A 56,609-nucleotide genomic window follows, 5' to 3' on the forward strand; every position below is an offset into this window, starting at 1 on the left:
CTAGGAGGACACAGCTACGTCGAGCTGCATGGCGACTTCAGCCAGGCCCAGATCGTGGCCACACTGGGTGAACAGCAACTCGAGAGCCTCGCCCTGAGAAACAACTCCCTAGTCACAGACCTGTTTTTCTTGAGGGGATATCAGCGCCTTCGCATCCTTTACCTAACAGATTGCCCGGGAATCTCGTCTCTCGCTCCGCTGACGCGCCTACCTCTGGAGAGGCTGCATATGGCCAATCTCCCTGAAATCGGCGACTTGAGCCCACTGCGCGAACTCACCCGGCTCACCATGCTCGGCCTGCGTACGGAATCCGAGTGGCAGGGGCTCGACGTCGTGCCACGTGAGGCTCCACTCGATTGCCTCTTTTTGCCGCGCAACGCCCGCGACCTCAGCGCGCTGACTGATTTTCCCCTGCTGGTTCAGCTCGGACTTGACGTGGACACCCCGCTCACCCAGGAGGACTTGGCAGGCGGTAGCGCGCCTGGAAAACCTGACGATCCTGAGTCTGAACCCCGCCGAACTCACCAACAGTGCGTCCACCGGTGTCTGCTTAGACCAGGTGAAGACCGTCTTTGTGATGGCCGGACAGGCGGCACTGGATCCGAGGGCGGCCGCCACCGTCTTCCCCGCGATGACCTCCCTCCACATCTACGGGGTCGACGCGATCGACGTGAACCCCCTCGCCACCCATCCCACCCTCATCCGCATAACCACCCCACCCACCTGCCGCCTCCTCAACGCCGACAAACTCCCCGCCACCATCAAGCTCAACTGACGCAAGCCTCTATACACCTACCCTCCAGTAACCTTACGGTTCCCCTCACGCCACCCTCGCCCGCGACCATGCCATCTGCACCAACCGGCAGCGCACAGACGTGAGAGGAACCCCCACCCCCATGACGAGACGACGCCCCTGGGCCCGCCGTACCGCCACCGTCGCCGTGACCGCGACCGCCCTCGCGACGCTGACCGTCCCCGCAGAAGCCGCGACAACGGCAAGCACCACCGCCGCGACCGCCACCGTCGACTACGGCACCTGGCAGGCGGACTGCCGGACGGTGATGAACCAGGCCCTGCCCTACCTGAAGCAGCGCATCGCGGCCACCAGGCCCGGCGAGAAGCAGGCGATCGTCTTCGACATCGACAACACCACCCTGGAGACGGACTTCGGCTTCAGCTGGCCGCAGCCGGCCAACAAGCCGGTCCTCGCGGTCGCCAAGTACGCCCAGGAACACGGGGTTTCGCTGTTCTTCGTCACGGCCCGCCCCGGCATCATCTACCTGCCGACCGAGTACAACCTCGAACACGACGGCTACGACGTCGACGGCCTCTACGTGCGCGGCCTCCTGGACCTCTTCAAGGACGTCGCCGACTACAAGACGGCCCAGCGCACCGCGATCGAGAACAAGGGCTACACGATCATCGCGAACATCGGCAACAGCGCCACCGACCTGTCGGGCGGCCACGCCGAGAAGACCTTCAAACTGCCGGACTACGACGGCCAGTTGTCGTGACCCGTTAGGCTCCGTCCGTTCGCTCGACGACGGGGGTGAGGCGGCGGATGGAGCCCGCGGTACTCGGTGGCAAGTTGGCGTCAAGCCTGATCACACCGCTGCTGAAGAAGCTGTTCGTGCCCGACGCCCCCGGCGCGGGCCTGGTCGACAAACCGGTCCGCCTTTCCTCCCTCGTCTCCTTCAAGGGCGAGAAACGCACCCTGACGGAGAAGGACGTCCACAAGCTCGCCGACCACCTGGTCGCGCGGGCGGTGGACTCCCCCGGCGAGGCCCCCTTCCCACCCGACGAACAGACCGCCGTGGCCGACGCGTTGGCCCGCCGCCTGCTCGCCCTGGGCAGCCTGGACATGGACGACGTCCAGGCCGTACGCCTCGGACACCGGGAACTGGCAAGGCAGTTGGAGTACGGCGCCCCGGCCCCCGACGGACTCTCCACCGACGCCCGCTACTTCCTCGGAAACGCCACCGAGTGGGCCTGCCTCCAGATCCTGGAGTTCTTCACCCGCCGCTCCACGTTCGTGGCCCGCACCCTCGTCGAACAGACCCGCACCCAGGCCGAACTGATCGCCCGCATCGACGAGTTGATCGCCCGCAGCCCCCGCCCCGGTTCCCAGGACCGCGCCTTCGAACGGCGCTACCTCCCGTACGTCGCCGAGCGCCACAACCACATCACCATCTACGGCATCGACCTCCGCGACTCTCCGGACCGCTGGCCCTTGGAGGTGGCGTACCTCAGCCTGGAAGCAGCGGAGACGGAGGAACGGCAGCTCCCCGACGAACACCCGGGTGCCGCCTTCACCGTCCAACTCCCGGCCGAGGACGCCCTGTCGACCCACGACCGCGTACTGCTGCGCGGCGACGCGGGTTCCGGCAAGACGACGCTGGTGCAGTGGCTCGCGGTGACGGCGGCGAGGGACGGCGACCGCATCCCGTACGTCCTCCCGTTGCGCACCCTCATCCGAGCCGGCCAACTCCCCTCCCCCGAAGCCTTCCTGTCCTCCACCGGTTGCCCCCACACCCCACCCGAGGGCTGGACGGAACGCGTCCTGACCGCCGGCCGCGCCCTGATCCTCGTCGACGGCCTGGACGAAATCCCCTCGGCCGACCGCCACCGCACCCGCGACTGGCTCCAGTCCCTGATCCGCGCCTTCCCGGGCAACCGCTGGCTCCTGACCTCCCGCCCCAGCGCGGTCCGCCCCGACTGGCTGTCCTCCGAGGCCTTCCGCGAACTAACCCTGACCCCGATGCGCCGCTCCGAGGTGAAGACCTTCGTCGAGCGCTGGCACACGGCGGCAGAGGCTCCGGAGTACGAGGCCCCTCTCCTGGACTCCCTGCGCACGAAACGGGACTTGGCGCGGCTCGCCACGAACCCCCTGATGTGCGGCCTGATTTGCGCCCTGCATCGCGAACGCCGGGGCTATCTCCCCACAGGCCGCAAGGAGTTGTACGACGCGGCCCTGACGATGCTGCTGGCTCGGCGGGACCGCGAGCGAGGCATGGGCGCGCTGGAGGGAGCGGAACTGGGCGAGGAGGCTCAGCTGGAGATCCTCCAACGGCTCGCGTACGCCCTGGTGTTGAGCGGCCGCACGGAGATGGACCAGGAGACAGCGGAGGGAATCGTCGAACGGTGCCTGCCCACGGTCGCCGGGCAGGGCGACGCCAGGACGGTACTACGGGACCTTCTGCTGAGAAGCGGCCTGCTCCGCCAACCCGCCGACGGTGTCGTCGACTTCGTCCACCGCACCTTCCAGGACTACCTCGGCGCGCGCTACGCCGTGGAGGAGGGCCACCTCGACGTCCTCACCAGCCGCGCGGACGACACCCAGTGGGAGGACGTCATCCGCATGGCGGTGGCCCACGCCCGGCCGCGCGAACGGGTCGTGGTGCTACGGCAGTTGCTGGCCCGGGAGGACCCTCGGCTGACGCTGCTGGCACTGGTCTGCCTGGAGCATGCGACAGCACTGGATCCAGCGGTACGAGCCGAGGTCGAGAGCCGTTCGGCCGCGCTGATCCCACCGCGCACCACGGCGGACGCGCACACACTGGCGGATGCCGGGCCGCTGGTTCTGGAGTTGCTGCCAGGACCCGAGGGGCTGACGAACGACGAGGCCCGATGCGTCACGGTCACCGCCTCGATCCTGGGCGGGCAGGAACCCGAGGGCGCGATGGCGGTACTGCGGCGCTTCCGCGACCATCCTTCCTTCGACGTACGGCGTCAACTCGCGGGCACCTGGGACCGGTTCGACACCCGGGAGTACGCGGTCGAGGTACTCGACCATCTGGTCCGGGACGATCTCTTCGTACGTTGCTCATCGCCCGAACAACTGGCGGCACTGCGGCTGATGCGCCCTTGGCGCAGGCTGACGATCAACGGATCACACGACATCGGCGAGGTCATCGATGCCGTCCCTGATCTGGACGTGGTCGACCTCCTGAGCCTTGAGCACCACACCACCATGTCCACCCTGGACGCGGTGCCTGCCTTCCGGTCGCTGAGCGCATTGTGGCTGCAGGACTGTTTCGGTGTCCGGGATCTCGGCTGCTTGTCCGAACTGCCTCTCACTGATCTGGCGTTCAACCGCATCGCCGATCCGTCGGGCCTGCCGACTCTGGGCGGGCTCACCCGGCTCTCCCTGGACCAGCCGTTCGAGGGCGATCGCCTTTCCGACCATCTGCCCTTGGACGCACCCCTGGAGTACCTGTTCCTGGGCCAGGAAACACTGGCCACGACCGGTTTGCGCGATCTGGAAGGCTGGCCGACACTCACCTCGCTCAGCCTCGGCAGGCCGCCCGCCGTCATGGGCGCCGTGGACTGGGGGCAAGTGGAACGCCTGCCCGTCCTGCGGAACCTCGTCCTGAACACGTCCCTCAACCGCTACGCCCTGGAGTTCATGCCGGAACTTCCCTCCGTCGAGTCCCTCTCCGTTCCCTCCCAGCGCACGGGCGACAAGTACTTCCGCATCCTCGCCTCCCGCCTCCCGGGCCTGCGGACGATCACCCTCAAGGCGTCAGGCAGAAGGGGCGTCCCCCTCGACTCCTACGCCGAATTCTTCCCCAACGCCCAAGTAACCGACGACCGCCTCTAACCGCACCCGGACAAGCAAAAGGGGCCGGTGCCAAAAGCACCGACCCCTTCCCAGCCGTAAAACCCAACCCGCTGAGCCTTACGCCTCCTTGCTCAAATTCGGACCCGCGCCACCAGCAGCGGCATCCTCGATCGGCGGAACATCCGGCAGCGCCGACTTCTCCTCACCCCGGAAGGTGAAGGTCTTCGCGTCGCCCTCGCCCTCGACGTCCACGACCACGATGTGACCGGGACGCAGTTCGCCGAAGAGGATCTTCTCCGAGAGCGTGTCCTCGATCTCGCGCTGGATCGTGCGCCGCAGCGGACGCGCGCCCAGCACCGGGTCGTAACCCTTCTTGGAGAGGAGTTCCTTCGCGGCCGAGGAGAGCTCGATGCCCATGTCCCGGTCCTTGAGGCGCTCGTCCACCTTGCCGACCATGAGGTCGACGATCTTGAGGATGTCCTCCTGGGTGAGCTGCGGGAAGACGACGACGTCGTCGACACGGTTGAGGAACTCGGGGCGGAAGTGCTGCTTGAGCTCGTCCGAGACCTTGTTCTTCATGCGCTCGTAGTTGGACTTCGTGTCACCCGTGGCAGCGAAGCCCAGGTTGAAGCCCTTCGAGATGTCACGGGTTCCAAGGTTGGTCGTCATGATGATGACCGTGTTCTTGAAGTCCACGACCCGGCCCTGGGAGTCGGTCAGGCGACCGTCCTCCAGGATCTGGAGAAGGCTGTTGAAGATGTCCGGGTGGGCCTTCTCGACCTCGTCGAAGAGGACGACCGAGAACGGCTTGCGACGGACCTTCTCCGTGAGCTGGCCGCCCTCTTCGTAGCCCACGTATCCGGGGGGCGAACCGAAGAGCCGCGACACCGTGTGCTTCTCGCTGAACTCCGACATGTCGAGGGAGATCAGCGCGTCCTCGTCACCGAAGAGGAACTCGGCGAGGGCCTTGGAGAGTTCGGTCTTACCGACACCGGACGGGCCGGCGAAGATGAACGAACCACCGGGACGCTTCGGGTCCTTGAGGCCCGCACGCGTACGACGGATCGCCTTCGAGAGCGCCTTGACGGCGTCCTTCTGGCCGATGACCCGCTTGTGGAGCTCGTCCTCCATGCGGAGGAGCCGGGAGGACTCCTCTTCGGTGAGCTTGAAGACCGGGATGCCGGTGGCGGTCGCGAGGACCTCGGCGATCAGCTCGCCGTCGACCTCGGCGACGACGTCCATGTCGCCGGCCTTCCACTCCTTCTCCCGCTTGGCCTTGGCGGCCAGGAGCTGCTTCTCCTTGTCGCGCAGCGAGGCGGCCTTCTCGAAGTCCTGCGAGTCGATCGCGGACTCCTTGTCGCGGCGGACGCCGGCGATCTTCTCGTCGAACTCGCGCAGGTCCGGCGGCGCGGTCATCCGGCGGATGCGCATCCGGGAGCCGGCCTCGTCGATCAGGTCGATCGCCTTGTCCGGGAGGAAGCGGTCCGAGATGTACCGGTCGGCCAGCGTGGCGGCCTGCACGAGCGCCTCGTCCGTGATGGAGACACGGTGGTGCGCCTCGTAGCGGTCGCGCAGACCCTTGAGGATCTCGATGGTGTGCGGCAGGGACGGCTCCGCGACCTGGATGGGCTGGAAGCGGCGCTCGAGGGCCGCGTCCTTCTCCAGGTGCTTGCGGTACTCGTCCAGCGTCGTCGCACCGATGGTCTGCAGCTCACCGCGGGCCAGCATCGGCTTCAGGATCGAAGCGGCGTCGATGGCGCCCTCGGCGGCACCCGCACCGACCAGCGTGTGCAGCTCGTCGATGAACAGGATGATGTCGCCGCGGGTGCGGATCTCCTTGAGGACCTTCTTCAGGCGCTCCTCGAAGTCACCGCGGTAGCGGGAGCCGGCGACCAGCGCGCCGAGGTCCAGGGTGTAGAGGTGCTTGTCCTTGAGGGTCTCGGGCACCTCGCCCTTGACGATGGCCTGGGCGAGGCCCTCGACGACGGCGGTCTTACCGACGCCGGGCTCACCGATCAGGACCGGGTTGTTCTTGGTGCGGCGGGACAGCACCTGCATGACCCGCTCGATCTCCTTCTCGCGCCCGATGACCGGGTCGAGCTTGGACTCACGAGCGGCCTGGGTGAGGTTCCGGCCGAACTGGTCGAGGACCAGGGACGTCGAGGGGGTGCCCTCCGCAGGGCCGCCGGCGGTGGCGGTCTCCTTGCCCTGGTAACCGGAGAGCAGCTGGATCACCTGCTGCCGCACACGGTTGAGATCAGCGCCCAGCTTGACCAGGACCTGGGCGGCGACGCCCTCGCCCTCACGGATCAGGCCGAGCAGGATGTGCTCCGTGCCGATGTAGTTGTGGCCCAGCTGAAGGGCCTCGCGGAGCGACAGCTCCAGGACCTTCTTGGCTCGGGGAGTGAAGGGGATGTGGCCGGACGGAGCCTGCTGGCCCTGTCCGATGATCTCCTCAACCTGCTGGCGGACCGCCTCAAGCGAAATGCCGAGGCTCTCCAGGGCCTTTGCGGCGACACCCTCACCCTCGTGGATCAGGCCCAGGAGGATGTGCTCGGTGCCGATGTAGTTGTGGTTGAGCATCCGGGCTTCTTCCTGAGCCAGGACGACAACCCGCCGCGCGCGGTCGGTGAACCTCTCGAACATCGTTAATCGCTCCTCAGAGCGGTCAGGCAGTAAGGGGACGCTCCCCTCCCTGTCCTTCCGCAGCTTAGTCCCGCAAGCGGGGACCGCTCATTCCAACTGCCGACACCGGACCGAGAACCAACACTGCCTCCTGAACCGTAACGCCGACATCTGCTCCAACCTGATGGTGCGAGACGATGTTCCCGCAGGCCAGGCAGTTACCCTCACCATGAGTACGCCGATGGCGAACGTGAGACGCCCTTTTCTGCGTGTCGCCCCCTCCCACTAGGGATTGTCTTACCCGTACGGACTGACACTCCATGCCGTTCGCACTGGTTCCCTCCGCTACGGGCGAACAACGTTGCGCCGCGCCGCACCTCCGAAGGCCCCTTTTTCCGGCACCCAGCGCATTGACCGGACCACCCAGCGTAACTCCCGGCCCGCTTCGGCGGTTGCTCTTGGCATGGTTCGCACAGTCCCCCCTCTCCACACGGTCCCGCTCCCCCGACGCCCACTCGATCCGGACGACCGACAGCGGGACTGGTACGAGAACGAACTGGGGTGGCGCACGGTGCCCGGAGAGCCGCTACGGCTCGTCACGGGCCTGCGTTTCGACGTCCTGGACGTGCCGGTCGAGGCCGGAATCGCGGTGCTGTGGCGGCTGGGGCCCAGCTCTCCGGTGGCCGTACAGGGTGACCGGATGCGGCTGCTGGTGGCCGCGGGCAGCGCGGACGAACTCCCGGGGCTGCTGGACTGGCTGGAGTGGGGCGCGCTGGCGCCGACGCTGGATCTGGTCGCGCTCGGCGCGGACGGGCACATGGAGGCACCGCCGATCCCCGGGGCGAGGCCCGCAGGGACACCACTGCCGGGCGCGGGACCGATGAAGGGGCAACCGCTCCCCGCGGGCCGCTCTCGTCCCTTGCAGGGGGCCGCCGTATGGCTGCGACCCCCCGAGCCGGGGTGCGAGGTCGAGGCCTCGCTGCCGACAATGCCGGCCGTGGGGGGCGTGGGGGACGCCCCTGATCTCGTACGACTTGTGGACACGGTGGCCACACAGTGCCACCGGGTACGGCTGCGGCGCTCGTGCGCTCAGCCGTTGGCCTTCTCGTAGGCCTCGCGAATGGCCGCGGGAACACGACCGCGGTCGTTCACGTCGTGACCGTTCTCCTTGGCCCACGCGCGGATCTGCGCGGTGTCCTGGCTGCCACCGGAAGCGACGCGCGCCTTTCCGCGACCACCCGAAGCGCGGCCACCGGTACGGCGCCCACCCTTCACGTAAGCCTCGAGAAGTCCACGGAGCTTGTCCGCATTCGCGGTGGTGAGATCGATCTCGTACGTCTTGCCGTCCAACGCGAACGTCACCGTCTCGTCCGCCTCGCCACCGTCGAGGTCATCGACAAGAAGGACCTGAACCTTCTGTGCCACCGGATTTCCTTTCATCGATTACTTGCGGGTCTGGGGTCTGCGGCGTCCGCCGTTTCGCCGTCCCCTGTTATATGCAGTACTGCACTACGTCGGAAAGCAAACCGCTTTTGCTGGAAAAACACAAACCCCTGGGAGAGACGGAGTGACCTCACCCGTCCAGAAAGATGCGCGTTTCGGACATAGGGAACCTGGGCAGGGCGACCCGACCGAATTGAGGGTCGCGATCACAGATGCAGAAGCATCCGACTGTTGCCCAAGGTGTTCGGTTTCACTCGTTCGAGCCCGAGGAACTCCGCCACACCCTCGTCATAGGAACGCAACAGCTCCGCGTAGACATCGGTGTCGACGGGTGTCTCACCGATCTCCACGAAGCCGTGCTTCGAGAAGAAGTCGACTTCGAAGGTGAGACAGAAAACGCGACGAACGCCTAGCCAGCGAGCCGTGTGCAGCAACTTCTCCAGCAACTGATGACCTACACCGGCACCCTTCAAGCCCGGCTTCACCGCGAGAGTGCGGACTTCCGCGAGGTCTTCCCACATGACATGCAGTGCCCCACAGCCGACGACCTCGGCGTTGTCGTCCCGTTCGGCGACCCAGAACTCCTGGATGTCCTCGTAAAGAGTCACCGTCGCTTTGTCGAGCAGGATGCGACCGCGGACGTAGGCGTCAAGGAGTCGGCGCACCGCCTCGACATCGCCGGTCCTGGCCCGCCGGACGGTGATGGCTTTCGCGGTGACTTCGGGGTGCTCTGCTGACATGAGCGGACGCTATCGCCCGCCACCGGAGGGCGCGGAGCCGGGGTTCTGGACGCCATCCGCGGGTTCGGGTGTTTCCGGTCCCTGGACGATGCGTACGGCACTGCGCAGGGCCTCACGCTGTTCGTCGCTCATCATCCCGAAGAAGGCGACGAGAGCGGCGGCGGGGTTGTCGCTCTGCGACCAGGCGTCGTTCATCAGTGCCGCTGAGTAGGCGGCTCGTGTGGAGACCGCCTCATATCGATACGCCCGGCCTTCCGCCTCACGACGCACCCAGCCCTTCTGATGGAGATTGTCCAAAACGGTCATCACCGTGGTGTACGCGATCGACCGTTCCTGCTGAAGGTCTTCCAGCACTTCTCGAACGGTCACCGGGCGGTTCCACTTCCACACCCGCGTCATGACCGAGTCTTCGAGTTCTCCCAATGGGCGAGGCACAGCTCAGAACCATAGTGGAAAAGGCACAAAAAGGGCGTACGACTCGGAAAGCACGCGCACGCGTGCGGGAGTCGTACGCCCTTGAAGACGCTGTCCGAAGACGCCACCTGAAGACGCCGTCGAAAGGGGAAGGTTCAGGCGTCGGTGGTCGACGTGGCCTGGCGGGCGCTCTCCGCGCGCGCGATGGCGGCGTCGACGGCCGCGTCCTCCTTGGCCTTCATGGCCCCGCCCTGGGTCTTCACGATGACCCGGATCAGTCCGATGAAGAACACGGCCATGACGACCGGGGGCACGAGCGCGGAGACATAGTCCATGCCGTCCAGAGTAGCCACGGGCCCGAAGGAGGACGGGGCGGGGTCGGTTCAGCCGGCGGCGAGTTGCTGCGGCGGGTTCGCGGGAGGTGATGCCGGTTTGCGCCGGGGGAAGACCTCGCCCGGGGTGGGGACGGGCCGGGACGGCTTCGGAGCCGCGGGCGCGGGCGTGGGCGCCGGCCGCTCCACGGGCTTGCGTACGGGCTCCTTGGCGTCCTCACCGACCGGTTCGCCATCGACTGCGCGAAAGCCGCCGGAGAGGCCTCCAGGGAGCGCCAGCAGGCGGGTGCGCGAGGCGGGGACGGTCGGGGCGGGCAGGGCGGTCGTCCGGCGGGCCAGGCGCGCGCGTACGTCCTGTTCGGCGAGGGCGAGGCAGCGGTCCAGGAGGACGGCCGCCACCGGGTTCCCGCGCAGCGCCCGCAGCGCGGAGAGATCGTCGACGTCCGGGCGGTACCCGGCGCCGAGCGCCTCCTCCAGGAGCGTGAGGTAACCGGCGGTGGTGCCGGGCAGAGCGGCGCGGTACCGAGCAAGGTCGGCGACCAGGAAGGCACGCAGCCGAACCCCCTCCCTCACCGCTTCGTCGAGCGATTCGGCGAGCCGAAGACAGTCCTTGACGTCCTCGGCCGAGGCGGTTTGGGGCTGGAGGGCGAGGGCGAGAGCGCGACGGAGCACACGCAGCTCCTCCGCACCGAACGCCATGCCGCCGCGGGATCCGTATGGCGTGGGCATGCGGCGACGATACGCGCTAATCAGACAAATTCGACATAGGGGGTGGGTGTGGCGCGGGCTTTTCGCCCGGCGGACGGGCGGCCGTGTGTCTCTGGCCGCGCGCGGGGCGGGCGCACTGCGGCCCGGTACTACGGCTCCGTCGAGCGCGACGGCGCCCTCATGTGGGCGGAAGCAGCTGGGGCTCCTCCTTGGCGCGTACCTGAGCAACGCCTGCAGGGCGGGGTGCCGCCCCGGCAGTACCACGGCCCTCATAAGCGCGCCGGCGCCGTCACACGCGGCGACACTCTGTGCGGGCGAAAGCGGTGGCGACACCCGCGCGGGCGGGGCGCCGCCAGGCAGCCTCATCCCGCACCCCGGCGCCACCTCACATCCGCGACATGTTCCGCTCGTACACCAGCCGCAGGCCGATCAACGTCAGCCAGGGCTCGTGCTCGTCGATGACCGAGGCCTCGCCCAGGACCATCGGGGCCAGGCCGCCGGTCGCGATCACCGTCACGTCCTCCGGGTCGTCCGCCAGCTCCTTGGCCATGCGGGTGACGACGCCGTCGACCTGGCCGGCGAACCCGTAGACGATGCCCGACTGCATCGCCTCTACGGTGTTCTTGCCGATCACGCTCCGCGGCCGGGCCACCTCGATCTTGCGCAGCTGGGCGCCCTTGACGCCGAGAGCCTCGACCGAGATCTCGATGCCGGGGGCGATGACTCCGCCGATGTACTCCCCGCGCGCGGAGACCGCGTCGAACGTGGTCGCCGTACCGAAGTCGACGACGATCGCGGGGCCGCCGTAGAGCTCGACCGCGGCGACCGCGTTTATGATGCGGTCCGCGCCGACCTCCTTGGGGTTGTCGGTGAGGATCGGGACGCCCGTCTTGACGCCGGGTTCGACGAGGACGGCGGGCACGTCGCCGTAGTAGCGGCGGGTGACCTCGCGGAGCTCGTGCAGGACGGACGGGACGGTGGCGCAGATCGCGATGCCGTCGATGCCGTCGCCCAGCTCCTCTCCGAGGAGTGGGTGCATGCCCATGAGGCCCTGGAGGAGTACGGCGAGTTCGTCGGCGGTGCGGCGCGCGTCCGTGGAGATGCGCCAGTGCTCGATGATCTCCTCGCCGTCGAACAGGCCGAGGACGGTGTGCGTGTTGCCCACGTCGATCGTGAGGAGCATGACTACTGCGCCTCACGGAGGTCGAGGCCGATGTCCAGGATCGGCGCGGAGTGGGTCAGGGCTCCTACGGCGAGGTAGTCCACCCCGGTGTCGGCGTAGGCCTTGGCGTTGTCCAGGGTGAGCCGGCCCGAGGCCTCCAGGGCGGCGCGGCCGTCCACGATGCCGACGGCCTCCGCGCACTCGTCGGGCGTGAAGTTGTCCAGCAGGATCAGGTCGGCGCCGGCGTCCAGGACCTCGCGGAGCTGGTGCAGCGTGTCGACCTCGACCTCGATCGCCACGTCCGGGAAGGCCTCCCGTACGGCCTTGAAGGCCTGCGCGACGCCACCCGCGGCGACCACGTGGTTGTCCTTGACGAGGGCCGCGTCCGAGAGCGACATGCGGTGGTTGACGCCGCCGCCGCAACGGACCGCGTACTTCTCCAGGGAGCGCAGCCCGGGCGTCGTCTTGCGGGTGTCGCGGACCTTCGCCTTCGTGCCCTCCAGCGCGTCGGCCCACGCGCGCGTGGCGGTCGCGATACCGGAGAGGCGGCACAGGATGTTGAGCGCGCTGCGCTCGGCGGTCAGCAGGTCACGCGTGCGCGTGGTGACCGACAGGAGCTTCTGTCCGGCCTCCACGCGGTCGCCGTCCTCGACGTGCCGCTCGACCTCCAACTCGTCGGTGCAGACCACGGAGACCACCGCTTCGGCGACCCGCAGGCCCGCCACGACACCGGCCTCGCGCGCGGTGAAGTCGGCGGTGGCGACGGCCTCTTCGGGGATAGTCGCCACGGTCGTCACGTCGACGCCGCCGGCCAGGTCCTCCTGGAGGGCGACATTGGCGATGTCCTCGACCTCCAGGGGGTCGAGTCCGGCGTCGGCCAGCAGCTCGGCGAGCGCGGGGTCGAGGCCGCACTCCATGTACTCCGCGTCGGCGCCCGCGCCACAGGCACAGCCGTCGCCGCAGCCACCGCTGTCGGCGAGGGGAAGGTCGTGGGTGCTCACTTCTGTCACTGCTCCTGGGGACGGTGCTGCCGGGTCGGGGGGAAGTCTGCGGTGTCCGTGGTGTGTACGGCCAGCGTGCGGTCCGGATTCAGCCGTACGACGATGTGGCGGCGCCAGGCGCTGTCGTCGCGCTCGGCGTGGTCCTCGCGCCAGTGGCAGCCGCGGGTCTCCTCGCGCCGGGCGGCGGCGGTGACCAGGACGCGGGCCACGCACAGGAGGTTGGTGGCCTCCCAGGTGTCGACGCCGGGCTCGGCGGTCTTGCCGTTCTCGTCGAGGGCGTCGCGGGCGTCGGTGTGCAGCCGCTGGAGCTGCTCGGCGGCCCGGGCGAGGGAGTCGGCGGAGCGCAGGACGCCCGCGCCCTCGGTCATGATCCGCTGGATCGCGAAGCGGGCCTCGGGGGCGAGCAGCGGGTGCGCGGGCTTCTGGGGGTGCGGGACCGGCTCGGGCACGCGCGCGTGGAGGGCGTTCTCGGCCTGGTTGCCAGTGATGTCGGCGACGATGCGCTCGGCGTAGACGAGGCCTTCGAGAAGGGAGTTGGAGGCGAGCCGGTTCGCGCCGTGCACGCCGGTGCAGGCGACCTCACCGCACGCGTACAGCCCCGGGACGGTCGTACGGCCCCGTGAGTCGGTGCGGACGCCCCCGGAGGCGTAGTGGGCGGCCGGAGCGACCGGGACGGGCTCGGTGACCGGGTCGATGCCGTGGCTGCGGCAGGCGGCGAGGATCGTCGGGAAGCGGTGCTCCCACATGTCGGCGCCGAAGTGCCGGGCGTCCAGGAACATGTGCTCGGCGTCCTGCTCCTGCATGCGCCGCATGATGCCCTTGGCGACGATGTCCCGGGGCGCCAGCTCCGCGAGTTCGTGCTGGCCCACCATGAAGCGCACGCCGTCGGCGTCGACCAGGTGGGCGCCCTCGCCGCGCACCGCCTCGGAGACGAGGGGCTGCTGGCCCTCCGCGTCGGTGCCGAGGAACAGCACGGTCGGGTGGAACTGCACGAACTCCAGGTCGGAGACCTCGGCACCCGCGCGGAGGGCGAGTGCGACCCCGTCACCCGTCGACACGGACGGGTTGGTGGTCGCCGAGAAGACCTGCCCCATGCCGCCGGTCGCGAGGACCACTGCGGGCGCGTGCACGGCGCCCACACCGTCGTGCTGGCCCTCGCCCATGACGTGCAGGCTCACGCCCGCCGTCCGGCCCTCCGCGTCCGTCAGGAGGTCCAACACCAGCGCGTTCTCGATCGTCCGCAGCCCACGCGCGTGCACGGCCTCGACGAGCGCCCGGGAGACCTCCGCGCCGGTCGCGTCGCCGCCCGCGTGCGCGATGCGGCGCCGGTGGTGGCCACCCTCACGGGCCAGCTCCAGTCCTCCTTCGGAGGACTCGTCGAAGTGGGCACCGGTCTCGATGAGCCGCCGTACGGCGTCGGGGCCCTCGGTGACGAGGATCCGTACGGCCTCCTCGTCGCACAGCCCCACGCCGGCCACCAGGGTGTCGTCCAGGTGCTGTTCGGGGGTGTCGCCCTCCCCCAGGGCCGCGGCGATACCGCCCTGGGCCCAGCGGGTGGAGCCGTCGTCGAGGCGGGCCTTGGTGACGACCACCGTCCGCAGCCCGGCCGCCTCGCAGCGCAGGGCTGCGGTCAGCCCGGCCACTCCGGAGCCGACGACCACGACGTCCGCGGCGATGGACCACCCGGGGGCGGGGGCGTGCAGTCGTATGCCTGTGCTGGTCACGAGGCGGCTCCGAGGGTTCCGAAAGTGAGTGGGATGTTGTCGATCAGCCGGGTCGTCCCGATCCGGGCGGCGACGGCGAGGACGGCCTCCCCGGTGAAGTCCTCGTCGACGTCCGTGAAGTCGGACGGGTCGACGAGGGCGAGGTAGTCCAGGGCGAGCGGCGGGTCCAGGCGGGCGGCGTCGTCGAGGACCAGGCGGGCGGCCGTGCGGACGGACGCCGGGTTGCCGGGGCCGGGGGCGGCCTTGGCGACGGCGTGTGCGTCGGCCGCCGCGCGGGACTCCCCTATGGCGCTGAGCGCCTCGGCACGCGCGTGCGTGGCGGGCACCTCGCGGGCCCGCGCGCGGAGCGCCTCCTGGGCGGCGTGCCGGTCGCGGCCCGCGAACAGGGCCTGGGAGAGGGCGAGCGCGGTACGCCGCTCCCGGGCGGACAGATAGCGGTTGCGGCTGGACAGGGCCAGGCCGTCGGCCTCGCGGACGGTGGGCACGCCGACGATCTCCATGCCGAAGTTCAGGTCGCGCACCATGCGGCGGATCAGGGCGAGCTGCTGGGCGTCCTTCTGGCCGAACAGGGCGGCGTCGGGGCGGGTGAGGTGCAGCAACTTGGCGACGACGGTGAGCATGCCGTCGAAGTGGCCGGGGCGGACCGCGCCCTCCAGGCGTTCGCCCATGGGGCCCGCCGAGATGCGCACCTGGGGTTCGCCACCGGGGTAGACCTCGTCCACGGAGGGGGCGAACACGACGTCCGCGCCCGCCTGTTCGGCGATCTTGAGGTCGGCGTCCAGGGTGCGCGGATAGCGGTCGAGGTCCTCGCCCTTGCCGAATTGCAGCGGGTTCACGAAGACGGTGACCACGACCTCGCCGTCCGGTCCGGCGATCTCACGGGCCGTGCGGACCAGCGTGGCGTGGCCCTCGTGCAGGGCGCCCATCGTCATCACGACGACTCGGCGGCCCGTACGCGTGCGTGCGTGCAGCTCGTCGGCGGTGCGCAGCAGGGTGGTGGTCATCCGGCATCTCCCTCGGCGCCGTTGGCGAGCACTCCGAGGAGGTCCTCGGCGAGTTCCGGCTTCAGCAGCCCGTGGGCCAGGGCCCGGTCGGCGGTCGCGCGGGCCATCGCCAGATAGCCGGCGACGGTCTGCGGGGCGTGCTTGCGCAGCTCGGTGACATGCGCGGCGACGGTGCCCGCGTCCCCGCGCGCGACGGGGCCGGTGAGTGCCGCGTCGCCGGAGCGCAGGGCGTTGTCCAGGGCAGCGCCCAGCAGCGGGCCGAGCATCCGGTCGGGGGCCTCGACGCCGGCCGTGCGCAGCAGCTCCATGGACTCGGCGACCAGGGTCACCAGGTGGTTGGCGCCCAGCGCGAGGGCCGCGTGGTACAGCGGGCGGCTCTCCTCGGCGATCCACTCCGGCTCGCCGCCCATCTCGATCACCAGGGCCTCGGCGGCCAGTCGCAGTTCCTCGGGCGCGGTGACCCCGAAGGAGCACCCGGCGAGCCGCTGGACGTCCACAGGAGTGCCCGTGAACGTCATCGCGGGGTGCAGGGCCAGCGGCAGCGCGCCGACCCGCAGAGCGGGGTCCAGGACCTTCGCGCCGTACCGCCCGGAGGTATGCACGAGCAGCTGCCCGGGGCGTACGGCCCCGGTGTCGGCGAGGCCCTCCACGAGGCCGGGCAGGGCGTCGTCCGGGACGGTCAGCAGCACCAGGTCGGAGCGCTCCAGGACCTGCGCGGGCGTGACGACCGGCACGTCCGGGAGCAGCAGCGCGGCCCGTCGCCTGGACGCGTCGGACACTCCGGAGACGGCCACCGGGCGGTGCCCGGCCAGTTGGAGCGAGGCGGCCAGCGCGGGGCCCACCCGGCCGGCGCCGACGACACCGACGGCGAGCCGCGCGGGGCGGTCCTTGGGCTCTGGCTGTTGGAATGTACTCACGCGACGGCGGCCTTCCCGTTCCAGTCCGCTCCGGGTACCGGACGATTTCTCGTCATGTTAACGCGATCGGTTCGAGGGGCGTCCGGTTGTCCACAGGCTGTGGGTTGTCGCACACCCGTGCCGCACGGGAAAGCCTGGGGAAATCCGGGTGCTCCTACGGACCCGCGCCAGGCATCATCCGGGGCATGAGCGATACGGCGGACCAGGACGTGGATCAGGCGGAGCAGGGCGAGCAGGGAGCGGAGCCGACAACCGAAGAGGAACGCCTCCTGGCGCGCCGCAAACGGCGCCTCGGCGCGAACCGGAACGCGGAGCGCACCCTCGCCCACCTCGGCTTCCTGGGCACGCTCCGAGAACGGCTCGCCTTCCTACAGGAGGCCGCCGAGCTGTACGACCTGGACGAGACGTCCGACATGTACGGCGGCGGCATAGTGGAGACCCTGGAGAAGCGGGTCGCCGAACTGCTCGGCAAAGAGGCCGCGGCCTTCTTCCCCACGGGCACGATGGCCCAGCAGGTGGCCCTGCGCTGCTGGGCGGGCCGTACCGGCAACCCGACCGTCGCCCTGCATCCGCTCGCCCACCCCGAAGTGCACGAAGGGGACGCGTTCAGCCAGGTCAGCGGATTGCGCCCGGTCCACGTGACGAGCGAACCCCGGCAACCGACCGCCGCCGAAGTCCGTGACTTCCCGGAGCCCTTCGGGACGCTGATGCTCGAACTGCCCCTCCGGGACGCCGGTTTCCTGCTGCCCTCCTGGGAGGAACTCTCCGCCGTCGTCGAGGCCGCACGCGAACGCGACGCGGTGGTCCACTTCGACGGCGCCCGCCTGTGGGAGTCCGCCTCCCACTTCGGCCGCCCGCTCGACGAGATCGCCGACCTCGCCGACAGCGTCTACGTGTCGTTCTACAAGTCCCTCGAAGGCCTCGGCGGCGCCGCGCTCGTCGGTCCGAAAAGCCTCATCGACGAGGCGAAGACCTGGCGGCACCGCTACGGGGGCATGGTCTTCCAGCAGTTCCCCACCGTGCTGACGGCCCTCGCGGGCCTGGATCGGGAACTGCCCCGACTGCCCGAGTACGTGGCCCACGCGCGCGTGGTCGCCGCGGCACTGCGCGAGGGGTTCGCGGCGGCCGGGGTGCCCTGGATGCGCGTCCACCCCGAGCAGCCGCACACGAACGAGCTCCAGGTCTGGCTGCCGTACGACCCCGACGCCGTCGCGGAGGCCGCGATCCGGCAGGCCGAGGAGACGAAGACCGCCCTCTTCTCCAACCCCTGGGACGCGAAGGGCCCGGGCCTGGCGTTCACCGAGGTCTACGTACGGGCCGCCGCCCTCGAGTGGACGGCCGAGGACGTGAAGACGGCGGTCGCGGACTTCGTGGTCCTGCTCAAGGAGGAGGCGGGCCGCTAGGAGGCAGCGGAGCCGGGTCGGCAGCGGAACACGGGAGCCGCCGGCCATGAGGGCGCGCATGGCGGTCGCGGGCTGTCAGCCGGTGGAACGCGAGCACGGGCGGATCGTCCGCAGGCGGCACGCGCGCGTTGTCATCCACCGGCGCGCAGGGGCCGACGGCCATGAAGGCGTGCGGAGCACGAGAAAGCTGCCGACGGGCGGAACGCGGAACCGGCCGTCAGCGGGGCTGCACACAAGCTGCGGTACGAGTCGCCGATACGCGCGCAGGCCGACGGCGGCCGGAACGGCGACGCTGATGTCAGCCGGCCGGAACGCAAGCACGGGTGCCCGTGGCCAGCACGCGCGCGCGGGCCGTCAGCAAGCAGAACGCGCCCGCGGGTGCAGCCACCGTCCCAGAGCCCGCCGTAGCCGACCACGAGCCGGGCGTTCCGCGACGACCGCGCGGAACTGCCAGTAGCCGCTCAGCTCGCGGGCGGTCTGCCAGTCGTGGGTGCCGGGCGGGGGCGGCGGGGCCTCGCCGAGCCGCTGGGCACGGTAGGTGTCCAGGAGGTACTGCTGGGTGACGCTCATGGCTCCAGGCTGCGCCGCTCCCCCGTGGCTGTCGCGTCGATTGACGGGGGCCGTCAAACGAGGGGGGGCGTTGTCAGTGGCGGGGTGCACGATTGGGGACATGAGCGTGCACATCGACATCACCGGGCTGCGGCAGGAGCGGATCACCTTCGCGCCCTCACCCCTGGGCGAGCTGTGCATGGCCCTGCACGCCATGTCCGAGCCGGGGCACCACCCCGGCCTCCAGGGCTGGGTGACCGGCGTCACCGCCCGGCTCGATCCGCATCTGGCCGACCGGATGTGCGAGGCGGACTTCCTGTGGCGGTCGACGTTCTCCGACCTGTTCGTGCCGTACGCGGGCATCCCGGGCCGCAGTACGCTCCCCGGGGACACGCTCGCCGAGGAGCTGGACCTGCTGGACAAGCTGACGGACGAGCAGTTCGTGGACGCGGCCATGGAGTTCACCACCTGCGCGACCTCCTACAGCACGGGCGGACCAGGCCCGCTCACCGACGCCGGGATCCGGCAGCGCGCCCTGGAGCAGGCAGCCGCGCGCGGTCCACGTCAACTGGCTTTCACCGAGCGGCTGTTGGCCGACCCGCCGCGGACCAGGGCCTGGCTGCGGCAGTTCCTGGAGGACTGCGACGAGGCGTTCTTCGCGGAGACCTGGTCCCGGATGCACCACCAACTCGCCACCGACGCCCGCCACAAGACGGATCTCCTGCACCGCAAGGGCCTGGCGGAGGCGCTGACGTCGATATCCAGCGCGGTGACCCTCGACGAGAGCGCCACCCGCATCACGGTCGACAAGCTCGGCACCGGCCGTACGGCGACCCAGGACGGCGGCCTCCTCCTGGTGCCCACGACCCTGGGCTGGCCGCATCTGACGGTCCTCTACCGGTACGGCTGGCAGCCCGTCGTGCACTACCCCGTGCACAACACCCCGAAGCTCGCCGCGCCGACCTCCCTGGAGCAGCTGACCCTGCGGATGACCGCCCTGTCCCACCCGGTCCGCATGCGCCTGTGCCGCAGCCTGGCCCGCAGCGCGTTCACCACGAGCGAGCTGACCCAGGTGCACGGCATGACCGCCCCCGAGATATCCCGCCACCTCGGCGTCCTGAAGAAGGCCGGCCTGATCACCACCCGCCGCCGCGGCCGCTACGTCCTGCACCAGCTGGACGTCACGATGGTGGCCCGCCTGGGCAGCGACTTCCTGGAGGGCATCCTCAGGTAACCGACCAACCGAGCAGCTAACCGACCTACCGACCAGCTAACCCCGGGCAGCCGGCCCTCAGCCGTGCCCGCCGGCCCGCACCAGCCCCGTCTCGTACGCCAGGACGACGACCTGCACCCGGTCCCGCAGGCCGAGCTTGGTCAGGATGCGGCCGACATGGGTCTTCACGGTCGCCTCGGACAGCACCAGGCGGGCCGCGATCTCGCCGTTGGACAGACCCTGGGCGACGAGGATCATGACCTCGCGCTCGCGCTCGGTGAGCCGCTCCAGCTCCTTGTGCTGGGGCTCCTTCCCGGTGGCGGGCAGCATCGGGGCGAAGCGATCCAGGAGGCGGCGGGTCGTCGAGGGCGCCACCACGGCGTCGCCGCTGTGCACGGAGCGGATCGCGGTGAGCAGCTCGCCCGGCGGCACGTCCTTGAGCATGAAGCCGGAGGCACCGGCCTTCAGCCCGGAGAAGGCGTACTCGTCGAGGTCGAAGGTGGTCAGGATCAGCACCTTCGGCGGGTTCTCGCCCTGGCAGATGCGGCGGGTGGTCTCCACGCCGTCCAGCTTCGGCATACGGACGTCCATCAGCACCACGTCGACCGCGGTCGCCGCCAGCACCTGAAGGGCCTCGACGCCGTCGCCCGCCTCCGCGACGACCTCCATGTCCGGCTGGGCGGCGAGCACCATCCGGAACCCGGTGCGCAGCAGCACCTGGTCGTCGACGAGCATCACGCGGATCGCCATCGGGTCCTCTTCCGTTCCGTCAACAGGATCGTTCAACAATTGGCTCAACAAGTCGTTCGACGACCGGTCGTTCAACAGGTCGTTCAACAATTCCTTACAGGTGTCACTGCCCGGCGTACGAAAGATCAGTGCGCGGGTTTCAGTGGCAGCAGCGCACTGATACGGAAGCCGCCACCGGGCCGCGGTCCCGCGTCCAGCGTTCCCCCGACCATGCCCACCCGCTCACGCATACCGATCAGACCATGCCCCTGGCCGTCGGCGCCGCCCTCCTCGTACAGCTCGTGCGGGGCTCCCTTGCCGTCGTCCTCGACGAGCAACCCGAGGCCGTCGTCGAAGTAGACCAGCCGCACACTGGCGCCCGTGTTCGGGCCGCCGTGCTTGCGGGTGTTGGTGAGCGCCTCCTGGACGATCCGGTACGCCGTCAGCTCGACGCCGCTGGGCAGCGGGCGCGGGGTGCCCTCGACCTTGAAGTCGACGGGCAGTCCGGACGTACGGCACTGCTCGACCAGGTCGTCGATCTGCTCGACGTCCGGCTGCGGCACGTACTCGCCGGCCTCCTTGTGCTCGCCGGTGCGCAGCACGCCCAGCAGACGGCGCATCTCCGCGAGGGCCTGGCGGCCGGTGGAGGAGATCGTCTCCAGGGCCTTCTTCGCCTGGTCCGGCGCCGAGTCGAGGACATAGGCGGCGCCGTCGGCCTGGACCACCATCACCGACACGTTGTGCGCGACCACGTCGTGCAGCTCGCGGGCGATCCGGGCACGCTCGGCGGCGACCGCGACCTTCGCCTGCGCCTCGCGCTCCTTCTCCAGCCGGGCGGCGCGCTCCTCCAGCTGCGCGAAGTACGCGCGCCGGGTGCGCATCGAGTCGCCGAGCACCCAGGCCAGTGCGAACGGCACCGTCTGGAAGATCGCCAGCGCGACCAGCCCGGCGGAACTGGTGTGCTCCTGGGGCCAGCGGATCTGCGCGAGGGTCGCCGCGGACAGACCGGAGGCCAGGGCGAAGCGGGAGGCCCAGCGGGCGCCGACCGCGGCGACCGTGTAGACGATCACCAGCATGGCGAAGTCGGCCACCACGGGCTCGATGTCGAGGACCAGTTGCGCGAGGCCCGTCGCCCCGGCCAGGACGAGCATCTTCTCCGGCCAGCGGCGGCGCAGCGCGATCGCCACACACATGACGGCGGAAGCCGCGATCGCCCCGGCGGCCGTCCCGTGCCGGCCCGACGCATAGCTGGTACTCGCGATGCTCACGCCGCTCAGCCCCAGCAGGAAGACAGCCCAGAAGGTGTCGACCCATGTCGGGTGTCTGCGGAGGAAGTCGTAGAGGCGCTGCACGTAACCCAGCGTAGGGATGCGTGCGGTGTGCCGGGGTCAACCGGAGGATCGATCCGTATACGCCCCGCGTACTCCCCAAGGTGGAGGCCCCGTTGTCCTCTGCACTTAGTCTGACCACGTGACGGAAGACACCACGGGCCGGTGGCGCGGCTGGCGGACGGCGGCCGAGGAGGCCCTGTACGGGCCCGAGGGCTTCTACCGCAGACCCGAGGGACCCGCCGGACACTTCCGTACGTCGGTGCACGCGTCGACGCTCTTCGCGGGCGCCGTGGCGCGGCTGCTGTGCCGGGTGGACGAGGCGCTGGACCGACCACCCGAACTCGGCTTCGTGGACCTGGCCGCCGGCCGCGGTGAACTGGTGACCGGCGTGCTCGCCGCGCTGCCCGCCGAAGTGACCGCACGCGTGCGTGCGTACGCCGTCGAGATCGCCGACCGCCCCGTAGGACTCGATCCCCGTGTCGAGTGGCTGACCGAGCCCCCGAAGGGGATCACCGGGCTGCTGTTCGCGAACGAGTGGCTGGACAACGTGCCCGTGGAGGTCGCCGAGGTGGACTCCACCGGCGTACCGCGACTCGTGCTCGTACGGCAGGACGGGACCGAGCGGCTCGGGGAGCCGGTGGCCGGTACGGATGCCGAGTGGCTCGCGCGGTGGTGGCCGCTGGCGCCGGAGGAGGGGCTGCGTGCCGAGATCGGCCTCCCCAGGGACACGGCCTGGGCCTCCGCCGTCGCCTGCGTCGACCGGGGACTCGCGATCGCCGTCGACTACACGCACACCAGGGACACCCGCCCCCCGTTCGGCACGCTCACGGGTTTCCGCGAGGGCCGCGAGACGGCACCCGTACCGGACGGCTCCTGCGACGTCACGGCACACGTGGCACTGGACGCCTGCGCGCAAGCGGGCGCTACGGCGACCACGCCGGCGGGCGCGCTCCCCAGGGCACGCCTGCTCACGCAACGCGCCGCCCTGCGCGCCCTCGGCATCACAGGCGCGCGCCCCCCGCTCACGCTGGCCTCCACCGACCCGACGGCGTACGTCCGCGCCCTCGCGGGCGCCGGCGAGGCGGCCGAACTCACCGCGACCGGCGGACTCGGCGACTTCGGCTGGCTCGTGCGGTCGGTTGGAATTCCGGACCCGCTCGACGAGCCGTGACTCGCCAAAACAGTGAACAGCCCCTACTGGGCCCCTACTTGTCGATGTCCCCGACTACTTGTCGATGTCCCCGACCACGAAGAACAACGACCCCAGGATCGCCACCATGTCCGCCACCAGCGTCCCCGGCAGCAGCACCGCGAGCGCCTGGATGTTGTTGTAGGACGCCGAGCGCAGCTTCAGCCGGTACGGGGTCTTCTCGCCCTTGCTGACGAGGTAGTAGCCGTTGATGCCGAGCGGGTTCTCGGTCCATGCGTACGTGTGCCCCTCGGGCGCCTTCAGGACCTTCGGGAGCCGCTGGTTGATCGGCCCGGGCTCCAGTCCGGCGAGCCGGTCGAGGCAGGCGTCCGCGAGGTCGAGCGCGTTGTGGGTCTGCTCCAGGAGCACCTCGAAGCGGGCGAGGCAGTCTCCCTCCTGGCGTGTGACGACCTTCAGGGTGTCCTGGAGTTCGCCGTACGCGAGGTACGGCTCGTCGCGCCGCAGGTCGAAGTCGACGCCCGAGGCGCGCGCGATGGGCCCGCTCACTCCGTAGGCGTGCACGGCCTCCGCCGACAGCTCGCCCACCCCACGCGTGCGGCCCCGGAAGATCTCGTTGCCGAGCACCAGGTCGTCGAAGCGGTCCATCCGGGAGCGCACCGCGGCGACGGCCTCACGCGCGCGTGCCGTCCAGCCCAACGGGACGTCCTCCTTGAGGCCGCCCACGCGGTTGAACATGTAGTGCATGCGCCCGCCGGAAACCTCCTCCATGACGTTCTGGAGGACCTCGCGCTCCCGGAACGCGTAGAACACCGGGGTGATGCCGCCGAGTTCGAGGGGGTACGACCCCAGGAACATCAGGTGGTTGAGCACCCGGTTCAGCTCGGCGAGCAGCGTGCGCGTCCACACCGCGCGCGGGGGCACCTCCATGCCGAGCATGCGCTCCACCGCGAGGACGACGCCCAGCTCGTTCGAGAAGGCCGACAGCCAGTCGTGGCGGTTGGCGAGCATGATGATCTGGCGGTAGTCGCGCGCCTCGAAGAGCTTCTCGGCGCCGCGGTGCATATAGCCGATCACCGGCTCCGCGTGCTGGATGCGCTCGCCGTCCAGGACGAGCCGCAGCCGCAGCACACCGTGCGTGGAGGGGTGCTGGGGGCCGATGTTGAGCACCATGTCGGTGCTCTCCGCGGCGCCGCCGATCCCGACCATGGTCTCCGTCGTGGGAGTCATGGACACAGTCTCTCGTACGTACGCTTGCGGCATGGAAACGGGGACTGCCACGCAGGACGACGCGGCGCGCGAGCCGGTGTGGACCGGGCTGCCGCCGGGGCTGCTGAAGATGCGACGGCTGTTGCTGGTGGTGTGGCTGGGGCTGCTGACCGTGGTCCTGGGCGTGCTCCTGAACCTGTTCGCGGGGCCCGCCTGGGCGGCGTTCGCGCTGCTGCCGCTCGCCCTCATCGCGTGGGGCTGGGTGCTGCTGGGCCGCAACTGGCGCTCCTGGAGGTACGCCGAGCGCGCCGACGACCTGCTGATCAGCAGGGGTGTGCTGTGGCACCACGAGACGATCGTGCCGTACGGGCGGATGCAGCTCGTGGAGGTGACCTCGGGGCCCGTGGAGCGGCACTTCGGGCTGGCCAGCGTGCAGTTGCACACGGCGGCCGCGGCGACCGACGCGACCATCCCGGGGCTCGTCCCGGCCGAGGCCGAACGGCTGCGCGACCGGCTCACCGAGCTGGGCGAGGCCCGATCGGCGGGGCTGTGACGACGCCGGGCGCCGACAAGGACGTACCCGAGGCGATCGAGGGCATCGAGGCCACCGAGGTCGTACGGATGCAAGTGCCGCTCGTGGAGCGGCGGTTGCATCCGGTGACGCCGTTGCGGCGGGCGTGGGCGCCGGTCGCCGTCATCATCGGGTGGGCGGTGCACGACCCCAACCAGGCGCAGGAGCAGCTGACCCGGCTGACCACGGTCACGCTGCTCATCGGGCTCGCCGTGTTCGTCCCGGCCGCCGCTCTGTACGGCTTTCTCACCTGGTGGTTCACGCACTTCGCGGTGACCGACACCGAACTGCGCATCCGTACCGGGCTGTTGTTCCGGCGCACCGCGCACATCCGGCTGGAGCGCATCCAGGCCGTCGACGTGACACAGCCCCTCCTCGCGCGCGTGGCGGGCGTCGCCAAGCTGAAGCTGGACGTCGTAGGGACCGACAAGAAGGACGAACTCGCCTTCCTGGGAGAGGGCGAGGCGCGGGCGCTGCGGGCCGAACTCCTCGCGCGGGCGGCCGGGTTCGCGCCCGAGACCGCGCACGAGGTCGGCGAGGCGCCCTCAAGGCAGCTGCTGCACGTGCCGGCCGGTGTCCTCGCGGTGTCCCTGGTCCTGACCGCCGCCACCTGGGTGTCGCTGGCCGCCGCACTCGTCGTACCGCCACTCCTGTGGTTCGCCACCCACAGCGTGTGGACGGTCCTCGCGACCGCGCTGCCGCTGCTGGGCGCGGCGGGCGCGAGCAGCGTGGGGCGGTTCGTCGGGGAGTACGACTGGACGGTGGGCGAGTCCCCGGACGGGCTGCGCATCGACCACGGGCTGCTGGACCGCACGCACGAGACGGTGCCCCCGGGACGGGTGCAGACCGTGCGGATCGTGGAACCGCTGCTGTGGCGGCGGCGCGGCTGGGTGCGGGTGGAGCTGGACGTGGCCGGGTCGTCCAACTCCGTTCTGGTGCCGGTCGCCCCGCGCGAGATCGCCGAGTCGGTCGTCGCGCGCGTGCTTCCCGGCGTGACCGTGCCGCCACGCGAGGCGCTGTCCCGCCCGCCGCGACGGGCCGGCCGCTGCGTGCCGCTGTGGTGGCGCGGCTACGGCCTCGCGGTCACCGACACGGTGTTCGCGGCCCGGCACGGACTGCTCCGCCGCAGCCTGGCGCTGGTGCCGCACGCGAAGGTGCAGAGCGTACGGCTCACGCAAGGGCCCTGGGAGCGCTTCTGGCGGCTTGCCGAGGTCCATGTGGACACCGGGGCGAACAAGACCGTCACAGCGCGTCTGCGGGACGCGGAGGAGGCCGCGGAGCTGCTCAGGGGGCAGGCCGAGCGGTCACGGACGGGCCGCCGGGACGCCCGCCCGGACCGCTGGATGGCCTGACGTCACGTCAGGACCCGTTCAGGAAGCGGCGCTGCGCAGGCCGTGGAGGTTGATCTGCTCGGTCTCGTCGTGTGCCGTCAGGTCGATGATCTGGCCGACACCGACATCGCGCGACCGCTCGTCGGCGGGCTTGAACTGCCCCTCCGCCTCCGCCTTGTGCACGGCGAGGGCCTCCTGGCCCACGACGTCGGCGAGATCCTCGTTCTGTACGGCGTCCATCGCGGCGGTCGTCGCCCCCTTCTGCATACCGAAGAAGTCGAACCCGCCCTCGATCATCGGCCGCCGTACGGGAGACGCCGGTACGACGGCCACTGCGGTCGGCACGGTGAAGTGCCCCGACGGGTGCGCGGACTGGGGCAGTTGGGCGGACTGCGCGGCCGGGGGAACGGCGGCCGCGTGCTCATGCCCGTCGACCGCCTCGGGCTTCCCCTCCGCCTCGTCCTCCTGCGCGGCCTCCGAGTCGGCACCGCCGCTGTCGGCCGGCACCGGGGCGGGCCGGGCCCGCCCGGTGTCCTTCGACGCGAGGTTCTTGGGCGCAAGGTTCTTGGGCGCAAGGTTCTTCGGCGCGGGGACGTTCGGCTCGGGGTCCTGGGGCTCCGTGTCCTTCGGCGCGGAATCCTGAGGCTCGGGCGCCGGGGTCTCACCGTCGTCGTCGAGCCGGACCAGCGCGGCCTTGGCCCGCAGGAACAGCTTGGACCCCTCCGGGGAGAACACCGTGGACTCCGCGGGCTTCTCCGCGACGGGCTCCTTGACGGCCTCGACCGCCTCGGACTCCTCGTCCTCGGTCTCACCCTCGGCGTCCGTCTCGTCCGCGGAGTCGACCGAAGCAGCCACAGCCTCGGTGTCGTCCGTCGCGACCTCGTCGTCCTGGAGCTCCAGGTCCGCGTGGGCGTCCACGTCCGCCGAGGCGTCGCCGTCGCCGTCCACCGCGACCGGTGGCAACGCGCGCGTGGGTTCCGCGGCCTCTATCTCCAGCAGGCGGCGGCCCTCCAGGGCGCTCGCGCGCTCGGTCTCCGCCGTGGCGTACCGGCGCAGCAGGGCCGCGTGTTCGTTGCGCAGGCCCGCCAGCTCCGTGCGCTTGGCGCGCAGCTTGTGCTCCAGCTTGACGCGGAGTTCGCGCGACTCGTCGAGGTCGGACTCGAGTTCGGCGAGCCGCTCCTCGTAGCGCCATTCGTCGCTCGTACGCGCGCGTATCAGGTCGGCGACCTGCTTGCCCGCCTGTGTGTCCCAGCGGCGCATGAACGCCGCGCCGACGAGCGCGGTCGCGGCGGCGATGGCCGCGACTATGCGCAGCGCGGCCGGTTGCGAGAAGACCCAGGGCCCGAAGGCGCAGACGAGCGACACGCCTGCGATCGCCGAGGGGGGCAACAACCGGTGCAACGGCGGGGAATGGCGGTGACGTCCACGTGGCATGGCCAGAAACTTACCGCGCGTAGGCGAATGATGGTGCCCCGCGCGGTAAAAACACAGTGACCCCTATTCCCTCACACGGGTTCGGCGGTCACTTTCACCCGTCGGAGAGCCGCCCGCCGATCCACTGGAGAGCCGCCGGGATCTCCCGTCGCCAGGTGTTGAAGTTGTGCCCGCCGCTGTCCAGGATGATCGACGCGATACGGGTGGAGTTGTTGGCCCGCACCCGGTCGATGAATTTCAGGGTGTCTTTGTAGTTGTGTTCCCCGATCTTGCTGCTCGTGACGAGCAGTGAGGTGTCGGGCGCGGGCCGGTGCTTGAGGTACCACCACAGGTCCGCCTCGTTGCGCAGCGTCCCGTTCCCCTGGAAGAGGTCGCCCGTGGTGGGGTCGCTCGGCGCCTTGTAGTAGGGCGAGAGGCCCGCGCCCGCCGCGTACACCCCGGGGTGGTGCATCGCGAGTTTCAGGGCGCAGTAACCGCCCGTGGAATCGCCGATGATTCCCCAGCTCCCGGGCTTTTTGCCCACCCTGTAGTGGGCCAGTACGGCATCGGGCAGGTCCTTGGCGAAGAACGACTCGGTCTGCGGCCCGCCGGGGACGTCGACGCACTCCGTGTCGCGCGGCGGCGCCACCGTGGGCCGCATCATCACCAGGATCATCGGCCGCATTCGCCCCTTCTTGGTCAACTCCAGGGCCGTACGCGGGTAGTTCAATTTGTCGACGAGTGCCTTGGCAGTGCCCGGGTACCCCGTGAGGACGACCGTGGCGGGGAATGTGCGCGTGCGGTACCGCGGCTGGAAGTACTCCGGCGGCAGGTAGACGTAGGCGGGGGTGGCGATATGCGTCGTACGGCCCACTATCTCGACCCGCTGCACCTGGCCCACGCTCTGCGGCAGAGAAGCGCCGCCCGGTGCGTCCACCCGCCGGGTCTCGACCACATGGAGCGGTCCGCCGGCGCCCTGGAGCGCCGTGTGGTCGACGACGACGCCCTGGTCGGTCTCCTTGCCGAACAGGTCGGCCCAGCTGGCGTAGAACCCGAAGGCCTGGTTGGCTCCGAGGCCGACCGAGACGAAGAGCGCCAACTGCGTTGCCAGCAGCAGGCCCACGCGTCCGCTGACGGCCCGCCAGTTGCGTCTGGCCAGGCGCGGCCACAGCCATACTGTGCCGATGAACAGCAGCACGGCGCACACGACCGCCAGTACCAGCACTTTCCTGCTCGTGAGTCCCATCAGCTGTCCCCGCCTGCGCTTCCCGCCCATGGCGCACGCAAGTTTCGCGCACGCTTGCCCCGGGCTTTCCTCTGCCTTTGAACCGGCTTTTCGGTAAGGAAGGAACCTCCTTCCTCTAGACACCGTCCTAGAGGGCGCAATGTCGCCGGATGCCCGAATCGGGCCCGGATCCAAGGTCTCTCGCAGAACTACGGGATGCGATGTCTGTCAGGATAGATGGGGAAATGTCGGGTGGGGTTCCGAGCCGTTCAGGCCGAGTCCGGCGCATAGTCCGAGGTCCGCGCCCCGAGGTCGTTCCCACGCTCGTCGCCAGGGCCTGCGCCCTGGTCGGCCTGCTGGACATCGCCGCGGGGGTGTTCCCGCGCTTCCGGCACAGCCGTATGCACACCATGGCGGAGGTGCTGCCGGGCGCGCTCGGCCCCTTCGCCGCGGCGCTCTCGCTCAGCGCCGGCGTGCTGTTGCTGCTCCTGGCGCACGGGCTCAGGCGCCGCAAGCGCCGGGCCTGGCGGGCCGCGGTCGCGCTGCTGCCGGCGGGCGCGGTGGCGCAGTTCGCGTACCGGCACTCGCTCATAGGAGTGGTCATCTCGGCCGCGCTGCTCGCGCCGCTGCTGATGCACCGGGACGAGTTCCGGGCGCTGCCCGACCCGCGCAGCAGGTGGCGCGCGCTCGCCAACTTCGTGCTCATGGGCGCCGGTTCCCTCGTCCTCGGACTGGTCATCGTCAGCGTCCACTCCAAGCGCATGGTCGGCGACCCGAGCCTGGCCGATCGGATTACGCACGTCCTGTACGGCCTGATCGGCTTCGAGGGCCCGGTCGACTACGAGGGCAGCACCTCCTGGACGGTCGCCTTCTCGCTCGGCGCCCTGGGGCTGCTCACCGCCGTGACGACGATCTACCTCGCGTTCCGGCCCGAACACCCGGCCGCGCGCCTCACCCCGGAGGACGAGACGCAGTTGCGTGCCCTCCTGGAGAAGCACGGCCGACGCGACTCGCTCGGTCACTTCGCGCTGCGCCGCGACAAGGCCGTCGTCTTCTCGCCCAGCGGCAAGGCGGCGGTGACGTACCGCGTCGTCTCCGGGGTGATGCTCGCCAGTGGTGACCCGATCGGTGACGTGGAGGCCTGGCCGGGCGCCATCGAGCGGTTCATGGACGAGGCGAAGGCCCACTCCTGGACGCCCGCGGTCATGGGCTGCTCCGAGACGGGTGGCGAGGTGTGGACCCGCGAGACCGGCCTCGACGCCCTCGAACTCGGCGACGAGGCGGTGGTCGACGCGGCGGATTTCTCACTCGCCGGGCGCGCGATGCGCAACGTACGCCAAATGGTGAAGCGCATCGAGCGGGCCGGCTACGAAACCCGGGTACGGCGTGTACGTGACCTCGGCGAGGGCGAGTTGGAGCGGATCCGGCTCGCCGCGGAGGCCTGGCGGGGCACCGACACCGAGCGCGGCTTCTCCATGGCGCTCGGCCGTATCGGCGACCCGGAGGACGGCGACTGCTTCATCGCCACCGCCCACAAGGCGGACGAACAGCCGGGCGAGTACGGCGACTTGAAGGCGATCCTGCACTTCGTGCCCTGGGGCACGGACGGCATGTCCCTGGACCTGATGCGCCGCGACCGCGCGGCGGACCCGGGAATGAACGAGCTACTGATCGTGGCCTCCCTCCAGGCGGCACCGAAGCTCGGCATCACGCGCGTGTCGCTCAACTTCGCCATGTTCCGCGCGGCACTCGCGCGGGGCGAGAAGATCGGCGCGGGCCCGGTACTGCGCGCCTGGCGCGGACTGCTGGTCTTCCTGTCCCGCTGGTTCCAGATCGAGTCCCTGTACAAGTTCAACGCGAAGTTCCAGCCCCGCTGGGAACCCCGCTTCGTCGTCTACCGCGCCTCGGGCGACCTCCCCCGCATCGGCTTCGCCGCGATGCAGGCAGAGGGCTTCGTCAACCTCGCCCTCCCCCTGCCCCGCTTCCTCCGCCGCCGCACGGCCACGGCCCCGGCCTGCACCCACGGCCTGGCAGAACGGGACGCACGCGCGGCCTGACCAACGGCCCCGTTCCGGGCGGAAACCTCAGCTCCGGCTGGGGGTACCGCCCGGGCCGGGCCGGGCCGGAGGTCCCCACCCGCCCGACCCGGAGGCCTTCACCCGGACCACGGGGCGCTACGGCGACGGACACGCTCCGGTCCGCCAAAGGTCGCGCCGGACGACCACGGCAAAGGCCGACGCCCGCCGACAGGCGCTCCAAGGTCGCAAGCACGTACGGCACAGCCGAGCACCACCACCGCCAAGACGGGCCGCCACCGAACGGTCCACGGCCGAGCGCCCACTCACCGGCTCCCGCACCCCTCCCCCTGCCGACCAGCCCCCTTCCACCCGGCCCGCAGGGCCATACCCCCTCGCTCTGGGCCTAGGCTGAACGTATGAGCAAGCAGAGCGGACGCGCGCGCGTCACGGGTCTTCCGGAGTGGGACCGGTGCGCGGTCATGGGAGTCGTGAACGTCACCCCCGACTCCTTCTCCGACGGCGGCCGCTTCTTCGACACCACGGCCGCCGTCAAGCGCGGCCTGGACCTGGTCACCGAGGGCGCCGACCTGGTGGACGTCGGCGGTGAGTCCACCCGCCCCGGCGCCTCCCGCGTCGACGAGGCCGAGGAACTCAAGCGCGTCATCCCCGTAGTGCGCGGCCTCGCCTCCGAGGGCGTCACCGTCTCCGTCGACACCATGCGCGCCTCCGTCGCCGAGCGGGCCCTCGCCGCCGGCGCCGCCCTCGTCAACGACGTCAGCGGCGGCCTCGCCGACCCCGCGATGATCCCGGTCGTCGCCGCCTCGGACGCCCCCTTCGTGGTCATGCACTGGCGCGGCTTCCTGGAGGGCGGCAACGTCAAGGGCGTCTACGACGACGTCGTCACCGAGGTCGTCGACGAACTGCACGCACGCGTGGAGGCCGTTCTGGCCGGCGGTGTCGCCCCCGACCGCGTCGTCGTCGACCCGGGCCTCGGCTTCTCCAAGGACGCCGAGCACGACCTCGTCCTCCTGGCCCACCTCGACCGCCTGCTCGCCCTCGGCCACCCCCTCCTGGTCGCCGCCTCCCGCAAACGGTTCCTCGGCCGCGTCCTCGCGGGCCCCGAGGGAGCGCCCCCGCCCGCGCGCGAGCGCGACGCCGCCACGGCCGCCGTCTCCGCGCTCGCCGCGCACGCCGGCGCGTGGGCGGTGCGCGTCCACGAGGTCCGCGCCACCGCCGACGCCGTACGCGTCGCCCGCGCCGTCGAGGGAGCGCGCGCCCCCGGCGCCCGACCTGCCGCGCACACCAACTCCGAGGCCGCCCTGTGACCGCCCCGCACACCGACGTCGAGCAGGTGGAACTCGCCAACACCGCGTTCTACGAGACCCTGGAGCGCGGCGACTTCGACGAACTGTCCGCGCTCTGGCTGACCCCAGCCGACCTCGGCGTCGACGAGGAGTACCACGACCCGGCGGACAGCGGCGTGATCTCCTGCGTGCACCCGGGCTGGCCGGTGCTGACCGGCCGCGGCGAGGTTCTCAGGTCGTACGCGCTGATCATGGCGAACACCGAGTACATCCAGTTCTTCCTCACCGACGTGCACGTCTCGGTGACCGGCGACACCGCGCTGGTCACCTGCACGGAGAACATCCTCAGCGGCGGCCCCTCCCCCGACGACAGCGACGAACTGGGCCCACTGGTCGGCCAGCTCGTGGTCGCCACGAACGTGTTCCGGCGCACCCCCGAGGGCTGGAAGCTCTGGTCGCACCACGCGTCCCCCGTTCTGGCCGAAAACGACGAGGACGAGGGCGAGGACACCCCCACCTGAGTGGGTAGGCGCCCCCCGAGGAGAACCCGCCCGACACCCTTCGGCCGCCCTTCCGCCCCCGTTCGGGTCCCGTCGCAACCCGTCGGGACCAAGAAGTGGTTGGAATCACGAACCCCGGGGTAGGGGCGGCTACCGACCCATGAGCCACCGGGTTCCCCAGAGGAAACGCACGATGAATCCTCCGGCCCCGGACAGTGCCCGCGTCCTCGTGGCCCGGCATTGTCAGTGCCCGCAGGTAGATTCGTTCGAGGCCGGGGTACCGCCCGCACACGGTACGAACCAGCCACCACCGACGATTGCAGGAGTGATTCGCGTGGATCGTGTCGCGCTGAGCGGCCTGAAGGCCCGCGGGCACCACGGCGTGTTCCCCAAGGAGCGCGAAGAGGGCCAGACCTTCATCGTGGACCTCGTCCTGGGCCTGGACACCCGGCCGGCCGCCGCCGACGACGACCTGACGAAGACCGTGCACTACGGCATCGTGGCCGAAGAGGTCGTGGCCGTCGTCCAGGGCGAGCCCGTCAACCTCATCGAGACCCTCGCCGAGCGCATCGCGCAGACCTGCCTGAAGCACGAAGGGGTCGAGGAGGTCGAGGTCCGCGTCCACAAGCCGGACGCCCCGATCACCGTCCCCTTCGACGACGTGACCGTCACCATCACCCGGAGCCGAGTATGACCTTCTCGTTCACCGAGGGTCACAGCGACCCGACCGTCCAGCCGGTGCCCGCCTCCGTGGTGCAGCAGGTGGACGCCGCCGACACCACGCTCAGCAACCCGAGGCGCGCCGTGATCTCCATCGGCGCGAACCTGGGCAACCGCCTGGAGACCCTCCAGGGAGCCATCGACGCCCTGGAGGACACCCCCGGGGTCCGCATCAAGGCCGTATCGCCGGTCTACGAGACGGAGCCGTGGGGCGTCGACCCCGGCAGCCAGCCCTCGTACTTCAACGCGGTCGTCGTCCTCAAGACCACCCTGCCCCCGTCCTCCCTGCTGGAGCGGGCACACGCGGTCGAGGAGGCCTTCCACCGGGTCCGCGAGGAGCGCTGGGGAGCGCGCACGATCGACGTCGACATCGTCGCGTACGCCGACGTCGTCTCGGACGACCCGGTCCTGACGCTCCCCCACCCGCGCGCCCACGAGCGGGCCTTCGTGCTCGCCCCATGGCACGACGTGGAACCCGAGGCGCAGTTGCCCGGCCGCGGCCCGGTGGCCACTCTCCTCGACACCGTCACACGTGACGGCGTAGCGCCCCGCAAGGATCTGGAACTCCGGCTGCCCGAGTAGTCGTTAAGGTCGAGACGACCACTACGCCCGGACTGGGCACGGGGAGCTGAAGGAACACCGTGAGAGAGCTGCGGATCAGGGTGCTGGCCGGCGTGTTCGTGATCGCCGGAGTGCTGTCCTGGGCGGGGGCCCGGCTGTGGAGCGCGGTGGGGACCCTGCCGAGCGTCCCGCTGGCCGCGCCCATCGTCCTCGCCGTGATCGCCGTGGTCCTGCTGGCCACGGCGCTCTCCCTGCGCGCCCGCCTCAAGGCCCAGCGCGAGCGCCGCCCCGGCGCCAAGGGCGTCGACCCCCTGATGGCCGCCCGCGCGGTCGTCTTCGGCCAGTCCAGCGCCCTGGTGGCCGCCCTCGTCGCCGGCATGTACGGCGGCACGGGCGCCTACCTCCTGGAGTCCCTGGACATCCCCGCCCGCCGCGACCAGGCCATCTACGCCGGCTTCTCGGTCCTGGCAGGCATCGCGGTAATAGCGGCCGCGATCTTCTTGGAGCGCGTCTGCAAGCTCCCGGAGGACGACGACAACAATGCGGCAGGGGCAACCCCGGTCACCTGAGAGTGCCCTCAAGCGAGGGCGCCCCAAAGGGGCGCGGGGCAGTGTCGATTTGCGGCTGCGCCGCGTGGGCGCGACCAGCCACGGTGCCGGAGCGACCCCGGTCACCTGAGCGCCCTGAAGGGGCGCGGGGAACTGCGCGCCCAGCCACAACGGACCCGCACCCGACAGACGACCCGCCCGGTCCTTCCAGCGAAGCGAACCGTCAGCGAGCCATGATCAGACTCATCGCCTCGTTACGAGTAGCCGGATCCCGCAACTGCCCCCGCACCGCAGACGTGATGGTCTTGGCGCCAGGCTTCCGCACCCCCCGCATCGACATGCACATGTGCTCGCACTCAACAACGACGATGACACCGCGCGGCTCCAGAATCTCCATCAGGGAGTCCGCGACCTGCGTGGTCAGCCGTTCCTGCACCTGCGGCCGCCGCGCATAGACATCCACCAACCGAGCCAGCTTCGACAACCCGGTGATCTTCCCGTCGGCGGACGGGATGTACCCGACATGGGCGACACCCACGAACGGCACCAGATGGTGCTCACAGTTGCTGAGCACCTCGATGTCCTTCACCAGGACCATCTCGTCGTGCCCCAGATCGAACGTCGTCGTCAGCACATCCTCGGGCTTCTGCCACAACCCCGCGAATATCTCCTTGTACGCCCGCGCCACCCGCGCCGGCGTCTCCCTGAGCCCCTCCCGGTCCGGGTCCTCCCCGACCGCGATCAGCAGTTCGCGTACGGCGTTCTCGGCGCGCTTCTCGTCGAAGACGCCGATCTCTCCCTCGCCGTCCAGCGTCACGGGGTCGGTCATGTCGGTGCCTCGTTCCTGTGCGGGTCGCGCGTGTGCGGACACACGCCTCAGTTGCGGGCATATGGAAAAGCCGCGCCCCCCAGGCTAAATCCAGGGGGGCGCGGCTTCCATTTCGAGCCGTGTGAGACGCGCGTCAGTTCTCGGGGCGCTCCTCCGGGGCCTTCTCCAGCGTGGGAGAGGACTCGGCGGTCGCACCGGCGGTGATCGCGGGACCCGCGCCGTTCGAACCGTTCGTCAGTGAGAGCTCCTTGGGGGAGAGCACCGGCGGGCGGGTGGACGGCGTACGGCGGGAGGAGCCGGTCCAGGAGGGACGGGCCGGACGCCGGATGATCGGAGTGAAGACCTCGGCGATCTGCTCCTTGTTCAGCGTTTCCTTCTCCAGCAGCTGGAGCACGAGCGCGTCGAGCACGTCACGGTTCTCGACCAGGATCTCCCAGGCCTCGTTGTGCGCGTTCTCGATGAGCTTCTTGACCTCTTCGTCGACGAGCGCGGCGACCTCTTCCGAGTAGTCACGCGGGTGCGACATCTCCCGGCCCAGGAAGGGCTCGGTGTTGTCGCCGCCGAACTTGATCGCGCCGAGGCGCTCGGTCATGCCGTACTGCGTGACCATCGCGCGGGCCGTCGCGGTGGCCTTCTCGATGTCGTTCGCGGCGCCCGTGGTCGGGTCGTGGAAGACCAGTTCCTCGGCCGCGCGACCGCCCAGCATGTAGGCCAGCTGGTCGAGCATCTCGTTGCGCGTGGTCGAGTACTTGTCCTCTTCCGGCAGGACCATGGTGTAGCCCAGAGCACGGCCTCGGGAGAGGATCGTGATCTTGTGCACCGGGTCGGAGTTGGGAGAAGCCGCCGCGACCAGGGCGTGTCCGCCCTCGTGGTACGCGGTGATCTTCTTCTCCTTGTCCGACATGATCCGGGTCCGCTTCTGCGGGCCCGCGACCACACGGTCGATCGCCTCGTCCAGCATGAAGTTGTCGATCAGCTTGCGGTTGCCTCGGGCGGTGAGCAGGGCGGCCTCGTTGAGGACGTTGCTCAGGTCCGCGCCGGTGAAGCCCGGCGTACGGCGCGCGACGGCCGACAGATCGACGTCCGGTGCGACCGGCTTGCCCTTCTGGTGAACTTTGAGGATCTCCAGACGGCCCTGCATGTCCGGGCGGTCGACCGCGATCTGGCGGTCGAAGCGGCCGGGGCGCAGGAGGGCCGGGTCGAGGATGTCGGGCCGGTTCGTCGCGGCGATGAGGATCACGCCGCCCTTGACGTCGAAGCCGTCCATCTCGACGAGCAGCTGGTTCAGCGTCTGCTCGCGCTCGTCGTGTCCACCGCCGAGGCCGGCGCCGCGATGGCGGCCGACCGCGTCGATCTCGTCGACGAAGACGATCGCCGGGGCGTTCGCCTTGGCCTGCTCGAACAGGTCACGGACTCGGGAGGCACCGACACCGACGAACATCTCGACGAAGTCGGAACCGGAGATCGAGTAGAAGGGCACCCCGGCCTCGCCTGCGACGGCGCGCGCCAGCAGGGTCTTGCCGGTGCCGGGAGGGCCGTACAGGAGTACGCCCTTGGGGATCTTCGCGCCGACGGCCTGGAACTTCGCCGGCTCCTGGAGGAACTCCTTGATCTCGTGCAGTTCCTCGACGGCCTCGTCGGAGCCCGCGACGTCCGCGAACGTCGTCTTCGGGGTGTCCTTGGTGATGAGCTTGGCCTTGGACTTCCCGAAGTTCATGACTCGGGAGCCGCCGCCCTGCATCTGGTTCATCAGGAACAGGAAGACGACCACGATGAGGACGAAGGGGAGCAGGGACAACAGAATCCCGACGAAAGCGTTCTGCTTCGTCGGAGAGACCGTGTAACCGTCCGGAATCTGCTTGTCCTGGAACTTGGTCTGCAGCGTGGCCGCGAGGTCCACGCCTTGATCGCCGATGTAGCTCGCCTGGATCTTGGAGCTGCCGTCGACCTTTACGCCGTCCTTGAGCGTGGCCTTGACAGTCTGCTCGTCGCCGGTGGTGATCTTGGCCGACTCGACCTTGTTGTCATTGATCGCCTGGACGATCTGGCCGGTGTCCACCGTCTTGTAGCCGCCGGACGAGCCGACGACCTGCATCAACACGACCACGGCAAGGACGGCCAGCACGATCCACATGACCGGCCCACGGAAGTATCGCTTCACGTCCATCCATACGGAGCGAGAACGCTCCGTCCCTCCTGCCATAGTGAGTTTGATAAAGACAGTTCTTCTGACCGTACCCCAGCCATGTTGCCCGAAGTCTCACGGGACGGCTGGGAGACGCGTCTGCATGCTCCAACGGCGCGAAACCCGCTGGGGTTCCCGATCGTCTTACAGGGCTTGGGCCGAGTGGCTCTAGCCGCCGTAGACGTGCGGCGCGAGCGTACCGACGAACGGCAGGTTGCGGTACTTCTCCGCGTAGTCGAGGCCGTATCCGACGACGAACTCGTTCGGGATGTCGAAGCCGACCCACTCCACGTCGATGGCGACCTTGGCCGCCTCCGGCTTGCGCAGCAGGGTGCAGATCTTCAACGAGTCGGGCTCACGCGAGCCGAGGTTGGAGATCAGCCAGGACAGCGTCAGACCGGAGTCGATGATGTCCTCGACGATGAGGACGTGCTTGCCCTTGATGTCGGTGTCGAGGTCCTTGAGGATCCGCACGACACCGGAGGACTGTGTGCCCGCGCCGTACGACGACACGGCCATCCAGTCCATGGTGACGGGGGTGGACAGCGCCCGGGCGAGGTCCGCCATGACCATCACCGCGCCCTTGAGGACGCCGACGATCAGCAGATCCTTGCCCGCGTACTCCGCGTCGATCTTCGCGGCGAGCTCCACGAGCTTCGCGTCGATCTCTTCCTTGGTGATGAGCACCGACTGGAGGTCGTCACCCATGTCTTTCGCGTCCACCCGCATCACTTTCGGTCGTCCAACCGGCTACTACCTGGCCCCTCCCCCGGAGGCCCGGAGGGGGTGTCGATTCAGCCTTGCCGAATCACCAGTCTGCCACCCTGGCGCTGGGCGACGACCTTGCCCGGGAGATTGATGGCTCCCTGACCGCGCCAGCCGGTGATCAGGCGGTCGACTTCCTCGATGTGCCGGGCGAACAGCGAACCGGCCGGGGCGCCCGCCTTGATGGCCGCGCGGCGCAGGATGCGGCGGCGCACGGCGGGCGGCAGGGCGTAGAGCTTGGCGCACTCCAGGAGGCCGGTGGCGTCCCGTACGGAGGCCTCGGCCTGGCTGGCCCAGGTGTCGAGGGCGTCGGCGTCGTCCCGGGACAGCTGCGCCGTACGGGCCAGTGCCTCTACGACCCCTTTGCCGAGCGCCTTCTCCAGGGCGGGCAGGCCCTCGTGGCGCAGCCGGGAACGTGTGTACGCGGGGTCGGCGTTGTGCGGGTCGTCCCAGACGGGCAGCGACTGGACCATGCAGGCCTTGCGGGCGGTCTGCCGGTCGAGTTGCAGGAAGGGGCGGCGGTAACGGCCGTCGGCCCCCGAGACCGCGGCCATCCCGGACAGGGAGCGGATGCCCGAGCCGCGGGCGAGGCCCAGCAGGACGGTTTCCGCCTGGTCGTCGCGCGTGTGGCCGAGCAGGACGGCGGCGGCGCCGTGCCGGGCGGCGCAGGCGTCGAGGGCGGCGTAGCGGGCGTCCCGGGCGGCTGCCTCGGGGCCGCCCTCGCGGCCCACGGTCACTGAAGTTGCTTCTACGGGGTCCAGGCCCAGTTCGCGCAGGCGCAGGACGACTTCGTCGGCGCGCAGGTCGGAGCCGGCCTGGAGGCCGTGGTCGACGGTGATGCCGCCGGCCCTGATGCCCAGCTTGGGGGCTTCGAAGGCGAGGGCGGAGGCGAGGGCCATGGAATCGGCGCCGCCGGAGCATGCGACGAGCACGAGCGGCGAGGGCGGGCGCTCGTGCGAGGTGTGCCGGGAGGCGCCGGCGGTCTGCAGGGCCTCGTGGTCGGTGAGGATGTCGTGGAGGACGCGGCGGACCGCCAGGCGTATCGCCGCGACCGCAGGATGGGGACCCATGTCCGGTTCCCTTCATGAAGTTTTCGGGGGGTTGGCCCGAGGTTCGGTCACTCAGAGTGTGTAGATGGTGACAGAACCGGGGCGTTCCCCGAGCATCGCACGCCTACCCATCGCTCACGGTCCCTCGGACGGGTGATTGCAGGGGCGTTCGCCTGCCGTCGGCCGAATCCGTTTCACCACATCCGCGACCGGTTCACGACTCGGCCTTGCGATGCACCCGCGCGACCCAGTCCGCCGGTTTGGCGATCTCCGTCTTCGTAGGCAACGTGTTCGGGGAGGTCCACACGCGGTTGAAGCCGTCCATGCCCACCTGTTCGACGACCGCGCGTACGAACCGCTCGCCGTCCCGGTACTGCCGCAGCTTGGCGTCGAGGCCGAGCAGCTTGCGCAGCGCCGAGTCCAGCCGGGAGGCGCCCTTCGCGCGGCGCTGCTGGAACTTCTCGCGGATCTCCGCGACGCTCGGCACCACGTCCGGGCCGACGCCGTCCATCACGAAGTCGGCGTGCCCCTCCAGGAGGGACATCACGGCGGTGAGCCGCCCGAGGATCTCCCGCTGCGCGGGAGTCTGCACGATCTCCACGAGGGAGCGGCCCTCGTCGTCCTCCTCGCCCTCGGGCCGCCCGCCCGCCAGCGACTGGGCGGCCTCCCGGATGCGCTCCAGGACGGTCATGGGGTCGACCTCGGTCTCCCCCAAGAACGACTGGATCTCGCCCTCCAGGTGGTCACGCAGCCAGGGCACGGCCGTGAACTGCGTGCGGTGCGTCTCCTCGTGCAGGCACACCCACAGGCGGAAGTCGTGCGGTTCTACGTCGAGTTCGCGCTCCACGTGCACGATGTTCGGCGCGACCAGCAGCAGCCGCCCGCCCTTCGCACCCGCCGGCAACTCGCGGGACGCCGGGGCGAACGTCTCGTACTGCCCGAGCACACGCGAGGACAGGAACGACAGCAGCATGCCCAGCTCGACGCCGGTCACCTTGCCGCCGACCGCGCCGAAAACGGCGCCCCCTGGAGTGTTGCTGCGCCGCTCCTGCATCTTGTCGAGCAGCGGCTTGAGGACCTCCCGGAACCCGGCGACGTTCGCCCGCACCCAGCCGGGGCGGTCGACGACCAGGATCGGGGTGTCGTGGATGTCGTCCGTACCCATCCGGGTGAAACCCCGGACGTGTTGCTCCGAGGCCTTCGCATGCCGGCGCAGCTCCGCGACGACGGCCCGGGCCTCGTCACGGCTCACCTCGGGGCCCGGCCGCACAAGTCGGGTCGCGGTCGCCACCGCGAGATTCCAGTCGACCATCTCGGCACCACCGATGCTCGTCATGCGTCAACCGTACGTGAGCGCTGCCGCTTGAGGCAGGCCGCGAGCGTCGGTCAGGTGAGCGCCTGTTTGAACAGCACCCGGTTACGAGGTGCAGCCGCAGGCCGCCAACGCCGTTGCCGTGTGGTCCAGGGCCGCCTGGGCCTCCAGGGCGTTCGTCGTGTTGGAGGTCAGGAAGGCGAAGGCCAGGAGTTGGCCGTCTTTGTCCACGACCGTGCCCGCCAGCGTGTTGACGCCCGTCAGGGTGCCCGTCTTGGCCCGCACCACCCCCGCCGCGCCTGTCGCGTCCGTGTAGCGGGTCGTCAGGGTGCCGGTGAAGGCGGCGATGGGGAGGCCGGTGAGGACCGGGCGGAGTTCGGGGTGGGCCGGGGAACCGGCCTTGACCAGGAGGGCGGTCAGGAGGTCGGCGGTGAGGCGGTCGTCGCGGTTCAGTCCGCTGCCGTCGTTGAACACGGCGCCCTTGACCGGGAGTTGAAGCTTCGTCAGCTGGGCCTGGATCGCGGCGGCGCCGCCGTCGAAGTCGGCCCGCTTTCCTGTCGCCACGGCGGTCTGGCGGGCCAGTGCCTCCGCGATGTCGTTGTCGCTGTTGGTCAGCATCCGTTCGACGATGTCGGACAGCGGGGGCGAGGAGACCGTGGCGAGGGTGGCGGCGCGGGCGGTCGCCTTGGAGGGGCCCGGGGACGTCGTCCTGATGCCGTGCTTCTTCAGGAAGCCCGCGAACTTCTCGGCCGCGTCCGCCGCCGGGTCCGTCACGCGCAGCACCTGGCCGCTGGACGAGTCGTCCGTACGGCCCTCGTCGGCCATCAGGGCGCTGACCGGGGCGAGGTTCTCGTTGGCCCCGATCGGGTGGAGTTCGGCACCGGAGTACAGGGTCTTGTCGTACGACAGCGTCACCTCGCTCACGCCGCGCTTCTTCAGGGCCGTCGCCGTGCTGTCGGCGAGGGTGCGCAGGCTGGCCCAGCCCTCGGCGTCCTGGTGGGCCGTCAGGGTGGGGTCGCCGCCGCCGACCAGGACGAGTTCCTTGGTGTCGGGCTCCAGGGCGGTGCGGGTGGTGAAGCGGTGGTCGGCGCCCAGGGCGGAGAGGGCGGCCGTCGCGGTGGCGATCTTCGTCGTGGAGGCCGGGGTCAACGCGTCGTCGGCGCCGACTCCGTAGAGGCGCTTTCCGGTCGAAACGTCCACCACGGCGGCCGTGTGGCGGGTGCCGAGCGCCGAGTTGGCCAGGAGGGGGTTCAGGACGTCCGCGAGGGCCGTGCCGGTCGGGGCCGACTTCACCGAGTTGGTCGAGCCGCCGAGGCCGACCAGGACGGATGCGGCGCTGGGGGCGGGGCGGGGTGCCTTGGCGGACGTATCGGAATTACGGCCGTGATCTACGCCACCTGAACGTTCCTGTGCGGCTGCGTAGTCCCGCTCGGCCGTACGCTGACCGGTGGAGTCCCAGGGACCGGCGGCGGTCACCACACCGGCGGCCAGCGCCATTCCGGCGGTGGCGGCGACGGCGGTGAACTGCCAGGTCCTGTTCGGTCGCGGCAACTTCGCGACCTGAGGTGACACGGATCCGACGAGCCGGGCGACCTTCGGTGACACGGCTTGATTGAGCCGCGTGACCTGTGGTCTCACGGCTTCGGTGAGTCGCGCGACCTGGGGCGACACGGCTTGTGTAACCCGTGTGACCTGCGGTTTCACGGATTGTGCGGCCCGCTTGAGACGGGGCCGGACGGCTCGCGCGACCCGCTTCACCTGCGGTCTCGCGGCCTGCCAAGGCCTCAGCTCCGGCACGACCACCAGCCCCTTTCGCGATCACACACCTGCGTGAGGGACACTTAACCACCAGAAACATGTGCTGATCATGGAGGAGCCACCGGTGGAGTTCGACGTCACGATCGAGATCCCGAAGGGTTCGCGGAACAAGTACGAGGTGGACCACGAGACCGGTCGGATCCGCCTGGACCGTCGACTCTTCACCTCGACCAGTTACCCGGCCGACTACGGCTTCGTCGAGAACACTCTCGGCGAGGACGGCGACCCGCTCGACGCGCTGGTCATCCTGGAGGAGCCGACTTTCCCCGGCTGCCTCATCAAGTGCCGCGCGATCGGCATGTTCCGGATGACCGACGAGGCCGGCGGCGACGACAAGCTGCTGTGCGTCCCGGCGTCCGACCCGCGTGTGGAGCACCTGCGTGACATCCACCACGTGTCGGAGTTTGACCGCCTGGAGATCCAGCACTTCTTCGAGGTCTACAAGGACCTGGAGCCCGGCAAGTCGGTCGAGGGTGCCAACTGGGTGGGCCGCGTGGACGCCGAGGCGGAGATCGAGCGCTCGTACAAGCGACTCAAGGAGCAGGGCGGCCACTGAGCCCCCGGCGCACAAACGGGCCGCACGCACACGCGTGCGGCCCGCCCGCCCGTCGCCCGACCACCACCCCTCAACGAGGCGCTACGCGCCGCCCCTCCTGATCGTCTGTGCGCATACTGAGGATCACTGGAGGCGTCGTACAGGGAGTGCCACGGAGTGACGGAAGCGGAGGACCGCAAACCGCAGTCGGACGAGGCCAGGAGCGCCTTCACAGCTCCGGCGGGCGTCGAGGCGGCGGTCATGGCAGCTGACGGGGAGTCGTCCACGACCTCTGAGTTCGCCGTTCCGAGCGGGCTCGACGTGACGCCCGCGCCGGCCGTCGAGGACTCCGAGGGGTCGGCGTTCAATCCGCCCAGCCTCTACAGCGCCCGCAAGGCGCCGCCCGCCTTCACACCGCCGACCGGGATTCCCGTCGTCAGCCTCACCAAGGACGTGCCCTGGCAGGACCGGATGCGCACGATGCTGCGGATGCCGGTGGCCGAACGGCCCGCTCCGGAGCCGGTGCAGAAGCCGGACGACAGCGGTCCCGCCGTACCGCGCGTGCTCGATCTGACGCTCCGCATCGGCGAGTTGCTGCTCGCGGGCGGCGAGGGCGCGGAGGACGTCGAGGCGGCGATGTTCGCGGTCTGCCGCTCCTACGGCCTCGACCGCTGCGAGCCGACCGTCACCTTCACCCTGCTCTCGATCTCTTATCAGCCCTCCCTGGTGGACGATCCGGTGACCGCGTCCCGGACCGTACGGCGCCGGGGCACCGACTACACGCGGCTCGCGGCCGTGTTCCGGCTGGTCCAGGACCTCAGCGATCCGGAAACCGCACTCTCCTTGGAGGACGCCTACCGGCGGCTCGCGGAGATGCGGCGCAACCGGCACCCGTACCCCGGCTGGGTCCTGACCTCCGCCAGCGGGCTGCTCGCCGGTGCCGCCTCCGTGCTCGTCGGCGGTGACGTCATCGTGTTCTTCGCCGCCGTGCTCGGGGCGATGCTCGGCGACCGGCTGGCGTGGCTGTGCGCGGGGCGCGGGCTGCCGGAGTTCTACCAGTTCACGGTCGCCGCGATGCCGCCCGCCGCGATAGGGGTCGCCCTCACGGTCGCCAACGTCGATGTGAAGGCCTCCGCGGTCATCACCGGTGGGCTGTTCGCCCTGCTGCCCGGACGGGCGCTCGTGGCGGGCGTACAGGACGGCCTGACCGGCTTCTACATCACCGCGTCGGCCCGGCTCCTGGAGGTCATGTACTTCTTCGTCGGCATCGTGGCCGGCGTCCTGATCGTCCTGTACTTCGGCGTGAAGCTCGGCGCACAGCTCAACCCCGACGTGGCCCTCGGCAACTCCGACCGGCCGCTGTGGCAGATCGGCGCGTCCGTCCTGCTGTCGCTGACCTTTGCCGTACTGCTCCAGCAGGAACGATCCACCGTGCTCCTGGTGTCCCTCAACGGAGGTGTCGCCTGGTCCGTCTACGGGGCGATGCATTTCGTCGCCGAAATCTCGCCGGTTGCCTCTACGGCCGTTGCGGCCGGGTTGGTCGGGTTGTTCGGGCAGTTGCTGTCGCGGTACCGGTTCGCGTCGGCGTTGCCCTACACGACCGCGGCGATCGGGCCCCTGTTGCCGGGTTCCGCCACCTACTTCGGGCTGTTGGCGATCGCGCAGAACGAGGTCGACAAGGGGTTGGTGTCGTTGGCCACGGCGGCGTCCCTCGCCATGGCCATCGCCATCGGGGTCAATCTGGGGTCGGAGATCTCGCGGCTGTTCTTGCGGATTCCGGGGGCTTCTGCGGGGGCGCGGCGGGCGGCCAAGCGGACTCGGGGGTTCTGAGCGCCTAATAGCTCGGGGCGGGCTGTTTGTGGGCGAGTGCAGGCTCGTTGTGGCTGGTCGCGCCCACGCGGCGGAGCCGCATATCGATACGGCCCCGCGCCCCTTAAGGGCGTGCAGCTAGGCCTGTGGGTAGCCCTGGCCTTGGCCCTGGTTGTCGTACGGCGGGTACTGCTGATTGCCGTACTGCTGGTTGCCGTACGGCTGTTGCTGCTGCGGCTGGTACGTCTGCTGGGGGTACGGCTGCTGCTGTTGGGGCTGGGCGTAGTACTGGTCGTAACCGTTGTTCTGGTCGTAGCCGTTGTTGTGCTGGGGCTGCTGCTGAGGTTGCTGCTGGGGCTCGTCCACGCGGCGGAGTTGGGTCGTCGAGTCGTCCATGATCACGGGGAACGGCTGGGTCGCGGCCGGGTCGCCGGGCTGTTCCTGGTGCTGCTCCTGGGGGTGCTTCTTGGCCTTGGAGCGGGCGCGGAGGAACTCGATGACGATCGGGACGACCGAGATGAGGACGATCAGGATGAGGATCGCTTCGATGTTCTTGTTGACGAAGTCGATGTTGCCGAGCCAGGAGCCGAGCAGGGTCACGCCCGCGCCCCACAGGACGCCGCCGATGACGTTGAACGTGATGAAGGAGCGGTACTTCATGCCGCTGACGCCGGCGATGATCGGCGTGAACGTGCGCACGATGGGCACGAAGCGGGCCAGGACCAGGGACTTGGGGCCGTACTTCTCGAAGAACTCGTGCGCCTTGACCACGTTCTCCTGCTTGAAGAGGCGTGAGTCCGGGCGGTTGAAGAGCGAGGGGCCGACCTTCTTACCGAAGACGTAGCCCGCCTGGTCGCCGAGGATCGCGGCGACGCAGATCAGCGCGACGGCCGCCCACAGCGGGAAGTCGAGGGTGCCCGCGGTGATCAGCAGGCCGCAGGTGAACAGCAGGGAGTCACCCGGCAGGAAGAACCCGATGAGCAGGCCGGACTCCGCGAAGACCACGAGCAGGAGGCCCCAGATTCCGAACCGGTCGAGCATGGTGTTCGGATCGAGCCAGCTCGGGCCGAGGGCGAGCGTCATCACGGTTCCGGGCTCCTGAGGGGTGGAGGGAGGTGCCAGCGTCCAGGTACAGCCGCACAAAGCTATCAACGCGATGTGTCCGTCCCAGGTTCCACCGGTGACTCCAGGATGCACTGTGCAACCCATAGGACAAAGCTGTGAGCCATGGGTATCGAAGAGTACGGCGGCGGCCAGGGGCCGCAGGCCGATGTGCTGGTCGTGACGACGAACGACATCCCCGGGTACCGGGTCGAGCAGGTGATCGGCGAGGTCTTCGGGCTGACCGTGCGCTCACGGCATCTCGGCAGCCAGATCGGCGCCGGTCTGAAGTCGATGGTCGGCGGTGAACTGAAGGGCCTCACCAAGACCCTCGTGCAGACCCGCAACCAGGCCATGGAGCGGCTGATCGAGCAGGCACGCGCGCGTGGGGCCAACGGCGTCCTGGCGTTCCGCTTCGACGTGACCGAGGCGGCGGACGTCGGCACCGAGGTGTGCGCCTACGGGACGGCGGTGGTCCTGGCCCGGGAGTAGCGGCACCCCCGGGCCAGGCTCCTAAGAGGAGCTGTGCCGGGAGGCGTTCGCCAGGATCGCGTCCCTCAGGTGCTCGGCCAGGCCCGGGGCCATCGCGTCGTAGAACGCCTTGAACCGCTCGTCGGAGACGTACATCTCGGCGAGGCAGACGTGCATCTCATAGGGGCACTCGTAGAACCAGCGGTCGATGTGCAGGCGGTGTTCCTCGGCGAGGTCCATCGCCGCGTCGGCGGTGGGGAGTTCGCCGGCGGTCACCAGGGTGGCGTAGCGCTCGCTCCAGGCGTCGACCTCGGCCTGGAGGCGTTTCCAGTCGGCCTTCGTGTAGCGGGCGGCCCTGCGCTGCGATTCGGCGTAGGCCTCGGTGCCGCCCCAGCGCTGTTCGGCCTCTTCGGCGTACTGCTCGGGGTCCTTGTCGCCGAAGACCTCGAAGCGTTCCTCGGGGGTGAGGTTGATGCCCATAGTGCGTGCCTCCATGGCGTGCTCCACGGCCTCGGCCATCTTCTGCAGCTTCTCGATCCGGGCGGTCAACAGCTCGTGCTGGCGGCGCAGATGCGCGCGCGGGTCCGTCTCCGGGTCGTCGAGCAGGGCCGCGACCTCGTCGAGCGGAAAACCGAGTTCCCGGTAGAACAGGATCTGTTGGAGCCGGTCGAGGTCGGCGTCGCCGTATCGCCGGTGACCCGCGTGGCTGCGCTCGCTCGGGACGAGCAGGCCGATGTCGTCGTAGTGGTGCAACGTGCGCACGGTGACCCCGGCAAACCCGGCGACCTGCCCTACGGAGTAGGAGTCCTGTCCTACGGAGTAGCTCACTTTCCGCTCCCTTCTTGTGTCCGCGCTCCACGCTGAGGCCTCACGCCACGTGAGGTGCAAGCCCCACAAGCCTCACGTCCCTGTAGTGCTCGCCTTCTCAAGATGTTGGGTCCGTTTTGCCCGCTTATGGTGAGCCCGTGGCCCAGGACAGCGCGCAACAGGCACCAGCCGCCCCTACGACCCCGGCGCGCACCCTGCTGCCGTTGATCGTCCCCGCTCTGGTCGTGGGCGTGCTCGCGAGTCTGTTGTTCATCGGGGTCAGCGAGGCGGCCGAACAGCTCCAGCACGTGCTCTGGAAGAACCTCCCCGACGCCCTGGGCATCGGCCGCTACTCGGTCCTCTGGATGCTCGTCATGCTGACGGCCACCGGGATCGTGGTCGGGCTGGTGGTGTGGAAGGTGCCGGGGCATGCCGGTCCCGATCCGGCGACCACCGGCCTGGAGGCCGTACCGCTGCCCCCAGGAGTACTGCCCGGCCTCGTCCTGGCGACCGCGCTGATGCTCGCGGGCGGGCCGAGCCTGGGTCCCGAGAACCCGATCATCGCCGTGAACGTGGGGCTCGCGCTGTGGGTAGGGCGCAGGCTGGCACCAAGGCTGCCGGGCGGGGTGTGGGGGGCACTGGCCGAGTCGGCGACGATCGGGGCGCTGTTCGGGACACCGGTGGCGGCGGCGCTGCTCATCTCGGAGGCGCTGGCCGCGCGGAACACCAAGGGGGCCCTGTGGGACAACGTGTTCGCGCCGCTCGCCGCGGCCGCAGCAGGTGCCATGACGACCACCCTGGTGGCCCATCCGACCTTCGACCTGCATCTGCCCGCGTTCGGCAGGCCCGGCTGGGGCGATCTGCTGGCCGTCCTGGTGCTGGCACCCCTGGCAGCGGCGCTCGGCATGACTGCGGTCTACGTCTTCCCGTACGCCCATGGCGCCTTCTCCCGCCTCAAGCACCCCATGCTGGCGCTGCCGGCCGGTGGACTGGTCCTGGGCCTTCTGGCGGCCGTGGGCGGCCATCTGACGCTCTTCAAGGGGCTGGACGAGGTCGGGGAGCTGGCGGCCGATCCCGAGGGCTGGTCGGCGGGCCAGTTCGCGACGATGACCGTCGTGAAACTCGCGGCGCTACTGGTCGCCGCGTCCTGCGGCTTCCGGGGCGGCCGGATCTTCCCTTCCGTCTTCATCGGCGTCGCGTTCGGCCTCTTCGCCCACGCGGTCGTACCGGCCGTGGACCCGGCACTCGCGGTCGCCGCGGGCGTCCTGGGCATGCTCCTGGCGATCACCCGACAAGGCTGGGTGAGCCTGTTCACGGCCGCGATCCTGGTGGCCTCCCCGGCGATCCTCGCCCTTCTCTGCATCGGCTCGCTGCCGGCCTGGCTGTTGGTGACCGGGAGACCGCAGATGCAGTTGCGCGCGGACGGAACTCCGGTTCGCTAGTACCCGTTGGTTCTTTTGATCCTTATCGGAGGCACGCCCATGCCGTTGCACAAAGGTCCCGAGCAGCCCGACGAGCGCCCCATGTCCGTGAACCCCTTCTACGGAGAGGCCAATCCGGTCGGCGGCATGACCGAGGCCCCACCCAAGCACCGGCTCCCGGAAACACCGTTGCCGCCGATGACGGCCGTGCAGCTGGTGCACGACGAGCTGATGCTGGACGGCAACTCCCGCCTGAACCTGGCGACTTTCGTCACCACCTGGATGGAGCCGGAAGCCGGCGTCCTGATGGCGGAGTGCCGGGACAAGAACATGATCGACAAGGACGAGTACCCACGCACCGCGGAGCTGGAGAAACGCTGCGTGGCCATGCTCGCCGACCTGTGGAACGCACCGGACCCCTCAGCCGCGGTGGGCTGTTCAACAACAGGCTCCAGCGAGGCCTGCATGCTCGCCGGAATGGCCCTGAAACGCCGCTGGACGCAACGCAACAAGGACCGCTACCCGGCCGCCCGCCCGAACCTGGTGATGGGGATCAACGTCCAGGTCTGCTGGGAGAAGTTCTGCAACTTCTGGGAGGTCGAGGCCCGCCAAGTCCCCATGGACGGCGACCGTTTCCACCTCGACCCCCAGGCCGCCGCAGAACTCTGCGACGAGAACACGATCGGCGTGGTCGGCATCCTGGGCTCCACCTTCGACGGTTCCTACGAACCGATCGCCGACCTCTGCGCCGCCCTCGACGCGCTCCAGGAACGCACGGGCCTCGACATCCCGGTCCACGTCGACGGCGCGTCCGGCGCCATGGTCGCCCCCTTCCTGGACCCGGACCTGATCTGGGACTTCCGCCTCCCGCGCGTGGCCTCGATCAACACCTCGGGCCACAAGTACGGCCTGGTCTACCCGGGCGTCGGCTGGGCCCTGTGGCGCGACAAGGAGGCTCTCCCCGAGGAACTCGTCTTCCGCGTCAACTACTTGGGCGGCGACATGCCCACCTTCGCCCTCAACTTCTCCCGCCCCGGCGCCCAAGTAGTCGCCCAGTACTACACATTCCTACGCCTGGGCCGAGAGGGCTACCGCGCCGTCCAACAGTCAACCCGCGAGGTGGCCCGCGGCCTGGCCGACCGCATCGAAGCCCTCGGCGACTTCAAACTCCTCACCCGGGGCGACGAGTTGCCGGTCTTCGCCTTCACCACAGGCCCCGACGTCACGGCGTACGACGTATTCGACGTCTCCCGGCGCCTACGCGAACACGGCTGGCTGGTCCCGGCCTACACCTTCCCGGCGAACCGCGAGGACCTCTCGGTCCTCCGGATCGTATGCCGCAACGGCTTCTCGGCAGACCTGGCGGAACTGTTCCTGGACGACCTGACCCGCCTCCTCCCCGAACTACGCCGCCAGCCACACCCGTTCACCCGCGACAAGGGAGCGGCGACGGGCTTCCACCACTGAGACACAAGGGCAGCAGGCCCGCCGGCCGCGTACGGCGAGAAGGTGACGTGTCGGGGGGTGTCCGCCCGCAGCGGTTGGCGCGTCAACACGGGCAAGTCGGTGAGCAACGGTCCCCGCGCCAATCCGAGGACGGATACCCCCCGGCGCGGCGCCGCCCCACAACGCACCCCAGGCGACCCACCCACGCACCCGCACTGAGACACAAAGCCGCACCCCCAACCACCCAGGGGCGCGGGGCTGTGACATTAGCGGCTCCGCCGCGGGGCGCGACCAGCCCCCACTGCCCCGCACCCGACAACTCACCCCCCAAGCCCCCGGAACCGCCGCACCGCCAGCGGAAAGAACACCACCAGCAAGCCCAACGGCCAGACCACAGCGGCCCAGACGTGTCCCGACTCGCCCCCGGGCCCACCGAAGAGATCACGCACGGCAGTAGCGGTCTGGGACATCGGATTCCACTGAACAACCACGCCCAGCCACCCAGGCATGGCAGCAGGCGTGGCAAGAGCATTGGACAGAAACCCGACCGGCCACACCAGAATCTGCACGGCCTGCACCATCTCCGGCCGCCCCGCCACCAACGCCAACTGGATCCCGACCCACAACATGGCGAACCGGAACAGCAGCAACAGCCCCACGGCACCCAGGAATTGACCGGGCCCGGCATGCGGCCGCCAACCAAGCCCGAGCCCAACCCCGATCAGCACGACCAGCCCGATCGTCGACTGCAACATGTCGGCGGCCGAACGCCCCACCAACACCGCCCCGTCAGCCATCGGCATCGACCGGAACCGGTCGATCACCCCCTTGTTGAGGTCCTGCGTGACGGCGAGCATCGTGCCCTCCAGCCCGAAGGCCATGGTCAGCGCAAGCATCCCGGGTACCAGGTAGTCGACGTAGTCACCCTCGACCGCCCGCCCACCACCGATCAGATACCCGAACATCAACAGCAGCATCACCGGGAAAACCAGACTCACCACAACCTGCACGGGCTGCCGCGCCCAGTGGGCGAGTTCACGCCGCGTCATGGTCCAGGAATCGGTCAGAGCGTAAGCACTCACACGGCCTCCTTCACGTTCGCACGATCGCCCGCATCCGCCCCGTCACCGTGCCCCGTCAGATGCAGAAACACCTCGTCCAAGGTCGGCCGCCGCAACGCCACATCCTCGGCATCGATCCCACCCTCCTCCAGCGCCCGTACGACCCCGGAGAGCGCCGTCATCCGGTCAGTGACCGGCGCACTGAGCAACCGCCGATCGGTATCGACCCGGACGTCGGCAGCAGGCAACGGCAACAGAGCGACGGCGGCCCCCAGTTGACCCGCGTCACGCAGAACGACGTCGATACGGTCACCGCCCGTACGGGACTTCAGCTCGTCCGGCGTGCCGTCGGCGATGACCCGCCCCCGGTCAACTACCGAGACCCGATCGGCGAGTTGATCGGCCTCCTCCAGATACTGGGTCGTGAGCAGAACCGTCGTACCCCCACCGACCAAGGACCGGACCGCCGACCACACCTCCACACGCCCGCGCGGATCGAGGCCGGTAGTCGGCTCGTCCAGGAAGAGAATCTCCGGCGCGGTGACGAGCGAGGCAGCGAGATCCAGCCGACGCCGCATACCCCCGCTGTAGGAGCGAACCGGCTTGCGCCCAGTCTCGGCGAGGTCGAAACGCTCCAGAAGCTCATCGGCACGCACACGCGCCTGGCGGCCACCGAGGTGATGGAGCCGACCGAACATCTCCAGATTCTGCCGACCACCCAACTCCTCATCCAGCGCCGCATGTTGACCGAGCAGCCCGATACGAAGCCGAACCGCACGAGCCTCGCTCAGCACGTCGTACCCCGCGACCTCGACCCGGCCGGAGTCGGGCCGCAACAGGGTGGACAGAACACGGACCAGAGTGGTCTTGCCCGCACCGTTGGGCCCGAGCACCCCGTGCACAGTGCCGCGCGCGACACGCAGATCGAGCCCGTCCAACGCCTTCTTGACCCCCTTGGAGCCGTCACCCCCCTCAGCCCCCTGAGCTCCCTCAGCCTTCCGGCCCTTCTTCCCCCCGTACGTCTTGTGCGCGTCCTCGACGATGATCGCCGCGTCGGCCACTGAACACTCCCTCGCTAGTCAAGTTTGACTACTCACCCGAAGACCCCGAAGGTAACGCCACCGAAGGCATTAGTCAAACTTGATTAGCGAGCTTGATCAGCGAGCGTCCCCGGGATGCCGCTCCCCCGTCGCGTACGGGTTCTCCTCGTCGTCCCGCAGGACACCGACGAACGGCGCACCCTCCCCCGCGAAGGTGTACGCCCCGCCCTCGATCCGGTCGATCAACCCCTGGGTCCACGCGGCCTCTGCGTCGGCCGTATGGATCCAGAGGTTCATGATCTCGCCGATGTGGCCCAGCTGTTCGGGCCCGTCCTCGGGGATGTAGTGCTCGGTGACGGACGCGCGCCACTGGTCGATACCCCGGGTGCGCTCCTTGAGCAGCGCCACCGCTTCGGCCCTCGGCAGGTCCACGATGAAGCCGATCGCGGCGGACTTGACGTCCATCTGCTGGTCGTAGGACGTCAGCGCCTCGCGCAGCAGCCGGAGGTACTCCTCGGTGCCCTGGTCGGTGATCTCGTACTCGGTGCGGGGCGGACCCCCGACCGTGGACGGTGCGACCTCGTGGGCGTGCAGAAGGCCCTGCTTGGCCAGTTGCTTGAGCGCGTGGTAGATCGAGCCGGGCTTGGCGTTGGACCACTCGTGCGCGCCCCAGTATTCGAGGTCGTTGCGCACCTGGTAGCCGTGGGCCCGCCCGTGCTGGCGCACCGCGCCGAGCACGAGGAGACGGATCGCTGACATGGGGCCAGCGTAGAACCCACGAGGTCAGCCCCCGGTCGCGCCCCGTTCCTTCGTGAACAGCTCGTAGGCGGTGGCTCCGTCAAGGGACTCGCGGATGATGTCGGCGTGGCCGGCGTGCCGGGCGGTCTCGCGGATCAGGTGCAGGCAGAGCCAGCGCACGGAGACCCTGCCCTCCGGCGGGAACCAGGGCTCGCTCGGGACCGGGAAGGTGTCGTCGAGGCTCGGCACCGAGCGGACGTATGCCTCGGTCTCGGCGACAACCTTCTCCCAGTACGCGAGCTGCGACTCGACGGTCTCGCCGTCGACCAGTTGGAACGTCTCGTGCCAGTTGGCCTGGTCCCGCTGAACAGCCGGCGGCTCCTGCTTCGCCCGCGCGATCCAGCCCTGCTCGACGTCGGCGCAGTGCTTGAGCAACCCGGAGAGGGACAGCCCGCTCGCGCTCGGTTTGCTCGCGGCCTGCTCCTCGCTCAGCCCGAGCAACGACCTGCGGATACCGCCCCGTTGGTCCTCGATGAACGTGAGCAGCGACCCGCGCTCGTCGCCCTGTGCGTCCGCGGGTACATGCGTGACCATGGCCTTCGCCTTTCGCCGGTGCCGGCCGGGAGCCTGTCCCCCTGCCCGACGTCGATGAAGCTACGGGCCATTGAGGTCAGATTCTGTCCTCAATGGCCCGCCGGAAGCACATGTTCAGAACCGGACGCACATGTCCAGAACGGGACGCACATGTCTAGAACGGGAACCCGCTCCGCCCGTGCTGCACCGAGATCCACTTCAGGCTGGTGAACGCGTCCAGCATCGACTCGCCGTTGAGGCGGCCCAGACCGGAGGCCTTCTCGCCGCCGAACGGGACGATCGGCTCGTCGTGGACGGTGCCGTCGTTGACGTGGAACATGCCCGTGTCGATCTGCTTGGCGAAGTTCACGCCGCGCTCGATGTCGGCCGTGTGGACCGCGCCGCTCAGGCCGTACGGCGTGTCGTTGACGATGCTCACGGCCTCCTCCTCGCCGTCGAACGTGATGAGGAAGGCGACCGGGCCGAAGACCTCCTGGCGGAGCAGGTCCGAGTCGGCGGGCAGGTCGGTGAGGACCGACGGGGCGACCAGGTTGTCGGTGGTCGTGCCGTGGACCAGAGCCGTTGCGCCCTCGGCGATCGCCTGCTCGACGACACCCGAAAGGGCGTCCGCCTGCTGGGAGTTGATGACCGGGCCGATCACCGTCTGCGGGTCGCGCGGGTCGCCGACCTTGAGGGACTTGACCTTGGTGACGAACTTCTCGGTGAACTCGTCGGCGATCGACCGGTCGACCAGGACACGGTTCGCGGCCATGCAGACCTGGCCCTGGTGGACGTAGCGGCTGAAGACCGCCGCATCGACCGCGTAGTCGATGTCGGCGTCGTCGAGGACCACGATCGCGCTGTTGCCGCCGAGTTCGAGCACCGCGCGCTTGAACTGCGAGGCGCAGACGGTCGCGACGTGGCGGCCGACCTTGTCGGAACCGGTGAAGGAGATGACCTTCGGGATCGGGTGCTCGATGAACGCGTCGCCGATCTCCGCGATGTCGGTGATGACGACGTTGAGCAGACCGCCGGGCAGGCCCGCGTCCTCGAAGATCTTCGCGACCAGGGAGCCACCGACGATCGGGGTGTTCTGGTGCGGCTTGAGGACCACGCCGTTGCCCAACGCCAGTGCGGGAGCAACCGACTTGAGGGAGAGCAGGAGCGGGAAGTTGAAGGGGCTGATCACACCGACGACGCCCACCGGGACGGTGTAGACGCGGTTCTCCTTGCCGTCTACCGGCGAGGGGATGATCCGGCCCTGGGGGCGCAGCGCGAGGTGGATCGCCTCGCGCAGGAACTCCTTGACGAGGTGCAGCTCGAAGCCGGCCTTCAGGAATGTGCCGCCGAGTTCGGCGACGATCACCTCGGAGATCTCCTGCTCGCGGTCCTCGATGATCCGCAGCGCCTTCTCGAACACCGCACGGCGGGCGTAGGGGTTGGTCGCGGCCCATGCCTTCTGGGCGCGGGCGGCCGCCTGGTACGCCTCGTCGACCTCGTCGACCGTGGCTATGGTGATCGACGCGAGCTTCTCGCCGTCGTACGGGTTGAAGTCGATGATGTCCCAGGAGCCGGTGCCCGGGCGCCACTCGCCGTCGATGTACTGCTGAGCCAGGTCGGTGAAGTAGGACGACATGTGATCCCTCAATCGCTCAAATCGTCAGCAGGCACGATCAGTTGCAGACACGATCAACAGCAGACCGGGCGATCCCTCACGATCATCACGGTCTGATCACACGTCATCGTACTTGTGTTTCAAGAGAGTTGGAGCAGTCCCCGAAGAAGATCCCGGCTCTCGTCCGGGCCCGGGCTGTCCTGCTGGAGCTCCTTCAGTGCCTTCTCGTACTGGGCCACGTCCTCGGACTTGTCCAAGTAGAGCGCGCTGGTGAGCTGTTCGAGATAGACGACGTCCGAGAGGTCGGACTCCGGGAACGACAGGATCGTGAAGGCACCGGACTCGCCGGCGTGACCGCCGAAGCCGAACGGCATGACCTGGAGGCGGACGTTGGGGTGCTCGGAGACCTCGATCAGATGCTGCAACTGACCGCGCATCACCTCGCGGTCGCCGTACGGGCGGCGCAGGGCGGCCTCGTCCAGGACGATGTGGAAGTCCGGCGCGTTCTCGTTCACCAGGTACTTCTGCCGCTCGAGTCGCAGCGCCACCCGCCGCTCCACGTCCGCCTCGCTCGCGCCCTTCATGCCGCGCCGGACGACCGCGCGGGCGTAGGCCTCGGTCTGGAGGAGGCCGTGCACGAACTGCACCTCGTAGACGCGGATGAGGGAGGCGGCGCCCTCCAGGCCCACATAGGTGGGGAACCAACTGGGCAGGACGTCCGAGTAACTGTGCCACCAGCCCGCTACGTTGGCTTCCTTCGCGAGGGAGAGGAGTGAGATGCGCTCCGCCTCGTCCGTGATGCCGTACAGCGTCAACAGGTCCTCTACATCCCGCGTCTTGAAGCTCACTCGCCCCAGTTCCATGCGACTGATCTTGGATTCGGAAGCGCGGATCGAGTACCCCGCGGCCTCTCGGGTGATCCCACGTGCTTCCCGCAGTCGCCTGAGTTGCGAGCCGAGCAGCATCCGCCGCACCACCGATCCGGGCTCTCCCGCGCTCACGTTCGCCAGCCTCCCCAACCGTCTTCAGGGGCCGCAGTCTGCCACTAAAACACTTCGAGCAGTACTCGTTCGATTACAGATATGGAAAGAAGGGGCGGCCGTTCACAGGAAGTTGCCAGGAAGACGTCAGAAAGATGCAAGACCCGCGCGCCAGATCGGCGTGAAGTTGGCGGAAAAAATGGCCAACAAGCGGTACGGGAGGGTCCAATTCGGTCAGCTGCACGTGCATCTGCCCTTGCATCTGCTGTACGCATCCGAAACCATGGTCTCGCGCCACCGCTGCATCGCAACGACCGCGAATTCCCGGGAGTGCCTCGCATGGGGACGAATGGATCGACCATGCTCGAGCCGTTACGGCAGGGCCTTCCGCCACTGGACCCGTCAGCGGTGTCCAGTGCCGCTTCTTGCGCGTTGCCCGCCCGCTACGAAGCGGTGCGCGAGGCACGGCAGTTCACCCGTCGCACGCTCGACCAGTGGGACATAGGCGACCGCTTCGACGACGTCTGCCTGGTCGTCTCCGAACTGGTCACCAACGCGCTGCGGCACGCCCTGCCGGCCAACACCCCGCGCGTCCCGGAGCAGAACCCGCCCGTGCGGCTGCACTTGATGCGCTGGACCGAGCGGCTCGTG

52 protein-coding genes (1 of these 52 running past the window's edge) are annotated in these 56,609 nt (G+C 69.6%); 21 read left to right on the top strand and 31 right to left on the bottom strand.

Features of this window, described 5'->3' with window-relative positions; all coding sequences use genetic code 11:
• Positions 1 to 577 precede the first annotated feature (577 nt).
• The 3 genes from SPR02S_RS48200 to SPR02S_RS48210 all read left to right on the top strand — a co-directional run bounded on the left by SPR02S_RS48200 (position 578) and on the right by SPR02S_RS48210 (position 4,600).
• Entirely contained in the window at positions 578 to 775 is a 198-nt protein-coding gene (locus SPR02S_RS48200; RefSeq protein WP_019064244.1) for a hypothetical protein, read from the top strand.
• A gap of 121 nt (positions 776 to 896) precedes the next feature.
• The gene (locus SPR02S_RS48205) at positions 897 to 1,514 is read left to right on the top strand and encodes an HAD family acid phosphatase (protein WP_019064245.1); all 618 of its coding nucleotides are present in this window, start codon (positions 897 to 899) and stop codon (positions 1,512 to 1,514) included.
• Between the two features lie 47 nt (positions 1,515 to 1,561).
• Positions 1,562 to 4,600 (top strand): NACHT domain-containing protein, encoded by a 3,039-nt coding sequence (locus SPR02S_RS48210; RefSeq protein WP_019064246.1) that lies wholly within the window; start codon positions 1,562 to 1,564, stop codon positions 4,598 to 4,600.
• Between the two features lie 78 nt (positions 4,601 to 4,678).
• On the opposite strand, the gene SPR02S_RS48215 is transcribed toward SPR02S_RS48210, so the two are convergent.
• Positions 4,679 to 7,207 (bottom strand): ATP-dependent Clp protease ATP-binding subunit, encoded by a 2,529-nt coding sequence (locus SPR02S_RS48215; RefSeq protein WP_019064247.1) that lies wholly within the window; start codon positions 7,205 to 7,207, stop codon positions 4,679 to 4,681.
• Between the two features lie 442 nt (positions 7,208 to 7,649).
• Here SPR02S_RS48215 and SPR02S_RS48220 point away from each other — a divergent pair, with 442 nt between their 5' ends.
• Complete coding sequence (locus SPR02S_RS48220; protein ID WP_063746327.1) at positions 7,650 to 8,297, top strand: SCO3374 family protein; 648 nt, start codon at positions 7,650 to 7,652, stop codon at positions 8,295 to 8,297.
• Here SPR02S_RS48220 and SPR02S_RS48225 read toward each other — a convergent pair.
• From SPR02S_RS48225 to SPR02S_RS48270, 10 genes are all read right to left on the bottom strand, one after another.
• Positions 8,276 to 8,611: a histone-like nucleoid-structuring protein Lsr2 gene (locus SPR02S_RS48225; protein ID WP_019064249.1), complete on the bottom strand. Its 336-nt coding sequence runs from the start codon at positions 8,609 to 8,611 to the stop codon at positions 8,276 to 8,278. The genes SPR02S_RS48220 and SPR02S_RS48225 overlap by 22 nt on opposite strands.
• 224 nt (positions 8,612 to 8,835) lie before the next feature.
• Positions 8,836 to 9,369 (bottom strand): amino-acid N-acetyltransferase, encoded by a 534-nt coding sequence (locus SPR02S_RS48230; protein WP_019064250.1) that lies wholly within the window; start codon positions 9,367 to 9,369, stop codon positions 8,836 to 8,838.
• Between the two features lie 9 nt (positions 9,370 to 9,378).
• Complete coding sequence (locus tag SPR02S_RS48235) at positions 9,379 to 9,768, bottom strand: BlaI/MecI/CopY family transcriptional regulator (RefSeq protein WP_019064251.1); 390 nt, start codon at positions 9,766 to 9,768, stop codon at positions 9,379 to 9,381.
• 170 nt (positions 9,769 to 9,938) lie between these two features.
• Positions 9,939 to 10,118, bottom strand: coding sequence for a hypothetical protein (locus tag SPR02S_RS48240; protein WP_019064252.1), 180 nt, complete (start codon positions 10,116 to 10,118; stop codon positions 9,939 to 9,941).
• 48 nt (positions 10,119 to 10,166) lie between these two features.
• On the bottom strand, positions 10,167 to 10,814 hold the full coding sequence (locus SPR02S_RS48245) for a hypothetical protein (RefSeq protein ID WP_019064253.1): 648 nt from the start codon (positions 10,812 to 10,814) through the stop codon (positions 10,167 to 10,169).
• A 394-nt stretch (positions 10,815 to 11,208) separates the two neighbouring features.
• The gene (locus SPR02S_RS48250) at positions 11,209 to 12,006 is read right to left on the bottom strand and encodes a type III pantothenate kinase (RefSeq protein ID WP_019064254.1); all 798 of its coding nucleotides are present in this window, start codon (positions 12,004 to 12,006) and stop codon (positions 11,209 to 11,211) included.
• A gap of 2 nt (positions 12,007 to 12,008) precedes the next feature.
• Positions 12,009 to 12,986: a carboxylating nicotinate-nucleotide diphosphorylase gene (nadC, locus tag SPR02S_RS48255; RefSeq protein WP_019064255.1), complete on the bottom strand. Its 978-nt coding sequence runs from the start codon at positions 12,984 to 12,986 to the stop codon at positions 12,009 to 12,011.
• Between the two features lie 5 nt (positions 12,987 to 12,991).
• On the bottom strand, positions 12,992 to 14,710 hold the full coding sequence (locus SPR02S_RS48260) for an L-aspartate oxidase (RefSeq protein WP_019064256.1): 1,719 nt from the start codon (positions 14,708 to 14,710) through the stop codon (positions 12,992 to 12,994).
• Positions 14,707 to 15,714, bottom strand: a complete 1,008-nt coding sequence (gene panC, locus SPR02S_RS48265) for a pantoate--beta-alanine ligase (RefSeq protein ID WP_019064257.1) — start codon at positions 15,712 to 15,714, stop codon at positions 14,707 to 14,709. Before panC ends, SPR02S_RS48260 begins: the two co-directional genes overlap by 4 nt.
• A complete protein-coding gene (locus SPR02S_RS48270) occupies positions 15,711 to 16,631 on the bottom strand; it encodes a Rossmann-like and DUF2520 domain-containing protein (RefSeq protein WP_019064258.1) in 921 nt (306 codons plus the stop codon). Before SPR02S_RS48270 ends, panC begins: the two co-directional genes overlap by 4 nt.
• A 185-nt stretch (positions 16,632 to 16,816) precedes the next feature.
• Here SPR02S_RS48270 and SPR02S_RS48275 point away from each other — a divergent pair, with 185 nt between their 5' ends.
• A complete protein-coding gene (locus tag SPR02S_RS48275) occupies positions 16,817 to 18,034 on the top strand; it encodes a threonine aldolase family protein (RefSeq protein WP_019064259.1) in 1,218 nt (405 codons plus the stop codon).
• A 354-nt stretch (positions 18,035 to 18,388) separates the two neighbouring features.
• Here SPR02S_RS48275 and SPR02S_RS48280 read toward each other — a convergent pair whose 3' ends face one another.
• On the bottom strand, positions 18,389 to 18,604 hold the full coding sequence (locus tag SPR02S_RS48280) for a hypothetical protein (protein ID WP_019064260.1): 216 nt from the start codon (positions 18,602 to 18,604) through the stop codon (positions 18,389 to 18,391).
• 100 nt (positions 18,605 to 18,704) lie between these two features.
• On the opposite strand from SPR02S_RS48280, the gene SPR02S_RS48285 reads away from it, so the two are divergent.
• Entirely contained in the window at positions 18,705 to 19,817 is a 1,113-nt protein-coding gene (locus SPR02S_RS48285) for a DUF5937 family protein (protein ID WP_019064261.1), read from the top strand.
• Positions 19,818 to 19,874: 57 nt separating this feature from the next.
• Here SPR02S_RS48285 and SPR02S_RS48290 read toward each other — a convergent pair whose 3' ends face one another.
• The gene (locus tag SPR02S_RS48290; protein ID WP_026151569.1) at positions 19,875 to 20,546 is read right to left on the bottom strand and encodes a response regulator; all 672 of its coding nucleotides are present in this window, start codon (positions 20,544 to 20,546) and stop codon (positions 19,875 to 19,877) included.
• Positions 20,547 to 20,671: 125 nt separating this feature from the next.
• On the bottom strand, positions 20,672 to 21,877 hold the full coding sequence (locus tag SPR02S_RS48295; protein ID WP_019064263.1) for a sensor histidine kinase: 1,206 nt from the start codon (positions 21,875 to 21,877) through the stop codon (positions 20,672 to 20,674).
• 118 nt (positions 21,878 to 21,995) lie between these two features.
• Here SPR02S_RS48295 and SPR02S_RS48300 point away from each other — a divergent pair, with 118 nt between their 5' ends.
• Positions 21,996 to 23,027, top strand: a complete 1,032-nt coding sequence (locus SPR02S_RS48300) for an SAM-dependent methyltransferase (RefSeq protein ID WP_019064264.1) — start codon at positions 21,996 to 21,998, stop codon at positions 23,025 to 23,027.
• A gap of 54 nt (positions 23,028 to 23,081) precedes the next feature.
• On the opposite strand, the gene SPR02S_RS48305 is transcribed toward SPR02S_RS48300, so the two are convergent.
• Positions 23,082 to 24,233 carry an NADH-quinone oxidoreductase subunit D gene (locus tag SPR02S_RS48305; RefSeq protein ID WP_026151570.1) on the bottom strand — a complete coding sequence of 384 codons (1,152 nt, stop codon included), beginning with the start codon at positions 24,231 to 24,233 and terminating at the stop codon, positions 23,082 to 23,084.
• Between the two features lie 31 nt (positions 24,234 to 24,264).
• Between SPR02S_RS48305 and SPR02S_RS48310 the strand changes: the two genes are divergently transcribed.
• Both SPR02S_RS48310 and SPR02S_RS48315 read left to right on the top strand, forming a co-directional pair.
• Positions 24,265 to 24,765 (top strand): PH domain-containing protein, encoded by a 501-nt coding sequence (locus SPR02S_RS48310; protein ID WP_026151571.1) that lies wholly within the window; start codon positions 24,265 to 24,267, stop codon positions 24,763 to 24,765.
• Positions 24,762 to 26,135, top strand: a complete 1,374-nt coding sequence (locus SPR02S_RS48315; protein ID WP_019064267.1) for a PH domain-containing protein — start codon at positions 24,762 to 24,764, stop codon at positions 26,133 to 26,135. The genes SPR02S_RS48310 and SPR02S_RS48315 overlap by 4 nt, the downstream gene beginning before the upstream one ends.
• An 18-nt stretch (positions 26,136 to 26,153) precedes the next feature.
• On the opposite strand, the gene SPR02S_RS48320 is transcribed toward SPR02S_RS48315, so the two are convergent.
• A complete protein-coding gene (locus tag SPR02S_RS48320) occupies positions 26,154 to 27,548 on the bottom strand; it encodes a hypothetical protein (RefSeq protein WP_169389455.1) in 1,395 nt (464 codons plus the stop codon).
• Positions 27,549 to 27,642: 94 nt separating this feature from the next.
• Complete coding sequence (locus SPR02S_RS48325; RefSeq protein WP_026151573.1) at positions 27,643 to 28,773, bottom strand: alpha/beta hydrolase; 1,131 nt, start codon at positions 28,771 to 28,773, stop codon at positions 27,643 to 27,645.
• Between the two features lie 224 nt (positions 28,774 to 28,997).
• Between SPR02S_RS48325 and SPR02S_RS48330 the strand changes: the two genes are divergently transcribed.
• The 6 genes from SPR02S_RS48330 to SPR02S_RS48355 all read left to right on the top strand — a co-directional run bounded on the left by SPR02S_RS48330 (position 28,998) and on the right by SPR02S_RS48355 (position 34,424).
• On the top strand, positions 28,998 to 30,809 hold the full coding sequence (locus SPR02S_RS48330) for a phosphatidylglycerol lysyltransferase domain-containing protein (RefSeq protein ID WP_019064270.1): 1,812 nt from the start codon (positions 28,998 to 29,000) through the stop codon (positions 30,807 to 30,809).
• A 377-nt stretch (positions 30,810 to 31,186) separates the two neighbouring features.
• Positions 31,187 to 32,095, top strand: a complete 909-nt coding sequence (gene folP, locus SPR02S_RS48335; protein ID WP_019064271.1) for a dihydropteroate synthase — start codon at positions 31,187 to 31,189, stop codon at positions 32,093 to 32,095.
• Positions 32,092 to 32,595 (top strand): nuclear transport factor 2 family protein, encoded by a 504-nt coding sequence (locus SPR02S_RS48340; RefSeq protein ID WP_019064272.1) that lies wholly within the window; start codon positions 32,092 to 32,094, stop codon positions 32,593 to 32,595. Before folP ends, SPR02S_RS48340 begins: the two co-directional genes overlap by 4 nt.
• Positions 32,596 to 32,908: 313 nt before the next feature.
• Positions 32,909 to 33,268: a dihydroneopterin aldolase gene (gene folB, locus SPR02S_RS48345; RefSeq protein WP_019064273.1), complete on the top strand. Its 360-nt coding sequence runs from the start codon at positions 32,909 to 32,911 to the stop codon at positions 33,266 to 33,268.
• Complete coding sequence (gene folK / locus SPR02S_RS48350) at positions 33,265 to 33,876, top strand: 2-amino-4-hydroxy-6-hydroxymethyldihydropteridine diphosphokinase (RefSeq protein ID WP_019064274.1); 612 nt, start codon at positions 33,265 to 33,267, stop codon at positions 33,874 to 33,876. The genes folB and folK overlap by 4 nt, the downstream gene beginning before the upstream one ends.
• Positions 33,877 to 33,935: 59 nt before the next feature.
• Positions 33,936 to 34,424: a DUF3180 domain-containing protein gene (locus SPR02S_RS48355; protein WP_019064275.1), complete on the top strand. Its 489-nt coding sequence runs from the start codon at positions 33,936 to 33,938 to the stop codon at positions 34,422 to 34,424.
• A gap of 202 nt (positions 34,425 to 34,626) precedes the next feature.
• Here the strand turns inward: SPR02S_RS48355 and folE are convergent, their stop codons facing one another.
• The 6 genes from folE to dacB form a co-directional block, all read right to left on the bottom strand.
• Complete coding sequence (folE, locus tag SPR02S_RS48360) at positions 34,627 to 35,232, bottom strand: GTP cyclohydrolase I FolE (protein WP_019064276.1); 606 nt, start codon at positions 35,230 to 35,232, stop codon at positions 34,627 to 34,629.
• Positions 35,233 to 35,365: 133 nt separating this feature from the next.
• Positions 35,366 to 37,399 (bottom strand): ATP-dependent zinc metalloprotease FtsH, encoded by a 2,034-nt coding sequence (ftsH, locus tag SPR02S_RS48365; RefSeq protein ID WP_019064277.1) that lies wholly within the window; start codon positions 37,397 to 37,399, stop codon positions 35,366 to 35,368.
• Between the two features lie 186 nt (positions 37,400 to 37,585).
• A complete protein-coding gene (gene hpt, locus SPR02S_RS48370; protein WP_019064278.1) occupies positions 37,586 to 38,146 on the bottom strand; it encodes a hypoxanthine phosphoribosyltransferase in 561 nt (186 codons plus the stop codon).
• 65 nt (positions 38,147 to 38,211) lie between these two features.
• Positions 38,212 to 39,252 (bottom strand): tRNA lysidine(34) synthetase TilS, encoded by a 1,041-nt coding sequence (gene tilS, locus SPR02S_RS48375; protein ID WP_019064279.1) that lies wholly within the window; start codon positions 39,250 to 39,252, stop codon positions 38,212 to 38,214.
• 193 nt (positions 39,253 to 39,445) lie between these two features.
• Positions 39,446 to 40,567, bottom strand: a complete 1,122-nt coding sequence (locus SPR02S_RS48380) for an Rv3626c family coenzyme F420 biosynthesis-associated protein (RefSeq protein ID WP_019064280.1) — start codon at positions 40,565 to 40,567, stop codon at positions 39,446 to 39,448.
• 81 nt (positions 40,568 to 40,648) lie between these two features.
• Positions 40,649 to 42,346 (bottom strand): D-alanyl-D-alanine carboxypeptidase/D-alanyl-D-alanine endopeptidase, encoded by a 1,698-nt coding sequence (gene dacB / locus SPR02S_RS48385; protein WP_078623230.1) that lies wholly within the window; start codon positions 42,344 to 42,346, stop codon positions 40,649 to 40,651.
• 79 nt (positions 42,347 to 42,425) lie between these two features.
• Between dacB and SPR02S_RS48390 the strand changes: the two genes are divergently transcribed.
• Together SPR02S_RS48390 and SPR02S_RS48395 are read left to right on the top strand one after the other, a co-directional pair.
• Positions 42,426 to 42,917, top strand: a complete 492-nt coding sequence (locus SPR02S_RS48390) for an inorganic diphosphatase (RefSeq protein ID WP_026151575.1) — start codon at positions 42,426 to 42,428, stop codon at positions 42,915 to 42,917.
• Positions 42,918 to 43,073: 156 nt separating this feature from the next.
• The gene (locus SPR02S_RS48395; RefSeq protein WP_019064283.1) at positions 43,074 to 44,726 is read left to right on the top strand and encodes a threonine/serine exporter family protein; all 1,653 of its coding nucleotides are present in this window, start codon (positions 43,074 to 43,076) and stop codon (positions 44,724 to 44,726) included.
• Between the two features lie 117 nt (positions 44,727 to 44,843).
• On the opposite strand, the gene SPR02S_RS48400 is transcribed toward SPR02S_RS48395, so the two are convergent.
• A complete protein-coding gene (locus tag SPR02S_RS48400; protein WP_019064284.1) occupies positions 44,844 to 45,788 on the bottom strand; it encodes a DedA family protein in 945 nt (314 codons plus the stop codon).
• A gap of 144 nt (positions 45,789 to 45,932) precedes the next feature.
• Between SPR02S_RS48400 and SPR02S_RS48405 the strand changes: the two genes are divergently transcribed.
• The gene (locus SPR02S_RS48405; RefSeq protein ID WP_019064285.1) at positions 45,933 to 46,298 is read left to right on the top strand and encodes a YbjQ family protein; all 366 of its coding nucleotides are present in this window, start codon (positions 45,933 to 45,935) and stop codon (positions 46,296 to 46,298) included.
• A 21-nt stretch (positions 46,299 to 46,319) separates the two neighbouring features.
• On the opposite strand, the gene SPR02S_RS48410 is transcribed toward SPR02S_RS48405, so the two are convergent.
• Complete coding sequence (locus tag SPR02S_RS48410) at positions 46,320 to 47,105, bottom strand: MerR family transcriptional regulator (protein WP_019064286.1); 786 nt, start codon at positions 47,103 to 47,105, stop codon at positions 46,320 to 46,322.
• 137 nt (positions 47,106 to 47,242) lie between these two features.
• Between SPR02S_RS48410 and SPR02S_RS48415 the strand changes: the two genes are divergently transcribed.
• Positions 47,243 to 48,526, top strand: a complete 1,284-nt coding sequence (locus SPR02S_RS48415) for an ion channel protein (protein ID WP_019064287.1) — start codon at positions 47,243 to 47,245, stop codon at positions 48,524 to 48,526.
• A 39-nt stretch (positions 48,527 to 48,565) separates the two neighbouring features.
• On the top strand, positions 48,566 to 49,972 hold the full coding sequence (gad, locus tag SPR02S_RS48420) for a glutamate decarboxylase (RefSeq protein WP_026151577.1): 1,407 nt from the start codon (positions 48,566 to 48,568) through the stop codon (positions 49,970 to 49,972).
• 299 nt (positions 49,973 to 50,271) lie between these two features.
• Here the strand turns inward: gad and SPR02S_RS48425 are convergent, their stop codons facing one another.
• The 6 genes from SPR02S_RS48425 to SPR02S_RS48450 form a co-directional block, all read right to left on the bottom strand.
• Positions 50,272 to 51,033 carry an ABC transporter permease gene (locus SPR02S_RS48425; RefSeq protein ID WP_019064289.1) on the bottom strand — a complete coding sequence of 254 codons (762 nt, stop codon included), beginning with the start codon at positions 51,031 to 51,033 and terminating at the stop codon, positions 50,272 to 50,274.
• A complete protein-coding gene (locus SPR02S_RS48430; RefSeq protein WP_019064290.1) occupies positions 51,030 to 52,073 on the bottom strand; it encodes a daunorubicin resistance protein DrrA family ABC transporter ATP-binding protein in 1,044 nt (347 codons plus the stop codon). The genes SPR02S_RS48425 and SPR02S_RS48430 overlap by 4 nt, the downstream gene beginning before the upstream one ends.
• Before the next feature lie 96 nt (positions 52,074 to 52,169).
• Complete coding sequence (locus tag SPR02S_RS48435; protein WP_019064291.1) at positions 52,170 to 52,811, bottom strand: PadR family transcriptional regulator; 642 nt, start codon at positions 52,809 to 52,811, stop codon at positions 52,170 to 52,172.
• 24 nt (positions 52,812 to 52,835) lie between these two features.
• Entirely contained in the window at positions 52,836 to 53,384 is a 549-nt protein-coding gene (locus SPR02S_RS48440) for a DinB family protein (protein ID WP_019064292.1), read from the bottom strand.
• A 154-nt stretch (positions 53,385 to 53,538) separates the two neighbouring features.
• The gene (locus tag SPR02S_RS48445) at positions 53,539 to 54,999 is read right to left on the bottom strand and encodes an aldehyde dehydrogenase family protein (protein WP_019064293.1); all 1,461 of its coding nucleotides are present in this window, start codon (positions 54,997 to 54,999) and stop codon (positions 53,539 to 53,541) included.
• A 119-nt stretch (positions 55,000 to 55,118) separates the two neighbouring features.
• Complete coding sequence (locus SPR02S_RS48450) at positions 55,119 to 55,955, bottom strand: Sco1979 family transcriptional regulator (protein ID WP_019064294.1); 837 nt, start codon at positions 55,953 to 55,955, stop codon at positions 55,119 to 55,121.
• 342 nt (positions 55,956 to 56,297) lie between these two features.
• Between SPR02S_RS48450 and SPR02S_RS48455 the strand changes: the two genes are divergently transcribed.
• A protein-coding gene (locus SPR02S_RS48455) for an ATP-binding protein (RefSeq protein WP_043259023.1) crosses the window boundary here: on the top strand, positions 56,298 to 56,609 show its 5' portion. It continues 201 nt past the right edge of the window; 312 of the gene's 513 nt are visible here — the first part of the coding sequence; its start codon is at positions 56,298 to 56,300; the stop codon falls past the right edge of the window.

The sequence above is a fragment of the Streptomyces prunicolor NBRC 13075 genome (assembly GCF_000367365.1).
GTDB lineage: Bacteria > Actinomycetota > Actinomycetes > Streptomycetales > Streptomycetaceae > Streptomyces > Streptomyces prunicolor.

Coding starts and splice junctions, on each gene's coding strand:
- SPR02S_RS48200 (WP_019064244.1), top strand. CDS start 578: ATGGCCGGACAGGCGGCACTGGATCCGAGGGCGGCCGCCACCGTCTTC.
- SPR02S_RS48205 (WP_019064245.1), top strand. CDS start 897: ATGACGAGACGACGCCCCTGGGCCCGCCGTACCGCCACCGTCGCCGTG.
- SPR02S_RS48210 (WP_019064246.1), top strand. CDS start 1,562: ATGGAGCCCGCGGTACTCGGTGGCAAGTTGGCGTCAAGCCTGATCACA.
- SPR02S_RS48215 (WP_019064247.1), bottom strand. CDS start 7,207: ATGTTCGAGAGGTTCACCGACCGCGCGCGGCGGGTTGTCGTCCTGGCT.
- SPR02S_RS48220 (WP_063746327.1), top strand. CDS start 7,650: ATGGTTCGCACAGTCCCCCCTCTCCACACGGTCCCGCTCCCCCGACGC.
- SPR02S_RS48230 (WP_019064250.1), bottom strand. CDS start 9,369: ATGTCAGCAGAGCACCCCGAAGTCACCGCGAAAGCCATCACCGTCCGG.
- SPR02S_RS48235 (WP_019064251.1), bottom strand. CDS start 9,768: ATGACGCGGGTGTGGAAGTGGAACCGCCCGGTGACCGTTCGAGAAGTG.
- SPR02S_RS48240 (WP_019064252.1), bottom strand. CDS start 10,118: ATGGACTATGTCTCCGCGCTCGTGCCCCCGGTCGTCATGGCCGTGTTC.
- SPR02S_RS48245 (WP_019064253.1), bottom strand. CDS start 10,814: ATGGCGTTCGGTGCGGAGGAGCTGCGTGTGCTCCGTCGCGCTCTCGCC.
- SPR02S_RS48250 (WP_019064254.1), bottom strand. CDS start 12,006: ATGCTCCTCACGATCGACGTGGGCAACACGCACACCGTCCTCGGCCTG.
- panC (WP_019064257.1), bottom strand. CDS start 15,714: ATGACCACCACCCTGCTGCGCACCGCCGACGAGCTGCACGCACGCACG.
- SPR02S_RS48275 (WP_019064259.1), top strand. CDS start 16,817: ATGAGCGATACGGCGGACCAGGACGTGGATCAGGCGGAGCAGGGCGAG.
- SPR02S_RS48280 (WP_019064260.1), bottom strand. CDS start 18,604: ATGAGCGTCACCCAGCAGTACCTCCTGGACACCTACCGTGCCCAGCGG.
- SPR02S_RS48285 (WP_019064261.1), top strand. CDS start 18,705: ATGAGCGTGCACATCGACATCACCGGGCTGCGGCAGGAGCGGATCACC.
- SPR02S_RS48290 (WP_026151569.1), bottom strand. CDS start 20,546: ATGGCGATCCGCGTGATGCTCGTCGACGACCAGGTGCTGCTGCGCACC.
- SPR02S_RS48305 (WP_026151570.1), bottom strand. CDS start 24,233: ATGACTCCCACGACGGAGACCATGGTCGGGATCGGCGGCGCCGCGGAG.
- SPR02S_RS48310 (WP_026151571.1), top strand. CDS start 24,265: ATGGAAACGGGGACTGCCACGCAGGACGACGCGGCGCGCGAGCCGGTG.
- SPR02S_RS48320 (WP_169389455.1), bottom strand. CDS start 27,548: ATGCCACGTGGACGTCACCGCCATTCCCCGCCGTTGCACCGGTTGTTG.
- SPR02S_RS48325 (WP_026151573.1), bottom strand. CDS start 28,773: ATGGGACTCACGAGCAGGAAAGTGCTGGTACTGGCGGTCGTGTGCGCC.
- SPR02S_RS48330 (WP_019064270.1), top strand. CDS start 28,998: ATGTCGGGTGGGGTTCCGAGCCGTTCAGGCCGAGTCCGGCGCATAGTC.
- folP (WP_019064271.1), top strand. CDS start 31,187: ATGAGCAAGCAGAGCGGACGCGCGCGCGTCACGGGTCTTCCGGAGTGG.
- folK (WP_019064274.1), top strand. CDS start 33,265: ATGACCTTCTCGTTCACCGAGGGTCACAGCGACCCGACCGTCCAGCCG.
- folE (WP_019064276.1), bottom strand. CDS start 35,232: ATGACCGACCCCGTGACGCTGGACGGCGAGGGAGAGATCGGCGTCTTC.
- ftsH (WP_019064277.1), bottom strand. CDS start 37,399: ATGGACGTGAAGCGATACTTCCGTGGGCCGGTCATGTGGATCGTGCTG.
- hpt (WP_019064278.1), bottom strand. CDS start 38,146: ATGCGGGTGGACGCGAAAGACATGGGTGACGACCTCCAGTCGGTGCTC.
- tilS (WP_019064279.1), bottom strand. CDS start 39,252: ATGGGTCCCCATCCTGCGGTCGCGGCGATACGCCTGGCGGTCCGCCGC.
- SPR02S_RS48380 (WP_019064280.1), bottom strand. CDS start 40,567: ATGACGAGCATCGGTGGTGCCGAGATGGTCGACTGGAATCTCGCGGTG.
- SPR02S_RS48400 (WP_019064284.1), bottom strand. CDS start 45,788: ATGACGCTCGCCCTCGGCCCGAGCTGGCTCGATCCGAACACCATGCTC.
- SPR02S_RS48405 (WP_019064285.1), top strand. CDS start 45,933: ATGGGTATCGAAGAGTACGGCGGCGGCCAGGGGCCGCAGGCCGATGTG.
- gad (WP_026151577.1), top strand. CDS start 48,566: ATGCCGTTGCACAAAGGTCCCGAGCAGCCCGACGAGCGCCCCATGTCC.
- SPR02S_RS48435 (WP_019064291.1), bottom strand. CDS start 52,811: ATGTCAGCGATCCGTCTCCTCGTGCTCGGCGCGGTGCGCCAGCACGGG.
- SPR02S_RS48440 (WP_019064292.1), bottom strand. CDS start 53,384: ATGGTCACGCATGTACCCGCGGACGCACAGGGCGACGAGCGCGGGTCG.
- SPR02S_RS48445 (WP_019064293.1), bottom strand. CDS start 54,999: ATGTCGTCCTACTTCACCGACCTGGCTCAGCAGTACATCGACGGCGAG.